General features: G+C 48.9%; 40 protein-coding genes and 9 pseudogenes (1 of these 49 only partly in view). 27 read left to right on the forward strand and 22 right to left on the reverse strand.

The annotated features are described in order from the left end of the window. Window positions 1–93: 93 nt before the first annotated feature. Window positions 94–1,155: a 7-bladed beta-propeller protein YncE gene (yncE, locus tag PS053_RS02520; protein ID WP_000550699.1), complete on the forward strand. Its 1,062-nt coding sequence runs from the start codon at window positions 94–96 to the stop codon at window positions 1,153–1,155. 123 nt (window positions 1,156–1,278) lie between these two features. On the opposite strand, the gene ansP is transcribed toward yncE, so the two are convergent. After that, window positions 1,279–2,772: an L-asparagine permease gene (ansP, locus tag PS053_RS02525; protein ID WP_000033772.1), complete on the reverse strand. Its 1,494-nt coding sequence runs from the start codon at window positions 2,770–2,772 to the stop codon at window positions 1,279–1,281. Between the two features lie 891 nt (window positions 2,773–3,663). Between ansP and PS053_RS02530 the strand changes: the two genes are divergently transcribed. The 18 genes and pseudogenes from PS053_RS02530 (at window position 3,664) to pptA (ending at window position 20,897) form a co-directional block, all read left to right on the forward strand. Continuing rightward, the gene (locus PS053_RS02530) at window positions 3,664–5,805 is read left to right on the forward strand and encodes a type VI secretion system Vgr family protein (RefSeq protein WP_256908038.1); all 2,142 of its coding nucleotides are present in this window, start codon (window positions 3,664–3,666) and stop codon (window positions 5,803–5,805) included. 75 nt (window positions 5,806–5,880) lie between these two features. Beyond that, window positions 5,881–10,227, forward strand: coding sequence for an RHS element core protein (locus tag PS053_RS02535; RefSeq protein WP_256908037.1), 4,347 nt, complete (start codon window positions 5,881–5,883; stop codon window positions 10,225–10,227). After that, complete coding sequence (locus PS053_RS02540; RefSeq protein ID WP_204619590.1) at window positions 10,224–10,688, forward strand: sugar tyrosine-protein kinase; 465 nt, start codon at window positions 10,224–10,226, stop codon at window positions 10,686–10,688. Before PS053_RS02535 ends, PS053_RS02540 begins: the two co-directional genes overlap by 4 nt. Window positions 10,689–10,781: 93 nt before the next feature. Continuing rightward, a pseudogene (locus tag PS053_RS02545) lies at window positions 10,782–10,946 on the forward strand (transposase); the annotation flags it as partial. A 188-nt stretch (window positions 10,947–11,134) separates the two neighbouring features. After that, window positions 11,135–11,335: pseudogene (locus PS053_RS02550) on the forward strand (transposase family protein); the annotation flags it as partial. Window positions 11,336–11,337: 2 nt separating this feature from the next. After that, window positions 11,338–12,810: pseudogene (locus tag PS053_RS02555) on the forward strand (RHS repeat-associated core domain-containing protein); the annotation flags it as partial. A gap of 1 nt (window position 12,811) precedes the next feature. Beyond that, window positions 12,812–13,237 carry an SEL1-like repeat protein gene (locus PS053_RS02560; protein WP_025237587.1) on the forward strand — a complete coding sequence of 142 codons (426 nt, stop codon included), beginning with the start codon at window positions 12,812–12,814 and terminating at the stop codon, window positions 13,235–13,237. A gap of 359 nt (window positions 13,238–13,596) precedes the next feature. Then, window positions 13,597–14,352: pseudogene (locus PS053_RS23220) on the forward strand (RHS repeat-associated core domain-containing protein); the annotation flags it as partial. A gap of 410 nt (window positions 14,353–14,762) precedes the next feature. Then, a complete protein-coding gene (locus PS053_RS02570; protein WP_125295987.1) occupies window positions 14,763–15,410 on the forward strand; it encodes a hypothetical protein in 648 nt (215 codons plus the stop codon). 307 nt (window positions 15,411–15,717) lie between these two features. Further along, a pseudogene (locus PS053_RS02575) lies at window positions 15,718–16,194 on the forward strand (ISAs1 family transposase); the annotation flags it as partial. Between the two features lie 737 nt (window positions 16,195–16,931). Further along, a complete protein-coding gene (locus PS053_RS02580; RefSeq protein ID WP_059229567.1) occupies window positions 16,932–17,312 on the forward strand; it encodes an ankyrin repeat domain-containing protein in 381 nt (126 codons plus the stop codon). A 164-nt stretch (window positions 17,313–17,476) separates the two neighbouring features. Further along, a pseudogene (locus PS053_RS02585) lies at window positions 17,477–17,799 on the forward strand (hypothetical protein); the annotation flags it as partial. A 285-nt stretch (window positions 17,800–18,084) separates the two neighbouring features. Beyond that, window positions 18,085–18,399 (forward strand): annotated as a pseudogene (locus PS053_RS02590) (contact-dependent growth inhibition system immunity protein); the annotation flags it as partial. Window positions 18,400–18,609: 210 nt separating this feature from the next. Beyond that, window positions 18,610–18,816: pseudogene (locus tag PS053_RS02595) on the forward strand (rhsG core with extension domain protein); the annotation flags it as partial. Between the two features lie 11 nt (window positions 18,817–18,827). Further along, the gene (locus tag PS053_RS02600; protein ID WP_059216030.1) at window positions 18,828–19,277 is read left to right on the forward strand and encodes an RHS element protein dsORF-h1; all 450 of its coding nucleotides are present in this window, start codon (window positions 18,828–18,830) and stop codon (window positions 19,275–19,277) included. Window positions 19,278–19,394: 117 nt separating this feature from the next. Then, window positions 19,395–19,811 carry a hypothetical protein gene (locus tag PS053_RS02605; protein WP_256879486.1) on the forward strand — a complete coding sequence of 139 codons (417 nt, stop codon included), beginning with the start codon at window positions 19,395–19,397 and terminating at the stop codon, window positions 19,809–19,811. Window positions 19,812–20,094: 283 nt separating this feature from the next. After that, window positions 20,095–20,464 (forward strand): annotated as a pseudogene (locus tag PS053_RS02610) (ISAs1 family transposase); the annotation flags it as partial. A gap of 205 nt (window positions 20,465–20,669) precedes the next feature. After that, window positions 20,670–20,897 (forward strand): tautomerase PptA, encoded by a 228-nt coding sequence (gene pptA / locus PS053_RS02615; RefSeq protein WP_059219280.1) that lies wholly within the window; start codon window positions 20,670–20,672, stop codon window positions 20,895–20,897. Between the two features lie 4 nt (window positions 20,898–20,901). Here pptA and PS053_RS02620 read toward each other — a convergent pair whose 3' ends face one another. Then, a complete protein-coding gene (locus PS053_RS02620; RefSeq protein ID WP_010342087.1) occupies window positions 20,902–21,471 on the reverse strand; it encodes a flavin reductase family protein in 570 nt (189 codons plus the stop codon). A 175-nt stretch (window positions 21,472–21,646) separates the two neighbouring features. Here PS053_RS02620 and nhoA point away from each other — a divergent pair, with 175 nt between their 5' ends. Next, window positions 21,647–22,492, forward strand: a complete 846-nt coding sequence (gene nhoA, locus PS053_RS02625; RefSeq protein ID WP_059221887.1) for an N-hydroxyarylamine O-acetyltransferase — start codon at window positions 21,647–21,649, stop codon at window positions 22,490–22,492. Window positions 22,493–22,587: 95 nt separating this feature from the next. On the opposite strand, the gene PS053_RS02630 is transcribed toward nhoA, so the two are convergent. Beyond that, the gene (locus PS053_RS02630; RefSeq protein WP_059259305.1) at window positions 22,588–23,481 is read right to left on the reverse strand and encodes a PhzF family isomerase; all 894 of its coding nucleotides are present in this window, start codon (window positions 23,479–23,481) and stop codon (window positions 22,588–22,590) included. A 136-nt stretch (window positions 23,482–23,617) separates the two neighbouring features. On the opposite strand from PS053_RS02630, the gene PS053_RS02635 reads away from it, so the two are divergent. Further along, window positions 23,618–24,808 (forward strand): DUF4303 domain-containing protein, encoded by a 1,191-nt coding sequence (locus tag PS053_RS02635; RefSeq protein ID WP_059229360.1) that lies wholly within the window; start codon window positions 23,618–23,620, stop codon window positions 24,806–24,808. A gap of 65 nt (window positions 24,809–24,873) precedes the next feature. On the opposite strand, the gene narI is transcribed toward PS053_RS02635, so the two are convergent. The 7 genes from narI to yddG all read right to left on the reverse strand — a co-directional run bounded on the left by narI (window position 24,874) and on the right by yddG (window position 35,580). Next, on the reverse strand, window positions 24,874–25,554 hold the full coding sequence (gene narI / locus PS053_RS02640; RefSeq protein WP_000617133.1) for a respiratory nitrate reductase subunit gamma: 681 nt from the start codon (window positions 25,552–25,554) through the stop codon (window positions 24,874–24,876). Continuing rightward, a complete protein-coding gene (gene narW / locus PS053_RS02645) occupies window positions 25,551–26,246 on the reverse strand; it encodes a nitrate reductase molybdenum cofactor assembly chaperone (protein ID WP_059216033.1) in 696 nt (231 codons plus the stop codon). Before narW ends, narI begins: the two co-directional genes overlap by 4 nt. Then, on the reverse strand, window positions 26,246–27,790 hold the full coding sequence (gene narH, locus PS053_RS02650; RefSeq protein ID WP_000702544.1) for a nitrate reductase subunit beta: 1,545 nt from the start codon (window positions 27,788–27,790) through the stop codon (window positions 26,246–26,248). The genes narW and narH overlap by 1 nt, the downstream gene beginning before the upstream one ends. Then, window positions 27,787–31,527: a nitrate reductase Z subunit alpha gene (narZ, locus tag PS053_RS02655; RefSeq protein ID WP_256879485.1), complete on the reverse strand. Its 3,741-nt coding sequence runs from the start codon at window positions 31,525–31,527 to the stop codon at window positions 27,787–27,789. Before narZ ends, narH begins: the two co-directional genes overlap by 4 nt. Before the next feature lie 126 nt (window positions 31,528–31,653). Beyond that, complete coding sequence (gene narU, locus PS053_RS02660; RefSeq protein WP_256879484.1) at window positions 31,654–33,042, reverse strand: nitrate/nitrite transporter NarU; 1,389 nt, start codon at window positions 33,040–33,042, stop codon at window positions 31,654–31,656. A 303-nt stretch (window positions 33,043–33,345) separates the two neighbouring features. Next, window positions 33,346–34,446 (reverse strand): porin OmpC, encoded by a 1,101-nt coding sequence (ompC, locus tag PS053_RS02665; RefSeq protein ID WP_256879483.1) that lies wholly within the window; start codon window positions 34,444–34,446, stop codon window positions 33,346–33,348. 252 nt (window positions 34,447–34,698) lie between these two features. Beyond that, entirely contained in the window at window positions 34,699–35,580 is an 882-nt protein-coding gene (gene yddG / locus PS053_RS02670; protein ID WP_256879482.1) for an aromatic amino acid efflux DMT transporter YddG, read from the reverse strand. A gap of 230 nt (window positions 35,581–35,810) precedes the next feature. On the opposite strand from yddG, the gene fdnG reads away from it, so the two are divergent. From fdnG to PS053_RS02695, 5 genes are all read left to right on the forward strand, one after another. Next, entirely contained in the window at window positions 35,811–38,858 is a 3,048-nt protein-coding gene (fdnG, locus tag PS053_RS02675; protein WP_077776584.1) for a formate dehydrogenase-N subunit alpha, read from the forward strand. Window positions 38,859–38,870: 12 nt separating this feature from the next. Further along, on the forward strand, window positions 38,871–39,755 hold the full coding sequence (gene fdnH, locus PS053_RS02680; protein ID WP_001240583.1) for a formate dehydrogenase N subunit beta: 885 nt from the start codon (window positions 38,871–38,873) through the stop codon (window positions 39,753–39,755). Beyond that, window positions 39,748–40,401 (forward strand): formate dehydrogenase-N subunit gamma, encoded by a 654-nt coding sequence (gene fdnI, locus PS053_RS02685; RefSeq protein ID WP_000045636.1) that lies wholly within the window; start codon window positions 39,748–39,750, stop codon window positions 40,399–40,401. The genes fdnH and fdnI overlap by 8 nt, the downstream gene beginning before the upstream one ends. Window positions 40,402–40,596: 195 nt before the next feature. Further along, window positions 40,597–41,055, forward strand: a complete 459-nt coding sequence (gene tnpA, locus PS053_RS02690) for an IS200/IS605-like element IS200C family transposase (protein ID WP_000526135.1) — start codon at window positions 40,597–40,599, stop codon at window positions 41,053–41,055. A 129-nt stretch (window positions 41,056–41,184) separates the two neighbouring features. Next, window positions 41,185–41,661, forward strand: coding sequence for an NUDIX hydrolase (locus PS053_RS02695; RefSeq protein WP_059225294.1), 477 nt, complete (start codon window positions 41,185–41,187; stop codon window positions 41,659–41,661). A gap of 4 nt (window positions 41,662–41,665) precedes the next feature. Here the strand turns inward: PS053_RS02695 and PS053_RS02700 are convergent, their stop codons facing one another. From PS053_RS02700 to sra, 5 genes are all read right to left on the reverse strand, one after another. Then, entirely contained in the window at window positions 41,666–41,950 is a 285-nt protein-coding gene (locus tag PS053_RS02700; protein ID WP_000781369.1) for a HigA family addiction module antitoxin, read from the reverse strand. Next, window positions 41,950–42,228 (reverse strand): type II toxin-antitoxin system RelE/ParE family toxin, encoded by a 279-nt coding sequence (locus PS053_RS02705; protein WP_000605679.1) that lies wholly within the window; start codon window positions 42,226–42,228, stop codon window positions 41,950–41,952. The genes PS053_RS02700 and PS053_RS02705 overlap by 1 nt, the downstream gene beginning before the upstream one ends. A gap of 185 nt (window positions 42,229–42,413) precedes the next feature. Continuing rightward, on the reverse strand, window positions 42,414–43,424 hold the full coding sequence (adhP, locus tag PS053_RS02710; protein ID WP_000642385.1) for an alcohol dehydrogenase AdhP: 1,011 nt from the start codon (window positions 43,422–43,424) through the stop codon (window positions 42,414–42,416). A 134-nt stretch (window positions 43,425–43,558) separates the two neighbouring features. Then, window positions 43,559–45,256, reverse strand: a complete 1,698-nt coding sequence (maeA, locus tag PS053_RS02715) for a malate dehydrogenase (RefSeq protein ID WP_000433442.1) — start codon at window positions 45,254–45,256, stop codon at window positions 43,559–43,561. 156 nt (window positions 45,257–45,412) lie between these two features. After that, entirely contained in the window at window positions 45,413–45,550 is a 138-nt protein-coding gene (sra, locus tag PS053_RS02720) for a stationary-phase-induced ribosome-associated protein (RefSeq protein ID WP_000841563.1), read from the reverse strand. A 266-nt stretch (window positions 45,551–45,816) separates the two neighbouring features. Between sra and osmC the strand changes: the two genes are divergently transcribed. Then, complete coding sequence (gene osmC / locus PS053_RS02725; RefSeq protein ID WP_000152289.1) at window positions 45,817–46,248, forward strand: peroxiredoxin OsmC; 432 nt, start codon at window positions 45,817–45,819, stop codon at window positions 46,246–46,248. A 91-nt stretch (window positions 46,249–46,339) separates the two neighbouring features. Here the strand turns inward: osmC and dosP are convergent, their stop codons facing one another. The 7 genes from dosP to PS053_RS02760 form a co-directional block, all read right to left on the reverse strand. Further along, the gene (dosP, locus tag PS053_RS02730) at window positions 46,340–48,739 is read right to left on the reverse strand and encodes an oxygen-sensing cyclic-di-GMP phosphodiesterase DosP (RefSeq protein WP_072243794.1); all 2,400 of its coding nucleotides are present in this window, start codon (window positions 48,737–48,739) and stop codon (window positions 46,340–46,342) included. 24 nt (window positions 48,740–48,763) lie between these two features. Further along, window positions 48,764–50,146, reverse strand: a complete 1,383-nt coding sequence (dosC, locus tag PS053_RS02735) for a diguanylate cyclase DosC (protein WP_256879504.1) — start codon at window positions 50,144–50,146, stop codon at window positions 48,764–48,766. 347 nt (window positions 50,147–50,493) lie between these two features. After that, window positions 50,494–51,813 carry a glycoside hydrolase family 10-like protein gene (locus PS053_RS02740; protein ID WP_256879505.1) on the reverse strand — a complete coding sequence of 440 codons (1,320 nt, stop codon included), beginning with the start codon at window positions 51,811–51,813 and terminating at the stop codon, window positions 50,494–50,496. A 131-nt stretch (window positions 51,814–51,944) separates the two neighbouring features. Continuing rightward, entirely contained in the window at window positions 51,945–53,480 is a 1,536-nt protein-coding gene (gene gadC, locus PS053_RS02745) for an acid resistance gamma-aminobutyrate antiporter GadC (RefSeq protein ID WP_256879506.1), read from the reverse strand. Between the two features lie 158 nt (window positions 53,481–53,638). Further along, the gene (gene gad, locus PS053_RS02750; RefSeq protein ID WP_151400941.1) at window positions 53,639–55,039 is read right to left on the reverse strand and encodes a glutamate decarboxylase; all 1,401 of its coding nucleotides are present in this window, start codon (window positions 55,037–55,039) and stop codon (window positions 53,639–53,641) included. A 246-nt stretch (window positions 55,040–55,285) separates the two neighbouring features. Further along, window positions 55,286–56,446, reverse strand: a complete 1,161-nt coding sequence (locus PS053_RS02755) for an anaerobic sulfatase maturase (RefSeq protein WP_000558513.1) — start codon at window positions 56,444–56,446, stop codon at window positions 55,286–55,288. Window positions 56,447–56,499: 53 nt separating this feature from the next. Beyond that, window positions 56,500–57,671: the 3' portion of a sulfatase-like hydrolase/transferase gene (locus tag PS053_RS02760; RefSeq protein WP_059218791.1), read on the reverse strand. The gene runs 511 nt beyond the window's last position; only the last 1,172 of its 1,683 coding nucleotides appear in the window; the start codon falls outside the window, past its right edge; it ends in the stop codon at window positions 56,500–56,502.

Raw genomic sequence — 57,671 nt, forward strand, 5'->3', positions numbered from 1 at the left:
TACCATTCCCATTTACAATAAGGGCGTAACTATGATTATGCTCAACGAAGCATTGTGAAGCTGCTAAATATCAGTTCATCAAAGGGAGTCGTCATGCATTTACGTCATTTGTTTTCATCGCGCCTGCGTGGTTCGTTACTGTTAAGTTCATTGCTTGTTGCTTCTTCATTTAGCGCGCAGGCAGCAGAAGAAATGCTGCGTAAAGCGGTAGGTAAAGGCGCCTACGAAATGGCTTATAGCCAACAGGAAAATGCGCTGTGGCTCGCCACTTCGCAAAGCCGCAAACTGGATAAAGGCGGAGTGGTTTATCGTCTCGATCCGGTTACTCTGGAAGTTACTCAGGCGATTCATAACGATCTCAAACCATTTGGCGCCACTATCAACAACGCTACCCAGACTTTATGGTTTGGTAATACGGTAAACGGCGCGGTCACGGCGATTGATGCCAAAACGGGCGAAGTGAAAGGGCGTCTGGTGCTCGATGAGCGTAAGCGTACCGAAGAGGTGCGTCCGTTACAGCCGCGTGAACTGGTAGCCGACGATGCCACGAATACCATTTACATCAGCGGTATTGGCAAGGAGAGCGTGATTTGGGTGGTTGATGGTGAGAATATCAAACTGAAAACCGCCATCCAGAACACCGGTAAAATGAGCACTGGTCTGGCGCTGGATAGTAAAGGCAAACGTCTGTATACCACCAATGCCGACGGTGAGTTGATTACTATCGACACCGCCGACAACAAAATTCTGAGCCGTAAAAAGCTGCTGGATGATGGCAAAGAACACTTCTTTATCAACATCAGTCTCGATACTGCCAACCAGCGTGCGTTTATCACCGACTCTAAAGCTGCAGAAGTGTTAGTCGTCGATATCCGTAATGGTAATATTCTGGCGAAGATAGCGGCACCGGAATCTCTGGCAGTGCTGTTTAACCCTGTGCGTGATGAAGCTTATGTCACTCATCGTCAGGCAGGTAAAGTCAGTGTGATTGACGCGAAAACTTACAAAGTGGTGAAAACGTTCGATACACCGACTCATCCGAACAGCTTGGCGCTATCTGCCGATGGTAAAACGCTATATGTCAGTGTGAAGCAAAAATCGACTAAGCAGCAGGAAGCGACTCAGCCGGATGATGTGATTCGTATTGCGCTGTAACAGATATGGCGGAGTTTGTCTTTTGTAGGCCAGATAAGGCGCTCGCGACGCATCCGGCACAAACAACGACCACTTCGTCAGCAATCTGAAATTGCCCGGCACGCAGCCGGGCAATTTACGCAATTAATTTGCTGTTTCTGGCTTAAACACGATTTCCTGTTTTTTTTCTTCGGCTACGGGGGCTGTGCTGTGAATTTCGGCAACGCGTTTGCGCACGCCAAACCAACCTACAACCAGCAGAATACCGATAATCGGCAACGCAGCGATGGTATAAGTTCCGTTCGGATAATCAAACGCCATCAATACCAGTACACTTAGCAAGAACAACAAGGTCAGCCAGGAAGTGAAGGGGGCGCCCGGGAGTTTAAAACTGACATCCGCTGCTTTGCCTTCTTTAATCGCTTTACGCAGACGCATCTGGCAAACGATGATAAACGCCCATGAAGCGATGATTCCCAGTGACGCGAAGTTCAACACAATCTCAAATACGCGCGACGGTACCAGATAGTTGAGGAATACGCCGACGACATAAACGACCAGCGTCGCCAGAATTCCGGCATACGGTACATGCTGGCGGCTCATTTTCGCCATAAAACCAGGTGCAGAACCGCCCATCGCCATTGAGCGCAAAATACGTCCGGTGCAGTACAGACCCGAGTTCAGGCTGGAGAGGGCCGCGGTCAGCACTACAATATTCATAATACTGCCAATGTACGGCACGCCCAGTTTAGAGAAGAAAGTCACAAATGGACTTTGCCCAGCCTGATACGCGCTCCATGGCAACAACATGACCAGCAGAACCACAGAACCGACATAAAAAAGGCCAATGCGCCAAATCACGCTGTTTATCGCTTTTGGCACCATGGTCTGCGGATCTTTACATTCACCGGCGGCAGTTCCCACCATCTCAATCGATGCAAAAGCAAACACTACGCCCTGAATCAACACCAAAGCAGGCAGCAGACCGTGCGGGAAGAAACCACCATTATCGGTAATTAAGTGAAAGCCAGTTGCGTTGCCATCGAGCGGTTGACCGCTACCGAGAAACACTGTACCCACGACCAGGAAGGTTACAATGGCGAGCACTTTGATCAGCGCAAACCAGAATTCCATCTCCGCGAACCATTTCACGCCGATCATGTTCATGGTGCCCACGATAGTCAGCGCGCCGAGAGCAAACACCCATTGGGGTACACCGCCAAACGCCCCCCAGTAGTGCATATACAGCGCGACCGCGGTGATATCGACAATGCCCGTCATCGCCCAGTTGATAAAGTACATCCAGCCGGCAACGTAAGCCGCTTTTTCGCCTAAAAACTCACGGGCATAAGAGACAAAACTACCGCTGGAAGGACGATGTAATACCAGCTCGCCCAATGCACGCAGAATAAAAAATGAAAACAGGCCGCAGATTAAATAGACCAGTGCCAGCGCCGGACCCGCCATTTGCAGTCGTGCGCCTGCGCCTAAAAACAAACCAGTGCCAATCGCGCCGCCAATGGCGATCATCTGCACCTGGCGATTGCCCATCGCTTTGTGATATCCCTCCTCGTGGGCATTAAGCCAGCGGCGTTTCGCGGCGTGTTGATCTGAAGAGTCGGTGTTGTGTTTACTCATTGCGCTCCCTGATTGTTTTAATGAAAGAAGTCTTATAAGCCGTCATGAACAATGTTTATTCATCCTGGCGATGACAAGATTCACCATTATTCTTTATGGGTATAACTGTCGGCGCTGCATCCTACCTGTTATCGATAAACGATGCAAAACATACCCTTGCAGGTTAAGTGGGAATTGAAGTGACTGGTGAAAAAATGACAAGTTATCGTCCGTTCTTACTCTATTAACCTTTAGTGATTATCCTGAGCGCCAGATACCTGGCATGCTTGTACTGTTAAAGAAGAATGTTATCGAATGGCGCAAATCGCTTTATATCTGGATGAGTGTCGGTGTTTTTCAATCATTGCTATTTTTTAAAATATAATTATTTTGCATGTTATTCCATGTATTTATTTGTGAAATAAATTTGATAAATTCTGAATTTATAATATCTATTACTCAATATTGAGGGCATGACGTTAAGATGGCTATGTGCAGATCAATTCATCAGGGTAGAGCGGTAGCGTCTTTAATGATTTAATAATTGATGTTGATTATGTTTTTTATTCGGTTATTCATGTTATTTATTGATTTAAGAGATATTTTTCCATCCAAAGCTACTGGCTTGTAAAGAATGAACTGCACTGAGAACTGGATGTGATAATGAACGAAGATAATTACAAAATAAGAAGAGGAACTCAGCCAGATTATTTTTATGAACAAGATATGTTGCGATGAATATTTCAACAAATCATAAAATCTTCAAAGCAGAGTTAATACATGGGCTGCGAAATTAACCACAGGCAGAGACTCTCCCACGCCAGCCCTTGCGTGGGACGGGCTTTTGTAAGCTTGCCCTCACAGCCGCTTTAACAGCGAACAGTCTGTTTTTCCTTAACCCCGGAGGTTGCCATGTCAACCGGATTACGTTTCACACTGGAAGTGGACGGCCTGCCGCCGGACGCTTTTGTGGTGGTTTCCTTTCACCTGAGCCAGTCGCTCTCTTCAGTCTTTTCCCTCGAGCTCTCCCTTGTCAGCCAGCAGTTTCTCTCCCTTGATTTCCCGCAGGTGCTGGAAAAAATGGCCTACCTGACGATATGGCAGGGCAATGACGCACAGCGCCGGGTAAAAGGCGTGGTGACCTGGTTTGAACTGGGGGAGAACGACAAAAAACAGATGCTGTACAGCATGAAAGTCTGTCCGCCGCTGTGGCGCGCCGGACTGCGCCAGAACTTCCGTATCTTCCAGAATGAGGACATCGAAAGCATCCTCGGCACGCTCCTGAAGGAAAACGGTGTGACAGAGTGGAGCCCGCTGTTCAGTGAGCCGCATCCTTCCCGTGAATTTTGTGTCCAGTACGGCGAAACCGATTACGAGTTTTTGTGCCGGATGGCGGCGGAGGAAGGCATCTTCTTTTATGAGGAACACGCGCAGAAAAGTACCGACCAGAGTCTGGTGTTGTGTGACACGGTGCGCTACCTGCCTGACGCCTTTGAAATCCCCTGGAACCCGAACACCCGTACCGAAGTGAGCACCCGCTGCATCAGCCAGTTCCGCTACAGTGCGCAGATACGCCCCTCACAGACCATCGTCAAGGATTACACCTTTAAACGTCCCGGCTGGGCGGGGCGCTTTGACCAGGACGGTGAAAATATGGATTACCAGCGCACGCAGTATGAAGTGTATGACTACCCCGGGCGTTTCAAAAATGCACATGGCAAAAATTTTGCCCGCTGGCAGATGGACGGCTGGCGCAATAATGCGGAAGTGGCACGCGGGGCAAGCCGTTCGCCGGAGATATGGCCGGGACGGCGGTTCACCCTGACGGAGCACCCGCAGGCGAGTCTTAACCGGGAATGGCAGGTGGTGACGAGCGAACTGCACGGCGAACAGCCGCAGGCGATACCGGGACGTGGGGGGGCCGGCACCACGCTGAATAACCATTTTGCGGTGATACCGGCAGACCGGACATGGCGACCGCAGCCACAGCCGAAACCGCTGGTGGACGGCCCGCAGAGCGCGGTGGTGACCGGGCCGGCGGGGGAAGAAATCTTCTGTGATGAACATGGCCGCGTGCGGGTGAAATTTAACTGGGACCGTTATAACCCGTCAGACCAGGACAGTTCCTGCTGGATACGGGTGGCGCAGGCGTGGGCTGGCACCGGGTTCGGCAACCTGGCGATACCGCGTGTGGGTCAGGAGGTGATTGTGGACTTCCTCAACGGCGACCCGGACCAGCCGATCATTATGGGGCGCACCTACCACGAAGATAACCGCACTCCCGGTAGCCTGCCGGGCACCAAAACGCAGATGACCATTCGCTCAAAGACCTATATGGGCAGCGGGTTCAACGAACTGAAGTTTGACGATGCGACAGGGAAAGAACAGGTCTACATCCACGCGCAGAAGAACATGGATACCGAGGTGCTCAATGACCGTACCACTGATGTGATAAACAACCATGCCGAAAAAATAGGTAACAACCAGGCGATCACCGTTACCAATAACCAGATCCAGAAAATTGGCGTTAATCAGATACAGACAGTTGGTGTCAACCAGGTGGAAACGGTAGGCAGTAACCAGATTATCAAAGTGGGAGTAAACCAGGTTGAAAAGGTGGGGATCATTCGTGCGCTGACGGTGGGGGTGGCTTACCAGACGACGGTAGGCGGCATCATGAATACCTCGGTGGCGTTATTGCAGTCCTCACAGGTGGGGCTGCATAAATCACTGATGGTGGGAAGGGGCTACAGCGTCAATGTAGGGAATAACGTCACCTTCACGGTGGGCAAGACGATGAAGGAAAACAGCGGACAAACGGCAGTTTATTCTGCCGGTGAGCATCTGGAGCTCTGCTGTGGTAAGGCAAGGCTGGTACTGACGAAGGACGGAAGCATATTTCTCAATGGTACACACATTCATCTGGAAGGAGAGTCGGATGTGAACGGGGATGCGCCGGTGATTAACTGGAACTGTGGTGCCACACAACCTGTACCGGATGCATCGGTGCCGAAAGATTTACCCCCCGGAATGCCGGATATGCGGAAATATTAAGTTCGGTGCATAAAATCAAAACAGAACTGGTGCAGTGACCAGATGAACCATATTAAAAGCAGAAGGAATTGATTCATGGGCGGAAAACCGGCAGCGCGGCAGGGCGACATGACCCGCAAGGGACTGGATATTGTGCAGGGTTCAGCGGGTGTGCTGATAGGCGCGCCGACGGGAGTGGCCTGTTCGGTGTGTCCGGGAGGGATTACCTATGCTAACCCGGTGAACCCGCTGCTGGGGGCGAAGGTGCTGCCGGGCGAGACGGACCTTGCGCTGTCCGGCCCGCTGCCGTTTATTCTTTCCCGCGCCTACAGCAGTTACCGGACCAGGACGCCCGCGCCGGTGGGGGTGTTCGGCCCCGGCTGGAAAGCGCCTTTCGATATCCGCTTACAGGTTCATGAGCGGGAACTGATACTCAACGACAGCGGTGGCAGGAGCATTCACTTTGAGCCGCTGTTTCCCGGCGAGATAAGCTACAGCCGCAGTGAGTCGTTCTGGCTGGCAAGGGGCGGGGTGGCGGAGCAGCACAGTTCGCAGCCGTTAAGCGCGCTCTGGCAGGTACTGCCGGAAGATGTTCGCCTGAGTCCGCATGTGTACCTGGCGGCAAACAGCCTTCAGGGGCCGTGGTGGATACTCGGCTGGCCGGAGCGGGTGCCGGAGGCGGATGAGGTGCTGCCGCCGGAGCCACCCGTATACCGGGTGCTGACGGGCGTGGTGGACGGCTTCGGGCGGACGCTGGCCTTTCACCGGGCGGCGGAGGGCGAAGTTGCGGGTGCAGTGACGGGGGTGACGGACGGCGCGGGCCGCCGTTTTCACCTGGCGCTGACCACGCAGGCGCAGCGGGCGGAAGCCTTCCGTAAACAGCGCGCCTCTTCCTTATCTTCCCCGGCCAGTCCCCGTCCTGTTTCCTCTTCTCAGGCTTTCCCCGACACACTGCCCGCCGGTACAGGATATGGCACGGATAATGGTATCCGGCTGGAGGCGGTATGGCTGACACACGACCCGGCATACCCGGATGAGCTGCCCGCCGCGCCGCTGGCGCGCTACACGTACACGGCCCGTGGTGAACTGCTGGCGGTGTATGACCGCAGCGGAACACAGGTGCGCGGGTTTACTTATGATGCGGAACACACCGGGCGGATGGTGGCGCACCATTATGCGGGGAGACCGGAGAGCCGCTACCGGTATGATGATACCGGGCGGGTGACGGAGCAGGTCAACCCGGAGGGGCTGGACTACCGCTTTGAATACGGGCAGGACCGTGTGACCATCACGGACAGCCTGAACCGACGGGAGGTGCTGTACACGGAAGGCGAAGGTGGCCTGAAGCGGGTGATGAAGAAGGCGCATGCGGACGGGAGCGTCACCCGCAGTGAGTATGATGAGGCTGGGAGGCTGAAGGCGCAGACGGATGCGGCAGGACGGCGGACGGAGTACAGCCTGCATATGGCGTCGGGCGCGGTGACAGCGGTGACGGGGCCGGACGGCAGGACGGTGCGGTATGGCTACAACAGCCAGCGGCAGGTGACATCAGTGACGTACCCGGACGGGCTGCGCAGCAGCCGGGAGTATGATGAGAAGGGAAGGCTGGCGGCGGAGACCTCGCGCAGCGGTGAGACGACGCGGTACAGCTATGATGATCCGGCGAGTGAACTACCGACAGGGATACAGGATGCGACGGGCAGTACGAAACAGATGGCATGGAGCCGTTACGGTCAACTGCTGGTCTTCACGGACTGTTCGGGGTACACGACGCGGTATGAGTACGACCGGTACGGACAGAGGACAGCGGTTCACCGGGAGGAAGGCCTCAGTATTTACAGTATCTATGACAGTCGCGGCAGGCTGACGGGGCAGAAGGATGCGCAGGGGCGTGAAACCCGTTATGAGTACAGTGCCGCAGGCGACCTCACCGCTATCATTGCCCCGGACGGCAGCCGCAGTGAGACACAGTATGATGCGTGGGGTAAAGCCATCAGCACCACGCAGGGCGGGCTGATGCGCAGCATGGAGTATGACGCTGCCGGGCGCATCACCGTGCTGACCAACGAGAACGGCAGCCAGTCCACGTTCCGGTATGACCCGGTGGACCGCCTGGCAGAGCAGCGCGGTTTTGACGGACGGACACAGCGTTACCACTATGACCTGACCGGAAAACTCACGCAGAGTGAAGACGAGGGACTTATCACCCTCTGGCACTACGATGCGTCGGACCGCATCACACAGCGGACGGTGAACGGCGACCCGGCAGAGCAGTGGCAGTATGATGAGCACGGGTGGCTAGCCACCCTCAGCCATACCAGTGAAGGCCACCGTGTGGCGGTCCACTACGGCTATGATGATAAAGGCCGCCTGACGGGCGAACGGCAGACGGTGGAGAACCCGGAGACGGGGGAGATGCTGTGGGAGCATGAGACGGGGCACGCGTACAGCGAACAGGGGCTGGCGAACCGTCAGGAGCCGGACGGACTGCCGTCGGTGGAGTGGCTGACGTATGGCAGCGGTTATCTTGCGGGGATGAAGCTGGGCGGAACGCCGCTGGTGGAGTACACGCGGGACCGGCTGCACCGTGAGACGGCCCGCAGCTTCGGCGGGGAGGCCTATGAACTTGCCACCGCCTGGAATACCAGCGGCCAGCTCCAGAGCAGGCACCTGAATCTCCCGCAGCTTGACCGTGAGTATACGTGGAACGATAACGGGCAACTGGTGCGCATCAGCGGCCCGCAGGAGAGCCGGGCGTACCGTTACAGCGACACGGGAAGGCTGACGGGCGTCCACACCACGGCAGCGAACCTGGACATTGATATCCCGTATGCGACGGACCCGGCAGGAAACCGGCTGCCCGACCCGGAGCTGCACCCGGACAGTACCTTCACGGCGTGGCCGGATAACCGCATCGCGGAGGATGCGTACTATGTCTACCGCTACGATGAATACGGCAGGCTGGCGGAGAAGACGGACCGTATCCCGGAAGGGGTGATACGGATGCACGACGAGCGGACCCACCACTACCATTACGACAGCCAGCACCGCCTGGTGTTCTACACGCGGATACAGCACGGCGAGCCACAGGTGGAGAGCCGCTACCTTTACGACCCGCTGGGCCGCCGGACGGGAAAACGGGTGTGGCGGCGGGAGCGTGACCTGACGGGGTGGATGTCGCTGTCGCGTAAACCGGAGGTGACGTGGTACGGGTGGGACGGTGACAGGCTGACGACGATACAGACCGACACCACACGTATCCAGACGGTATACCAGCCGGGGAGCTTCACGCCGCTGATACGCATCGAAACAGAGAATGGCGAACAGGCGAAGGCGCGGCACCGTAGTCTGGCGGAGGTGTTGCAGGAGGACACGGGGGTGACGCTACCGGCGGAGCTGGCGGTGATGCTGGGAAGGCTGGAGCGGGAACTGCGCGCGGGTGCGGTGAGTGCGGAGAGTGAGGCATGGCTTGCGCAGTGCGGGCTGACGGCGGCGCAGATGGCCGCGCAGATGGAAGCGGAATACATCCCGGAGCGGAGGCTGCATCTTTACCACTGTGACCACCGTGGACTGCCGCAGGCGCTCATCAGCCCGGAAGGGGAAACGGCGTGGTGCGGGGAGTATGACGAGTGGGGGAACCTGCTGGGAGAGGAAAACCCGGAGCAACTGCAACAGTCGCTTCGCCTGCCGGGTCAGCAGTACGATGAGGAGTCGGGGCTGTACTACAACCGCAACCGGTACTATGACCCGTTGCAGGGGAGGTATATCACCCAGGATCCCATCGGGCTGGCGGGGGGACTAAATTTATACCACTACCCATTAAACCCCATTTTAAAAATAGATCCACTGGGGCTGAATCAAAATCCTATCCCAGGAGCAAATAGCCAGGCTGGTAAGGAGATTGCAGGGTACGTCAATTCGGCTAGTGAGGGTAGAATGTCATATGAGGAAGCTGCTGAAGGAATAAAAAATGTTGCTGGTCCGGATTACGGAACTCCTGAGGGTGCTGTTATGATTGATGGTGGCTTGTATTTGGACTTTTTTGGCGGTGGAAATTTGGCATTTGGAGCTGCTATTGGGACTAGTGGTCGTGATACACCGGGTAATAAAGAGGTTTGTGCGTATTACTCGTTATGTGATCATAGTGGAGTGGGAGCTACGGCTGGTCTGTTACTTACAATATCAGCTTCTAATGCTAATTTATCTCCGGGAATATCAGAATCTAGTGGATATTCTTATGGAGGAGCACTACTTGGTGGTATGGCTTATACGGATACTCATGATAAAACTGATAGCTCTAAATATACAAAAGGAGTGAGCTTTGGGCCTGGATTTGGAGATTGGGGGGGAGAGGTCACATGCTCTCAGTATTCGAGGTGTCTATCAGAAATTTTCGATTTGATGGATAAAGGGTATGATTGGTTATCAGGTAAATTCAAATGAGAAAACGTAGGTGTTTTTTATTATTGCTGTCTGTGATGTTTGTTGTATTACTTGCTGTTACTTTTTTTACATGGCTAGGTAGGGTGAAGGGCGGGGAGGAGGCTATTAGAGATGCTGCAAAAAATGAAGTTGATAAGTTTTTTTTTCTTTATAATAAAAAGGATTATAGTGGGATATATGATCTGTCATGTGATTCCTTTAAGGTTGCTACTGTGAAAAAAGATTTTCTAGTAATTATGGATGATAAAATGAAAATACTTGGTGAATTTAATGAAAAGACGATTAAGTATAGTAATGTCATTAATTCAACCTCCGTGGAGTTGTATTATAGGGTGGAGTATGCTAATTACTCTTTAATTGAGATATTTAATTACATTGAAAATGATGGGCAGAAATTATGTTTAAAAGCTATGTATACTGATGATTCAGGGAAGCGTGGGGAGGTAATTAAATTACATTAGTGGTTGGATAGCTAAATAGATGCGTCTAGGCTGTGTCCCGTAACTATTTTTTGTACAATACAAAGCATCGTTTAACCACAAAAGTCCTTCAATTTGGCTCGTTACGATTTCCCTGATGATGCATGGTTTCTGATTGCCCCCATGCTGCCGCCTGAGAGAGGTTCTTCCAAAGGCGGGCGGCCGTACCTTGCGCACAGACATGTCATGAATGGCATATTTTGGGTCCTTTGTTCTGGTGCGCCATGGCGGGATTTGCCTAGGGAAAGATCGTGGTGTGCCGTAGGCACAAAGATGCAAAACGGGACGTTTTGCATGTAATAAGCATAAGCTTGTGAAGAGATGGTGGCAGGCCAAGGAGAAATCATGAAAATCTCTTTAAAAACATTGTGATATGCTACTATCTTAAATCGGTGATGTAGTCAATTTAAAAATAAGGAAATCCTCAAGTGAGTTTATCAAGATTACTTGAATATATATCAGTTATCCCGGACTATCGCCAGCAGGGGAAAATTGATCATAAACTTATGGATATTCTTTTTCTGACTGTCTGTGCAGTAATGAGTGGTGCGGAGGGCTGGGATGAAATATGCGACTTTGGTCACGCCCATATTAACTGGCTTAAAATGTATGGCGATTTTAAAAATGGTTCACGGCGTGGCCGGATAACCGCATCGCGGAGGATGCGCACTATGTCTACCGCCACGATGAGTACGGCAGGCTGGCGGAGAAGACGGACCGTATCCCGGAAGGGGTGATACGGATGCACGACGAGCGGACCCACCACTACCACTACGACAGCCAGCACCGCCTGGTGTTCTACACGCGGATACAGCATGGTGAGCCGCTGGTCGAAAGCCGCTACCAGTATGACCCGCTGGGCCGCTGGACGGGAAAACGGGTGTGGCGGCGGGAGCGTGACCTGACGGGGTGGATGTCGCTGTCGTGTAAACCGGAGGTGACATGGTACGGGTGGGACGGCGACCGTCTGACCACCATCCAGACCCGACAGAGCCGTATCCAGACGGTGTACCAGCCGGGGAGCTTCACACCGCTCCTGAGAATCGAAACAGAGAATGGCGAACAGGCGAAGGCGCGGCACCGTAGCCTGGCGGAGGTGTTGCAGGAGGACACGGGGGTGACGCTACCGGCGGAGCTGGCGGTGATGCTGGGAAGGCTGGAGCGGGAACTGCGCGCGGGAGCGGTGAGTGCGGAGAGTGAGGCATGGCTTGCGCAGTGCGGGCTGACGGCGGCGCAGATGGAAAGCCAGATGGAGGCGGAATACATCCCGGAGCGGAAACTTCATCTTTACCACTGTGACCACCGTGGACTGCCGCAGGCGCTCATCAGCCCGGAAGGCGAAACAGCATGGCACGGAGTGTATGACGAGTGGGGGAACCTGCTGGGCGAAACCAGCGCGCAGCAGCTACACCAGCCGTACCGTCTGCCGGGGCAGCAGTATGATGAGGAGTCGGGACTGTATTATAACCGCAACCGATACTATGACCCGTTGCAGGGGAGGTATATCACCCAGGATCCGATTGGGCTGAAAGGCGGATGGAATTTGTATATATATCCACTGGAACCAATCGTACATATAGATCCAATGGGACTGGTAGACATAAACTTAATTCCAGACAATCAACAGATGCATAATATAGTTGATCAAATTAATATTCCAGGTGTTTTCACTGTCGCTACGCACGGCGATCCTTTTTATGTTATTACTGAATCAGGTTCACCTTTAAGTTCAGACATATTGGCGGCAATGATCAGGATGGACCAAAACTACACAGAGGGAGAAACGGTTAAATTGGTCGCGTGTATAACAGCTAAAGGTGGAAGCGGTTCATTTTCGAGTTTATTAGCTACAAAACTTCATGCGAACGTAATTGGAAGTGATACAAATTATGCCTTATGGTGGAAAAATGATAAAGATGGCAATGTACTAATGGATAGTGTGTTAATGGTACCGTCGAATACTAGCCCTGGAATTGGGAGGGGCGGTTACGCCACTACTGTTGATCCTGCTACTATAGGTAATTGGATTACTTTTGGTCCTGATGGGCAACCCATTTCTACAGTTAAAGGTAAAGTTGAAAAAATTTCAGAGATAAATAAATAAAATGAATGCAAAGCTTTTTATTTTTATTGTTGTCAGTATATTTTACCTTACAGCATGTGGAACAGGGGAAACTGATCTTTATATAAAGAACCACGGAGGGGCAAGTAATGAAATTTATAGCTTAGACAAAACCGAAAAACTGGATCTTGAGAGTAGATCAATAACGTCTGCTGAAGCGGCATTTCGATTGTTTTTATATTATACACTAAGCGCTCCTGATATTGATGAACAAATGAAATATCTGAAAATAGCAGCTTGTTTAGGGAGTGTCACAGCCCAATATTCTTATGGTGTATATCTATCATCTCCATATAAAGAGTATTCAAAATATTATAATTTGGCGGAGGCGATTTATTGGTTGGAGCTGGCGGAAAAAAAAGGTAATAAATATGCCAGACTCCAATTGCAGCAACTTAAAAAAACATAAGGGCAAAGGTAATTTACGCGGATTAAATGGATACTATAAAATCCATATGTTAATAAAATATCAATGACGAACACACAAGTATCACCGTAACAATTGGTTAGGAATAATTGGTCAACTGAGGGTGAATCAATTCGGAGCAGCGCGGCTTTGACGGCAGGACACAGCGTTACCACTATGACCTGACCGGAAAACTCACGCAGAGTGAAGACGAGGGACTTATCACCCTCTGGTACTACGATGCGTCGGACCGCATCACACACCGAACGGTGAACGACGACCCGGCAGAGCAGTGGCAGTATGATGAGCACGGATGGTTAGCCACCCTCAGCCATACCAGTGAAGGCCACCGTGTGGCGCTCCACTACGGCTATGATGATAAAGGCCGCTGGACGGGAAAACGGGTGTGGCGGCGGGAGCGTGACCTGGCGGGGTGGATGTCGCTGTCGCGTAAACCGGAGGAGACATGGTACGGGTGGGACGGTGACAGGCTGACGACGATACAGACCGACACCACACGTATCCAGACGGTATACCTGCCGGGGAGCTTCACGCCGCTCATCCGGGTCGAGACAGAGAATGGCGAACAGGCGAAGGCGCGGCACCGTAGCCTGGCGGAGGTGTTGCAGGAGGACACGGGGGTGACGCTACCGGCGGAGCTGGCGGTGATGCTGGGAAGGCTGGAGCGGGAACTGCGCGCGGGGGCGGTGAGTGCGGAGAGTGAGGCATGGCTTGCGCAGTGCGGGCTGACGGCGGCGCAGATGGAAAGCCAGATGGAGGCGGAATACGTCCCGGAGAGGACACTTCATCTTTACCACTGTGACCACCGGGGACTGCCGCAGGCGCTCATCAGCCCGGAAGGGGAAACGGCGTGGTGCGGGGAGTATGACGAGTGGGGGAACCTGCTGGGAGAGGAAAACCCGGAGCAACTGCAACAGTCGCTTCGCCTGCCGGGTCAGCAGTACGATGAGGAGTCGGGGCTGTACTACAACCGTCACCGATACTATGACCCGTTGCAGGGACGGTATATCACCCAGGACCCGATAGGTCCGGATGGGGAATGGAATTTGTACCAATATCCACTGGATCCAATATCTGATTCAGATCCACTTGGATTGAAGACCTGTTCCTGCACAGTGACTTTTTCCGCGGTTGGTCCCCGTCAGGCTACGAATGCGAATGGGGCTTTAGGTATGCCGCCACCAAATAACTCTGTTGCTATTGATCCCAAAGTGTTTGGTTTGAAATATAATAATATATATAACGGGCCTGAACGTGCGGCGACGAAGAAGGAAATACTAAAAAACATACAAAACATTAAAATTGAGGCCCCTGGACTTTCTGATTATTCTTCAATGTATAATAATGGAAGTACAACATTCACTATCGGTGATATAGGGGATAAAAACATCCGAAATTCTAAGATAACTAGATTTGATATATATAGGTTTAAAACTCAAGAAGGGGCTCTTCAGTTTGGTCGTCATACAGTGCCGGTGACAATAACAGGTGTCCCTGATGATTGGGAATGTCCGAAATGAATATTTTTGTAATGAGAGCAATTGTTATATTTTTGATGGTTTTTAGTGGTCCGGCACGCTCAATTGCAGAACATTTACCTAGTTATGGAATATGGGGTAGTAATAGCTCGTCATTATATAATGGTCTATCCCCGCAGAGAAACGGTATACCATCTCCTGACGGTAAATCATCAGTTATTATTCATTCCGAATCAATATCGTTAAGGATAAATAGTGTTATAACACCGGTAAATATTCCGTTTACTTCTGGTCTTGTTGATGTTTTATGGTCCCTCGATTCAAATTCCGTTGTAATAACAACTAGTGATGGAGGTTTTGTTGGAACATGGGATGCGTATATTATAAGTATAAAAAAAATGAATAAGGTGAAGGTGATTTCTATCCGGAGGATTGTTGAATCAGTACTTTCAAAAAAATGGATGTGTGATGGAGAGGACTCTATAAATATCGGAGCAGTGAAGTGGGATAGTGAACTTTGGGTGATTGCTGAAGTCCCCCCTCATTCCGTATGTAAAAATATGGGGGAGATAAAAGGTATTAAAATAAGCATATCAAAAAATAAAATTAACGAAATGTTAAATGATAAGGATGTTCGCGTCAAGTGGCGGAAATTACTGGGAGGGCGTTTTATTTAACTATTTAAACAGAAATGTTAGACTGGTTTTTTGTGATATTTCACTATTATCTGATAATAAAATAGTACTGAGTGCAGCCTGTATTGGAAAGCAACAGAAATTAAGGGGGATGAGATGAACGCATCCCCTAACATTAAATCCGGAACACAATGATGAATGAAGGCAGGGAAAGATCACGTAACGCTGCTTTTTTGTACTAAATAATTCGCATTTTATGTTTAAAAATTGAGATATTCCTCATAACCTAAAGCTGTTTTTTATTGCTTATACATGATCAAATACTCCTTACATAATTAAGGAGAATAAAATGGAAATTAAAAAATTGATGGAGCATATTTCTGTTATCCCCGATTACAGACAAGCCTGGAAAGTGGAACATAAATTGTCGGATATTCTACTGTTGACTATTTGCACCGTCATTTCTGGTGCAGAAGGCTGGGAAGATATAGAGGATTTTGGGGAAACACATCTCGATTTTTTGAAGCAATATGGTGATTTTGAAAATGGTATTCCTGTTCACGATACCATTGCCAGAGTTGTATCCTGTATCAGTCCTGCAAAATTTCATGAGTGCTTCATTAACTGGATGCGTGATTGTCATTCTTCAGATGATAAAGACGTCATCGCAATTGATGGAAAAACGCTCCGGCACTCTTATGATAAGAGTCGTCGCAGGGGAGCGATTCATGTCATTAGTGCGTTCTCAACAATGCACAGTCTGGTCATCGGACAGATCAAGACGGATGAGAAATCCAATGAGAGTGTGCCGTGGGTATTGAAACTGGCCTGTTAGGATAACAGTCAGTGGAGAACATAAGCTTGTGAAGAGATGGAGGTCGGCCCTCCAGAGTCGATGGTCGGAAGTTGGCTCTAAACCACCTTCAGGTGGCTGTCATTAAGAGTGATGGTCAGAAACGTTGAAGGGAAATCAGAATAAGATTCTGGCGAGGTAAGATGTAAGGAGATGAGTAACCCCGAACCTGTGTTGACGCGTCGTTATCTTTAAAATGGCATCAGAACTGAGGTCGTTTCGTTATCTCAGGATAAGTACACTGGCGAAGTCCGAATGTTGAGTGTGCGGTGTCCGGCGTAAAGCAGGCATGACCTTATATCAGGCTCTTTGCAGGAACCACGGGAACCAGTCATCATGATGTTAAGGAAGAAAGGTAAATCACTGAAATGATAAGCCTGAGAGTACCGAAGCATGATACTGGGGCGGAGCAACCTGTAGTAGTGAGGAAGCATTTGTAATGAGTGTGGAACGAAGGTTGAGGCAAAACAAAGACAGGAAGAGTATAGGAAATATAAAGATCGTTGTAATCAGTCACCGCCTCCAAACCTTGATCTTTGCAGTGAAGCTAAGTGGAAATTAAGCAGGAATAAAGACTGCAGAGATATGAGAAAAGCATGGGATGATAAGTGGCGGCCAGGTAAACATGAGGACAGTATTGCTCAACTAGAAGCTGGTATCAATAAGCTGGAAACGTTTATTACAGAAGAGTGTCAATAGATGGTTGTTTTATGAAAAAATTAAGTGCTGATGACATATTAAAGCGATACCGAGAGGAAAACTTACCAGAGTTTAGCGGAGTTGACTTGATGTTCGTAAATCAACTCGGTATTTTTGGTAATGCTCCTATACACATTGCATGTGTTCGAGGAGATATTGATGAGGTTAATGCATTAATTAATGGTGGAGCAAATATAAATGCTCTTGGAGAGTTTGGGAATACACCGTTACATGAGGTTGTTGGACAGGGGAATATTGAAATGACAAGATTTCTCGTTGCTCTTGGATGTGATTTAGAAGTGAAAAATGATTTTGGAGACACACCACTTGATATTGCTAAAATTAATGATAGGCCGGATATAATAGAGTTATTAATGTTACGAAATGAGTAAATATTAGAGCCTTTTAAATAAATCTGTGTAACTGCTGCCATATTAAAGGTGAGCGCTCAAACGGTCACCGAACTCGATAATAAAACGGATCGTCGCTTATGCAATATCATGATTTTTATCTTGGTTTAACTCTCTCGTGTGGTTGAAGTTTAACCTTTGTAATGAGCAGGCACCTGAACCTCCCGCAGCTTGACCGTGAGTATACGTGGAACGATAACGGGCAACTGGTGCGCATCAGCGGCCCGCAGGAGAGCCGGGCGTACCGTTACAGCGATACGGGAAGGCTGACGGGCGTCCACACCACGGCAGCGAACCTGGAATTGATATCCCGTATGCGACGGACCCGGAGCTGCACCCGGACAGCACCCTCACGGCATGGCCGGATAACCGCATCGCGGAGGATGCGCACTATGTCTACCGCCACGATGAGTACGGCAGGCTGGCGGAGAAGACGGACCGTATCCCGGAAGGGGTGATACGGATGCACGTTTTGGGATCATTTAACCGAAATGAGGCAATCATACACAGGGCTAAACTCTGTAAAAAGGAGTATAGAGGGCACATTAAAAAATCCTAATTTAAATGCTCAAACAAGGATTTATTTAGAGGGTAAGCTATCAGAGACAAATTCATGGATGACTAGAATAGAAGATTTATTTAAACCGTTTGGAGGAATACAATGAAAAACAAACCAACGATAAAACAAATATATAACTTGGCTGTTGACGATTCGGAATTAAAAAGTAAGTTAATAAATTGATATAACCGTTTACTAGAGAAAACACCGGAGGAATTGGATGAGGTGGATGTTTCTAAAATGATTCGACAGAACATCTTAATAAAGTTAGCTGTAGATAAAGCTATAGAAATTTTAAAAAACAATCCTCAAGCCGGCGAGATGTATGAAGGGGATGTGTTAAATACGCTCAGTGTTTTAACGAAAAATAATGGGCTTAGCCAGGAACAATTGATAAAGTTAAAGAGTAGTATGGATGTGTTTGAATGCAAAATAGAGTCTTTTGAATGGTTAGATGTAGACAATAAAAATCATTTTATTAATACTATACATAGTATTAAAGCTATTTAAATTTTTTTCGTAGATATCAACGAGCAAAAACATTGTTTTGTGTAACTGCCTGGTTTTGATATGTTCAACCCAACATCAAATAAATGTTGAATTATGGACGACAAACAATTACAGGCTCTGGCTAACAGGGAAAGAACATCGCGTGCCGTAGGCACAAAGATGCACAACGGAACGTTTTGCATGTAATAAGCATAAGCTTGTGAAGAGATGGTTCTTGATAAAGAAAATTTCATGGCTCTTTTAAGTCGGACAGATGATAAATATGATAATAAAGAAGAGGCAAGGGTTATTACAATAATTGAATCGCGTGCGGCGAAAACTTTAGATGAGTGTGTCAGAGGAGCTCATAGTGGACTGCCTTTTTATCGGGTGGATGGACCGTTGCAGACGATGACAATAACGGGTACGCCAGAATAGTGAGGTTTTTTATGATGAAATATTTGATGGTTTTATTGTCTCTATTTTCTGGTTCGGTATTGGGGATGGGGCGAGTGAATGAATTGTGTGGAATTGATAGCGTGAAAACGATAGAGGTAGTTAATCTTCCATCGTATGTTACCACGTTAGTTCCGCTTAGTAAGGAAGGTCTTAATGAAATATACAGATATAAAGTGGTGGTGAATGAAATTAGCGATCTTTATGCTGGTAAGATAATTAATTTATTGCAAATGAAATATTTCAGAAAAGAAAAATATAACAATATAAGATGGGGGGTTAGTATCATTTCAAAAGGCAATAATAAATGTGAAATTTATTTTGATGCTTTTGGTGAATGTGGAAGTGTGAATGGCATTAACGTGTGTTTTGAAAAAAATGAAATGATAGATTGGATTAAAAAAGAAATCCCTTTGTTGTCGCAAGAAATAGGTGGACTTTAAATGATATGGTAATATTCAAAGACAGTATGGGTAACTATTTGTATGGTTGTATGGACATGTAAGGTAAAAGAAAAGGAATAAATCTTTACGTTTTAACTATGTTAGTTTAGGAGGAGTATGAAAGTATATCTGTATATTATTCTGTTTACATATTTGTTTTCGTATTGCTGTTTGGCCGATGTTTTTTATTATAGAATACCTTTTCGCATCCAAACGTATTCCCCTGTTACTAAAAGTAAAATCGAAAGTTTAGCAATGGGAAACGGTACGCAAAAATTATTACAGAAAAACCGTGATGAATTGTTGTTGTTATTGAATGGAGCTAATGGAGAGTGTTATCATTTTGATGATAAAAATGTTAGGGTTTATATTGTTGATGATAAAGATAGGTATTATATTGATAAAAGAGGGGTGGTGTCATTTGATACTCAAGATAATGCTAAATATTTGAAGAGCAAAATTGATGAAAATTCCATTGAAAAACTTTTATTAGAGGGGAATGTGGATTTTTGGAAAAATGCCGAAAATAAGTAACATGAAATTGGTGGGGGTGCATTCAACAAGGGGCGTGATCATCACGTAGAATTTTCCGTTTTGTCAGTAAATAGTTCCAGTTAAAAAACTCGGTATCCTGGTGTCTGGTCTGCCGAGGCAACAGGGAAAGATCACGTAACGCTGCTTTTTTGTACTAAATAATTCGCGTTTTTTGTTCAATAGTTGAGATGTTCCTTATTATTTAAGGCTGTTTTTCATAGCTTATGCATGATCAAATACTCCTTACATAAATAAGGAAAACAAAATGGGACTTTAAAAATTGATGGAACATGTTTTTTATCCCCGATTACAGACAAGACTGGAAAATAGAACGTAAATTGTCAGATATTCTACTGTTGACTATTTGTGCCGTCATTCCTGGTGCAGAAGACTATGAAGATATAGAGGATTTCGGGGAAACACATCTCGATTTTTTGAAGCAATATGGTGATTTTGAAAATGATATTCCTGTTCACGATACTATTGCCAGAGTTGTATCCTGTATCAGTTCTGCAGAATTTCACGAGTGCTTTATTAACGGGATGCGTGACTACCACTCATCAAATGATAAAGACGTCATTGCAATTGATGGAAAAACACTCCGGCACTCTTATGACAAGAGTCGCCGCAGGGGAGCGATTCATGTCATGAGTTACTGGAGATTTTTCTTAAGGATACTTTGCGAACAAAACATATTCTGTCAGCTAAAAGTATAATTGAATCTCTATTTTCAACCCATAGTACAAAAAAGCAAAAAAAACAAGTTATACACTATTATCGAAAAAAATCGCATTAGCTGACTCATGATATCTGTAATGTGTGTTAATTTTTCTGATATCTTTCAAAAGGAGCACAACCATGCCGCATATTGATATCAAATGTTTCCCGCGTGAACTGAATGATCAACAAAAAGCCGAATTAGCAGCAGAAATCACTGACGTCATTATTCGTCATCTGAACAGTAAAGAGAGTTCCATCAGCATTGCACTACAGCAAATCCCCCCGGAATTGTGGAAGTCTGTCTGGGATGCAGAAATTGCTCCCAGGATGGAAACATTAATTAAGAAACCTGGCTACAGCATGTAACGCGTTAACCCGCCGTGACGCGTTTGCCGCTGGTGACAAACGTGCCTGCGCCTAAATGGTGCAGGGTATTACATTTATCGTCATCAAACTGCCAGCGGCCTTCGACAAATACTCTTGCATCTGCGGCCGCAGACACTACTTCACCAAATAACGTGTCGTACCGCTCTGCTGCGGAAGTCGCAGGAAGCAGACGACACTCCATCCACGCCAGACATTTCTCTTCAACCAGCGGCAAACTTAGTACCGGACCTTTCACCACTGGAATGCCGTAGCAGTTGAATTTATCTTCCTCACGCCCTGAAATGCTGCCCACCGCCCACGTCCAGTTAGTTGCCGCAACGCCAGGGATCACGATGCCAAACTTACCGCTGTGTTCAATCAACTCTCTGGTCCAGGTCGATTTATCTACCACGATCGCCACGCGTGGTGGTTCGAATTCCACAGGCATCGACCAGGCTGCGGCCATAATGTTGCGTCGTTGGGATTGATCATCAAAACTAGTGATCAAAACAGTAGGGCCGTGGTTTAACAGACGACTGGCATGATGCAACTCAACGGGGATAAATCGGTTCACGGTATGACCTCACGATGAAGGGGAGTTTTAAAAGCGTAGCTCGTAACGCAATAAGCGACGAAATTAACGGGACTGGCGATTTGTGAATGTGATGGATGTCCGCGAACGCACAAAATGGCCAGTGCCGGAATTAATCCAGGTTATAAGTTGAGAACACAACTGACAGGAACGCCTTATGACGTCTATTCTGAATCACTATTTTGCCCGCATAAACTGGTCGGGAGCAGCAGCGGCCAATATCGACACGCTGCGTGCATTACACCTTAAACATAATTGCGCCATTCCATTTGAAAACCTCGACGTTTTGCTGCCAAGAGAAATGCATCTTGATGATCAATCACTGGAAGAGAAACTGGTGACTGCCCGGCGCGGCGGTTACTGTTTTGAGCAGAATGGCGTTTTTGAACGTGTTTTGCGCGAGTTGGGATTCAATGTTCGCAGTCTTTTAGGTCGTGTAGTGTTATCGAACCCCGCAACGCTCCCTCCGCGTACGCATCGCTTGCTGTTGGTGGAACTGGAAGGTGAACACTGGATTGCTGATGTGGGGTTTGGTGGTCAGACGCTGACTGCGCCGATCCGTTTAGTGCCGGATGTCGCGCAAACTACCCCGCACGGAGAATACCGTCTGTTGCAAGAGGGCAGCGACTGGGTTTTGCAGTTTAATCATCATCAGCACTGGCAGTCGATGTATCGTTTTGACCTCTGCGTACAGCAGCAGAGTGATTATGTGATGAGTAATTTCTGGTCGGCGCACTGGCCGCAATCGCATTTTCGCCATCATCTGCTGATGTGCCGTCATTTACCGGAGGGGGGAAAACTGACTTTGACCAATTTCCATTTTACCCATTATGAAAATGGATACGCGATAGAGCAGCGGAACCTGCCGGATGTGGCGTCGTTATATACCGTTATGCAGGAGGAGTTTGGCCTGGGCGTGGATGATGCAAAGCATGGATTTACCGAAGATGAACTGGCTCGGGTGATGGCAGCGTTTGATACACATCCTGAAGCGGGGAAATAGTTTTTGCCAGAGTGCCGGATGCGGCGTAAACGCCTTATCCGGCCTACAGTAGCCCGGTTGTAGGCCTGATAAGCGAAACGCATCAGGCAACAGTATCAAAAATCAATGGCCCATTCGGCATGAAATAAAATCACCGCTGTGCCGGAAATGGTTACTTTCTCCGGCTGGTTATCCCGAATCGTCACCGTCACATCAATCACGCCATCACGTCCCAATGCGCGCCCCTGATGCCCCTTAACGCGTAATACGTTTCCATCGTGGGGCAATACGTTGTGATGTACCAGCCAGGCGCCCATTGGGCCGTTAGCATTACCTGTCACCGGATCTTCCACTATGCCAATGGCAGGCGAGAACATACGACCATCGGTTTCATTTTTACCCGGGCGGAGCTGGAAGGGGAAGAAGCCATTGCAGCCAATCTGTTTGCTGATGGCGGTCAGCGCAGCAAGGTCAGGCGACAGGGCATCGATATCCACTTTCGATTTCAGCGGGATCAACACTTTTGAATGCCCGGTCGTGGCTACCTGGATCGGCAAACCGGGCAAAATATCGTCTTCGGTAAGATGCAACGCGTTAATAATCGCTGTGCGTGTTTCACCTTCCAGCGGCGGTTCAAAACCCGGCGTGCCTTGCTCCAGTGAAATGCGATAATCATCGTTTTGCTTTTCGACAATCACACGGTGTTTTCCTGCCAGCGACGTTTGCCAGACCGTACAATTTCCCAAACCTAATACTTGTGAACGTACATAGTGCGCTGCCACCGTCGCGTGACCGCAAATCGGTACTTCGACGGTTGGCGTAAAGTAGCGAATGCGAACATCACTGTCGTCGCTGTGTAGCAGAAAAGCCGTTTCGGAATGGCCTAACTCGCGAGCGATAAGCTGCATTTGCGCTTCGCTAAGATTATCGGCGGGGAAAACAACACCGGCAGAATTGCCGCGAAACGGTTGGGAGGTGAAAGCATCGACGTGGTAAACCTGTGGTTTCATTAACGTTCTCCTGTGGCTGGAGAACCATCATAGCTTGTTTAAGGCACTTTTCTGAATTCATCCCAGGTATGTAATATTGAAATAACCACCAGGATAGAATGATTAACCTTTCATATTGCCTTACAGGGATAGATTCATGGAGCAAGTACAATTTGACTGGCAAGGGATGGAGACTGCTGCCATTAACTACATGGTAGCTTCCGTGAAACACGTACATCAGGAACATCCACGTGAACACATCTATGGTGCCATGTTTCATTGTTTTTATGGTGATGGGGACGTCATTGACTGGCCTTGTCTGGCTATTGGTACTGAGGAATGTCTGGCCTCTATTGTTATCGATTATCAGAACGATGGGTTTACACAAGCCGTAGAAGAGCTAACTGGAGATTTACGCTGGTCACCCGCAGATCAGAAGTATAACGATGAACCTAACGAAGAATGCGAGCAATGGGCCAATAAATGCCATGAGTTCGCTGCAATTAATAGGACGTTTAATGCCTGGGAGGAGGTGTATGAGCAATTTTTGCATGTCTTTCCGAAGGCAGCCAAAAAAGCACGGCTACAACTCATACGTGAAGGGGTGGTGGATAAAAACTTTATCGCCATAGCTTCTGATGAGGCTGGTGATTTGATCTCCTTGAGTCTGACAAAAAAACAGATATTGCAATATTTTCCCGCATACTCTCTGGTTGAACAGGAGAGGAAATATCTGAAAAGCTTGCCTTTGGAAACACGTATAGCTGAATTAATCGCACAGATATTTGGCAGAAAAAAGACAGGTCTACTTTCAGACGAATATGAAGTATTACTCAAACAACTTGGTAAGCTGGCGTTGCCTGCTTTGCTGCATGAAGTTAAAAATTCAGATAAAGCATGGAATGCCTGTAAATTGATTGCGGAAATTAATGAATCTAATGAGGATGTGATTGCTGCTCTGATAAGCCTGGTGGATGATCAAACTGCCGATGGGAGCAACCGCTGTTGGGCTGCTTCGGCCCTGGCACGGCTTGGGTATATGAATTTATTGGCAGAACGCATTTCCCAACTCCCAGTAGAAATTTTGGTTCGTGGAATAACAGCACCATATCTGTCATTTCGAAACCATGGAAGTCATTTATCGTTAGATTACACCCCGTTAGAATTTGTCCTTAGCCATCATCCAGATCTGGTTGAAGATATTGCGAAAGAAATGGCACCAGGAAGAGGTTTTTGCACGATTACCGTCGATGAAGTATCCGCTGCTCGCACAGGTTTAGCTTCATACTGGCCATGTATTCAATTTCATGCTCAATATGTTTTGAAAGAGTTTGAAGATAATCATTAAGGTTGAAAACGCCTGTTATTCGGACTACGCATGGCGAAAAAAACAGGCGTTTTTGAAAAGTAGAATTACCGCCGTGAGCGCACAATCTGATACCTGCGGGTGAAATATTCAAACGGCGCACTCCACACATGCACCAGGCGGGTGAACGGGAAGAGCAAGAAAATAGTCATCCCCAGCACCAGATGAACACGGAAGATAAAGGCGACACCATCAAGATGCGTGGATGCGCCGCCCTGGAACGTGACGACGCTTTGCGCCCAGCCCACCAGCTTCATCATTTCACTGCCGTCAGGATGCTGTGCTGAAAAGGGAATAGTGGTTAACCCCAGAATGCACTGAATTAACAAGATGATGAGGATTAAAATATCGGCACTGGAAGAGGTGGCTCTGATACGCGGATTCGTTAAACGGCGCACCAGCAACCCCGCGCCGCCAGCCAGCGTTAATACACCGCAAATTCCGCCGAGGATCATCGCCATCTGCTGTTTTACAGCCACGGGCAGAAACCACGCATACATCCAGTGCGGAGTTAACATACCGAACAGATGACCAAAGAAGATCCCCAGAATACCGATATGAAACAGATTCGACCACAGTACCATCCCGCGTTTATCCAGCATCTGGCTGGAGGCGGCGCGCCAGGTGTACTGCCCGTAGTCGTAGCGCAGCCAGCTACCGAGGATAAAAACCGTGCCACACAGGTACGGGTAGATATCGTAAAAAAAGACGTTCAGATACTGAATCATTTCCCACCTCCCGCACTGATGTCGACGTACTGCGGCGCGACATCCTGGCTAAAACGTCGCTGATATTGATTAAGCGGCGAGCTGTCACACGCCGTGGCATTATCTTCAATGAACTTCACCTGTTCTTCTTCCCACACCGCATCCAGCGCCTGTCGGGTATCGTCGCGCTCTTCACTGCGAATCTGTTTTGTGACACTGTCACTTGAAAGGGGGCTTCCTGCCAGTTGCAACAGGGCGTCAAATAACGCGTACCACGCAGCACCTCGCTGTTGTAAGCGTCCGCCGAGCAGGGCGAGGATCGGCGCAACGTTGAGTAATCCGTCTTTCGCCTGAGCGTCCGGCAGTACGCTTAAATACTCCAGATACAGCGGCAGATAATCAGGTAGCTCCCGACAATCCAGTTGCAGACCGACTTTTTCATACTCTGCCAGCAGATCCACCATCGCCTGACCGCGATCGCGGGACTCGGCGTGAACGTGTTCGAACAGGAGCAGTGACGTGGTGCGCCCACGGTCGAATACTTCACACCATTCGGCCTGTTTATCCAGCAGCGGCGCATTAAGCAGGTCGCAGGTGAAATCGGTGAGCATTGGCGCATCCCGGCGAATCAACGCCAGCGCGTCGTCCTTGCACTCCCACAACAGCTCGTCCGGGTATTCCATCAACAGGCCGATCACTTTAAGGATCTGCATTATTCGCCCTCCGCTTTATTGCGTACTTCGGTGATGTCGATGGCATCAATGCGGCTACTATTGAACAGGTTGAATTTGGTATCGGAGCCGTGACAACCATCGCCAAAGGTAAAGCCGCAGCCGTTGCGTTCTGCAAACGCATCGCCTGCCATTTCACGATGACTGGTTGGAATAACGAAACGGTCTTCGTAGTTGGCGATAGCGAGATAGCGATACATCTCTTCGACCTGGGCGACGCTCAGGCCCACTTCGTCGATGGCGCGGGTATCTGTGACACCTTCCACAGTTTGTGAACGCATGTAGTGGCGCATCGCCATCATTCGCTTCAGCGCCCGCAGTACCGGACCGGTATCACCTGCACTCAACATATTGGCGAGATATTGCACCGGAATACGCAGGCTTTCGATGGCAGGTAGCACGCCTTCGCTTTTCGGCAAACCGCCCGCATCGGCGTAAGACTGAATCGGCGACAGCGGCGGTACGTACCAGACCATCGGCAGAGTGCGATATTCAGGGTGCAACGGCAGCGCCAGTTTCCAGTCCATCGCCATTTTGTAGACTGGCGAACGCTGGGCCGCTTCTATCACGTTTTGCGGGATACCTTGTTTCAGGGCTTCTTCGATCACCGAGGGATCGTGCGGATCGAGAAACACGTCGCACTGGCGCTCATAGAGATCAACTTCGTGCTCGGTACTTGCCGCTTCTTCGATGCGGTCGGCGTCATAGAGCAGTACGCCAAGATAGCGGATACGCCCGACGCAGGTTTCGGAACAGACGGTCGGCTGACCGGATTCGATACGCGGATAACAGAAAATACATTTCTCTGATTTGCCGCTTTTCCAGTTGAAGTAGATTTTCTTGTACGGGCAACCGCTGATGCACAACCGCCAGCCACGGCATTTATCCTGGTCGATCAGCACAATGCCATCTTCTTCACGTTTATAGATAGCGCCGCTGGGGCAGGTTGCCACACAGCTTGGGTTGAGACAGTGTTCGCACAGGCGTGGCAGGTACATCATGAAGGTGTTTTCAAATTGACCATACATCTCCTTTTGCATGGCGTCAAAGTTACGGTCGCGAGCGCGTTTTTCGAACTCGCCGCCCAGCAGTTCTTCCCAGTTTGGCCCCCAGATCACTTTGTCCATCCGTTTGCCGTCAATCAGTGAACGTGGGCGGGCGGTAGGAATATGTTTTCCTTCTGGCGCACTATGCAAATGTTCGTAGTCAAAGGTGAAAGGTTCGTAGTAATCGTCAATCTGCGGCACTACCGGGTTGGCGAAAATTTTGGTTATGACCCCCATTTTGCTGCCCAGACGCGGACGGATCTTGCCGTTGACATCGCGGACCCAGCCGCCTTGCCACTCTTCCTGATCTTCCCAGTTTTTCGGATAACCAATGCCTGGTTTGGTTTCAACGTTGTTAAACCACGCATATTCCATACCTTCACGCCCGGTCCAGACGTTTTTACAGGTCACCGAACAGGTATGACAGCCGATACATTTATCGAGGTTAAGCACCATGCCGACTTGCGAACGTATTTTCATTTTTTCGCCTCCTGTACCCGATCGCGACCTTCATCATCCAGCCAGTTAATATTCTTCATCTTGCGGATCATAATGAATTCGTCGCGGTTCGAGCCGACGGTGCCGTAGTAGTTAAAGCCCCAGGCCAGTTGCGCATAACCACCGATCATATGCGTCGGTTTCGGGCAAACGCGGGTGACCGAGTTATGAATGCCGCCGCGCATTCCGGTCACTTCGGAACCGGGGATATTCATAATGCGTTCCTGGGCGTGATACATCATGGTCATGCCTGGCGGTATACGCTGGCTGACCACCGCACGGGCCGTCAGTGCGCCATTAGCGTTAAACACTTCCACCCAGTCGTTATCAACAATGGACAGTTCACGGGCGTCAGTTTCGCTGATCCAGACAATCGGCCCACCGCGTGACAGCGTCAGCATTAACTGGTTTTCGCTGTAGGTGGAGTGAATACCCCATTTCTGGTGTGGCGTCAGGAAGTTAAGCGCTTTTTCCGGGAAGCCGTTTGGCGGGATTTGACGCATTTCGCTGACGCTGCGAGTGTCGATAGGTGGGCGATAAGCCACCAGGCTTTCACCAAAAGCACGCATCCACGGATGATCCTGATAGAGCTGCTGACGCCCGGACAGTGTGCGCCACGGAATTAACTCGTGAACGTTGGTGTATCCGGCATTGTAGGAGACGTTATCGCTTTCCAGACCGGACCAGGTCGGGCTGGAGATAATTTTACGCGGCTGCGCCTGAATATCGCGAAAACGAATCTTCTCGTCCTCTTTGTGCTGTGCCAGATGGGTATGTTCGCGCCCGGTGATCTCGCCCAGCGCCTGCCACGCTTTTACTGCAACATGACCGTTAGTTTCCGGCGCCAGCGCCAGGATGACTTCTGATGCATCAATGGCGGTGTCAATTAGCGGACGCCCCTGCGCCGGGCCATCACGCTTGGTGTAATTGAGTTTGCCGAGGAAATCGATTTCATCCTGGGTATTCCACGAAATTCCTTTACCGCCGTTGCCGAGTTTGTCCAGCAGCGGCCCCAGAGAGGTGAAGCGTTCATAGGTAGCTGGGTAGTCGCGCTCCACCGTCACAATATTTGGCGCGGTTTTGCCGGGGATGAGTTCGCATTCGCCTTTGCGCCAGTCAAGCACTTCGCATGGCTGAGAAAGTTCCGCCGGAGAGTCATGTAACAATGGCTGCAATACCACGTCAGTTTCTTTACCGAGATGCCCCACGCACACTTGCGAGAAGGCTTTGGCAATGCCTTTATAGATTTCCCAGTCACTGCGTGATTCCCACGCCGGATCGACCGCTGCCGATAACGGATGAATAAACGGATGCATATCCGAAGTATTCATATCGTCCTTTTCGTACCAGGTGGCGGTGGGCAGGACGATATCGGAAAACAGGCAGGTGCTGGACATGCGGAAATCGAGCGTCACCAGCAGATCGAGTTTGCCTTCAATCGCTGCGGTTTGCCATTCCACCTCTTCCGGTTTGATCTCGTCGCTGGCGCCGAATTCTTTACCCTGAATACCGCTTTCGGTACCCAGCAGATATTTCTGCATATACTCGTGACCCTTGCCGGAGGATCCAAGCAGGTTTGAGCGCCAGACAAACAGATTGCGCGGATGGTTACTGCCGCTATCCGGTTGTTCGCAGGCCATGCGTAGCTCACCTGATTTCAGCGCCTGAGCGGTAAATTCGGTGGGAGATAATCCGGCCTTGCCGGCTTCGGCTTTCAGGGTAAGCGGGTTACGTCCCAACTGCGGCGAGGAGGGGAGCCAGCCCATGCGTTCAGCACGGACGTTGAAATCAATCAGATGACCGCTATATTGGCTGGCATCTGCCAGCGGTGAGAGCAGTTCTCTCGCGGTGACTTTTTCATAACGCCACTGGCTGGAATGATTGTAGAAAAACGAGGTGCTGTTCATCTGGCGTGGCGGACGGTTCCAGTCCAGCGCAAAGGCCAACGGCAGCCAGCCGGTTTGCGGGCGCAGTTTTTCCTGACCGACATAGTGCGCCCAGCCGCCGCCGCTTTGCCCGACACAACCACAGAAGATCAGCATATTGATCATCCCGCGGTAGTTCATATCCATGTGATACCAGTGGTTGACGCCAGCACCGAGGATAATCATCGAGCGCCCATGTGTTTTATGGGCGGTATCGGCAAATTCACGGGCGATAGTTTCAATATACTGCCGCGGCACGCCGGTAATTTGCTCGCCCCAGGCGGGGGTGTAGGCTTTGATTTCAGCGTAATCTTTCGCGCTGTTTTCATCTTCCAGCCCGCGATCGAGGCCATAATTCGCCAGTACCAAATCGTAAACGCTGACCACCGGACAGATGCGTCCATCCGCTAACGTCAGGTTTTTCACCGGAAGCTGGCGCACCAGTATCGGATTGTGTTTTACGCTGCGAAAGTGTGGATTTTCAATGCCGCCAAAATAGGGAAAAGCCACGCCAACAACAGTATCGTGTTGATTCAGGAGGGTTAAAGACAATTCGGTTTCTGCTCCAGCGGCGACAGATTCCAGATTCCATTTGCCTTTTTCGCCCCAGCGGAAACCAATCGAACCGTTAGGCGCCACCAGTTCACCTGCGGTATTAACTGCCACGGTTTTCCACTGCGGATTGTTGCTTTCGCCCAGACTATCAATCAGGTCGGAGGCACGTATCATCCGTCCCGGAACATAGCTGCCATCTTCACGCGCCTCCAGCATTACCAGCATCGGCATATCACTGTAGCGGCGGCAGTAGTTGAGGAAGTAATCACTGGGATTATCGAGATGAAACTCTTTTAAGATTACATGCCCCATTGCCATCGCCAGCGCGCTATCGGTGCCTTGTTTCGGCGCCAGCCACTGATCACACAGTTTCGCCACTTCAGAGTAGTCAGGGGTAATAGCAATAGTTTTGGTGCCTTTGTAGCGCACTTCAGTGAAGAAGTGGGCGTCCGGCGTGCGCGTTTGCGGTACGTTAGAACCCCAGGCGATGATGTAGCTGGAGTTATACCAGTCGGCGGATTCCGGGACGTCAGTTTGCTCGCCCCAGGTCATCGGTGAGGCGGGCGGCAGGTCACAATACCAGTCGTAGAAACTTAAACAGGTGCCGCCAAGCAGTGACAAATAACGAGTTCCGGCGGCGTAAGAAACCATCGACATTGCCGGAATTGGCGAGAATCCGGCAACGCGATCCGGGCCATAGGTTTTTATGGTCCAGACGTTGGCGGCGGCAATCAGTTGATTCAGTTCCTGCCAGTTGGAGCGGATAAACCCACCGCGCCCTCGTACCTGCTTATAGCTTAAACACTTTTGCGGGTCATTCATGATCGATTCCCACGCCAGCACCGGATCGCTGTGCTGTTTGAGCGCTTCACGCCATAGTTCGATTAGACGCTTACGAATTAGTGGGTATTTCAGGCGGTTGGCGCTGTAGAGATACCAGGAGTAACTTGCTCCGCGAGGGCAGCCGCGAGGTTCATGGTTGGGCAGGTCAGGGCGGGTACGCGGATAATCAGTTTGTTGAATTTCCCAGGTCACCAGGCCGTTTTTGACGTAGATCTTCCAGCTACAGGAGCCTGTACAGTTAACGCCGTGGGTGGAACGCACAATTTTGTCGAACTGCCAGCGCTGGCGATAGCTGTCTTCCCAGTCGCGATTGCTATGCATCACCTGTCCGTGACCATCGGCAAAGGTTTCGCCCTTTTGTTTGAAGTAGCGAAAGCGATCCAAAAGTTTACTCATGACATGACTCCTGCTCCAGGAATGATTTGGGATCTGATGCCTTGTCGGATGCGGCGTTAATGCCTTATCCGACCTACGGAGGCGATACCGTTGTTGGTTTGATAAGTCGCATCAGGCATCGATCTCTTATTTTTGGCTAAACTTCCGCCGACCATAAACCAGCCAGGTCAGCAGCACACAAATGATGTAAAAGATTAAAAATACTTTCATCGCGCCTACCGGCGAGCCGGTCATATTCAGCGACATACCGAATGCCTGTGGAATAAAGAAACCGCCAACCGCGCCAATCGCTGAGATAAACCCCAGTGCTGCCGCCGTTTCAGTGACCGCTTCCCGCTGGGCTTGCTCATCGCTACCGCCTTTCATCTTCACCCGATAGATTGTTATCTGGCGAAAGATGACGGCAATCATCTGGAAGGTGGAGCCACTACCCAGACCCGCCGTCAGGAACAGTCCCATAAACACGGCGTAAAACGCGATGAAATTTCCTGAGCCAGTACCCGGTAGCGTCAGGAACAGCAGGGCGCTGAAAACAGCCATAAAAATAAAGTTGATGAGCGTGACACGAACGCCACCAAACTTATCGGAGATCATTCCGCCGACCGAGCGTGCCAGAGCGCCGAGCAATGGGCCAAAGAACGCCAGTTGCAGAATGTTTACATCTGGAAACTGGGTTTTTGCCAGCATGGCAAACCCGGCAGAAAAACCGATAAATGAACCGAAAGTGGCGAGGTAGAGCAGACTAAGCAACCACAAATGGAGACGCTGTAAAACGGGTAACTGGTCGGTAATTGACGCACGTGAACTGGCGATATCATTCATCCCTAACCAGGCAGCGAATGTGGCAATTGCCAGCAGCGGCACCCAAATCCATGCCGCGTTCGCCAGCGACATTACGGAACCATCGGCCTGCGGTACGCCATTGACGCCAAGAAAAGCAAATACCGGAACAAAAATCACCAGCGGTGCAACCAGTTGCATCACGCTGACGCCTAAATTTCCCAGCCCGCCATTAATCCCTAATGCACTGCCTTGTTTGGCTTTCGGGAAGAAAAAACTGATATTCCCCATGCTTGAAGCAAAGTTCGCTCCGGCAAAACCACACAGTAAGGCAATAACAATAAATACGCTAAAAGGCGTATTGGTATTTTGTACAGCGAAACCCAGCCAGACACAGGGAATAATCAGTATAGCGGTACTGAAAACTGTCCAGCGACGCCCGCCAAATATCGGGACCATAAAAGAGTAGGGAACACGTAATAATGCGCCAGAAACGGAGGGTAATGCCGTTAATAAAAAAAGTTGATCGGTCGTGAAATTAAAACCTATTTTGTTGAGATTAACGGTAACTGCGCTAAATAGCATCCAGACACAGAAGGCAAGAAGTAAGCAACTGACTGATATCCAGAGATTTCTTCGTGCTATGTGCTTTCCTTTATTTTCCCAGAAAGCCGGGGTTTCTGGCTTCCAGTCGCGCAAGAGATAACGATTATTTTTCTCATTTTGCAGTGCCATATTGTTCCTCACATGTACACATTGTTAATGAAAAAAAGACAAAGTAAGACAGGATGTTGGGCACAATGACCCGTTATTAGAATTAAGGATGAATAGAATGAAGTGCTGATTGAAAGAATAGATAAGAAAGCGCAACCGTGCGGCGAGAAAGCGAATTATCTGAATGGAGATGTGTTACCAGATGTAACAAAAAGGGCGAATTAAGGGCTATATACTGCGGTTTTGTTATGTCTATTGTAATGAAATGCGTTATTGCGACCTCAACCAATTTTATACAAACTGATTGAGGTCTCCTGATAAAAATCAGAATTGATAAGTAATGCCGGTGGCAACAATATTATCAGTGTGAATATCGACTGCGCGGGTAAAATCGCTTTCATCAATCAGGTTGATTTTGTAATCAACGTAGGTTGACATATTTTTGTTGAAGTAATATGTCGCACCGACATCAATGTACTCAATCAGATCCTGATCGCCGTAATGGCCAAGTTCTTTCCCTTTCGATTTCAGATAAGCGAGGGACGGGCGCAGACCAAAATCGAACTGATATTGAGCCACAATTTCAAAACTTTGCGCTTTATTGGAAATATAGCTATCACCGTAGGTAGTCATATTCAACGTTTCGGCATAGTTGGCTGCTAAATAGATGTTGTTGGCATCATATTTTAAGCCGGTTGCCCACAATTCAGCATTTTTACCCGAAGCGTTGAGCGGGTTGGCAGCAGCCCTTTCTTGCGCGTCAGTACGATCGGATTTGGTATAAACAGCCCCAATTCCAAATCCATCATAAACATAGGTTGAGGAAATACCAAAACCGTCGCCGTTGGCTCTGGTGTAGTCCGCACCGTAGAGATGTCCGCCGTCAGTACGCTCATTTTTACCTTGATATTGTGCGGCAAAATTCAGCCCTTCAATCAAGCCAAAGAAGTCGTAGTTGCGATAAGTCGCCACACCAGTCGTGCGGTAGGTCATAAAGACATCTTTCTGGCTCCATGTGTCGCCGCCGAACTCCGGTAACACATCAGTCCATGCGCCAATGTCGTAGCCCACGCCATAGTTACGGCCATAGTCCAGCGAACCAAACTGTTCAATATTTAAGCCTGCATAGGCCAGGCGCGTTTTATTCCCGCGCGAGCCGTTGGCCTCATCATTGTAACCTTTAAAATCATATTCCCAGTGACCAAAACCGGTCATCTGGTTGTTGATCTGGGTTTCACCTTTAAAGCCGAGGCGGGCATACGTTTTATCACCATCATCACGTTTATCATCAGTAAAATAACGGAGAGCGGTAACTTTTCCATAAAGGTCCAGTTTATTACCATCTTTATTATAAACTTCTGCGGCATGAGCGGTGCTTCCTGCTAACAAACCAGTCACAACCACTGCAACTATATTTATTTTCATTTAATGGAATCCTTTTAATTATCCTTGAACATCGTTTTTAAACGAATGGTAAACAATGCCATTTGCAAATGACATGTCGTTTTAAAATAGAATGGTGATTAAATACAATCGGAAAAATAGATGAAATAATATTAATTGTTGATATGTGATCGTGGTCGAAAGAGTGTATCAGGTTAAATACTTATATATCGAAATTTTATGTCTAAAATAACAGAATAATTGCCGGGCTGTTGTTTAGTCCGGCAATTATTCCTACTTGTGGCGGGTCGCCAGCCAGCAGAGCAGGGAGCCGCCACAGACCATCAGTGCGCCTTGCCAGAATGAAAATGATAGCGGTGCGTTGAGCAGGATGGCGGCAAGCGCTGATGATAATACGGGGGTAAAATATGAACCAACTGCCATTATAGTGACGTTACCATGCAATATACCGATATTCCACGCCGCGTAAGCAAATCCTAAGGTTAATGCCGCAGAGATGAGCTTAATAACGACCGGCGTACTAAATGACATCTCCGGTTGTGGCGTTACAAAATAGTAAATCCACAGACTTATTCCCGTCAGCAGAACAAAAATAGTAATGCCGTTAAATCCGCGGGCATATTTATTCGTTACCGTGCAATAAGCTGCCCAGATAAAGGCACCAATAAACGCCAGGAAATAACTTAATGGGCTGGTGGTGATATTATTGATGATTTCATCATATTTCAGACCATTTTCACCGCCTAATACCCAACAAACACCTGCAAGGGCCAATAATAATCCTGGAATAATCAACCAGTTCGTTTTCTGGTTATTAAACAAAATGGCGAAAAGTATCGTCAGGCTGGGCCATAAATAGTTCACCATGCCGACTTCAATAGCCTGATGGCGGCTGGCAGCGTACCCCAAAGAAAGCGCGAGGCAGATTTCATAGCTGACAAACAATATGCTGCCAGCAAGTAAATACCCTTTGGGGATCTGCCGGATGCGCGGAAATCCAACGGTGAATATTAATAGTAGCCCGCTTAATGAATAGATCGCCGCCGCACCGCCTACCGGACCGAGCCCTTCACTAACGCCACGGATTAAGCCGACCATCGTGCTCCACAGGACGATCGCAATCAGACCAATGAGCGTTGCTTTTTGTTTTGTCATGCTCGCCGTTTAATCTCTCTTGCCGTTAAAAATTAAGCAGGAATTTATAGCATTTTTTTAACCGGCCTGTCAGGCAGTGGTGCATATTTCTACCGCCATTGAGGTAAGTCAATTTGCAAAGACGAACTATTTTGTGGCAAACAGGCACTCTTTTTGATTTGGCGCAAAAAGATTAGGAATTTTACTGTTAGTTTCCTCGCGCAGTTACACCTGTAAAAAAGAGGAAAGCAATGGACGTCAGTCGCAGACAATTTTTTAAAATCTGCGCGGGCGGTATGGCTGGAACAACAGTTGCAGCATTGGGCTTTGCCCCGAAGCAAGCACTGGCTCAGGCGCGAAACTATAAATTATTACGCGCGAAAGAGATCCGTAACACCTGCACATACTGTTCCGTAGGTTGCGGGCTATTGATGTATAGCCTGGGTGATGGCGCTAAAAACGCCCGAGAAGCGATTTATCACATTGAAGGCGACCCGGATCATCCGGTAAGCCGCGGTGCGCTGTGCCCGAAAGGGGCCGGTTTGCTGGATTACGTCAACAGCGAAAACCGTCTGCGTTACCCGGAGTATCGTGCGCCAGGTTCTGACAAATGGCAGCGCATCAGTTGGGATGAAGCATTTTCCCGTATTGCGAAGCTGATGAAAGCTGACCGCGACGCCAATTTTATAGAGAAGAATGAGCAGGGCGTAACGGTAAACCGTTGGCTTTCTACCGGTATGCTGTGCGCTTCCGGCGCCAGCAACGAAACCGGGATGCTAACCCAAAAATTTGCCCGCTCCCTCGGGATGCTGGCGGTAGACAACCAGGCACGCGTCTGACACGGACCAACGGTAGCAAGTCTTGCTCCAACATTTGGTCGCGGTGCGATGACCAACCACTGGGTGGATATCAAAAACGCTAACGTCGTGATGGTGATGGGCGGTAACGCTGCTGAAGCGCATCCCGTCGGTTTCCGCTGGGCGATGGAAGCAAAAAACAACAACGATGCAACCCTGATCGTTGTCGATCCTCGTTTTACGCGTACTGCTTCTGTAGCGGATATTTACGCACCGATTCGTTCTGGTACGGACATTACGTTCCTTTCCGGCGTTTTGCGCTACCTGATCGAAAACAACAAAATCAACGCCGAATACGTTAAGCATTACACCAACGCCAGTCTGCTGGTGCGTGATGATTATGCTTTCGAAGATGGTTTATTCAGCGGCTATGATGCTGAAAAACGCCAGTACGATAAGTCGTCCTGGAACTATCAATTCGATGAAAACGGCTATGCGAAACGCGATGACACTCTGACTCATCCGCGCTGTGTGTGGAATCTGCTTAAACAGCACGTTTCCCGTTATACGCCGGAGGTTGTGGAAAACATCTGCGGTACGCCGAAAGCTGACTTCCTGAAAGTGTGCGAAGTGCTGGCCTCCACCAGCGTACCCGATCGCACAACGACCTTCCTGTACGCGCTGGGCTGGACACAGCACACTGTAGGTGCGCAGAACATCCGCACTATGGCGATGATCCAGTTGCTGCTCGGCAACATGGGTATGGCCGGCGGCGGCGTGAACGCACTGCGCGGTCACTCCAACATTCAGGGCCTGACCGACTTAGGTTTGCTCTCAACCAGTCTGCCGGGTTATCTGACTTTGCCGTCGGAAAAACAGGTCGATCTGCAATCCTATCTTGCAGCGAATACGCCGAAAGCGACGCTCGCTGAACAGGTGAACTACTGGAGCAATTATCCGAAGTTCTTCGTCAGTCTGATGAAGTCTTTCTATGGTGATGCCGCACAGAAAGAGAACGACTGGGGCTACGACTGGCTGCCGAAGTGGGATCAAGCCTACGACGTCATCAAGTATTTCAACATGATGGATGAAGGCAAAGTCACCGGTTATTTCTGCCAGGGCTTTAACCCGGTTGCGTCCTTCCCGGACAAAAATAAAGTGGTGAGCTGCCTGAGTAAGCTGAAGTACATGGTGGTTATCGATCCGCTGGTGACGGAGACTTCCACCTTCTGGCAGAATCACGGCGAGTCGAATGATGTCGATCCGGCATCTATCCAGACCGAGGTATTCCGTCTGCCGTCCACCTGCTTTGCCGAAGAAGATGGCTCTATCGCTAACTCCGGTCGTTGGTTGCAGTGGCACTGGAAAGGTCAGAACGCACCGGGCGAAGCGCGTAACGACGGCGAAATTCTGGCGGGTATCTACCATCATCTGCGCGAGCTGTACAAAGCCGAGGGTGGTAAAGGCGCAGAACCGCTGCTGAAAATGAGCTGGAACTACAAGCAGCCGCATGAGCCGCAGTCTGACGAAGTAGCAAAAGAGAACAACGGCTATGCGCTGGCCGATCTCTATGACGCTAATGGCGTACTGATCGCGAAGAAAGGTCAGTTGCTGAGCAGCTTTGCGCATCTGCGTGATGATGGCACGACAGCGTCTTCTTGCTGGATCTATACCGGTAGCTGGACCGAGCAGGGCAACCAGATGGCCAACCGCGATAACTCCGACCCGTCCGGTCTGGGGAATACGCTGGGATGGGCCTGGGCATGGCCACTGAACCGTCGTGTGCTGTATAACCGTGCTTCAGCGGATATCAACGGCAAACCGTGGGATCCGAAACGGATGCTGATCCAGTGGAACGGCAGCAAGTGGACGGGTAACGATATTCCAGACTTCGGTAATGCCGCGCCGGGTACGCCAACCGGGCCGTTTATCATGCAGCCGGAAGGGATGGGACGCCTGTTTGCCATTAATAAAATGGCGGAAGGTCCGTTCCCGGAACACTACGAGCCAATTGAAACGCCGCTGGGGACTAACCCGCTGCATCCGAACGTGGTTTCTAACCCAGTCGTTCGTCTGTATGAACAAGACGCACTGCGGATGGGTAAAAAAGAGCAGTTCCCGTATGTGGGTACGACCTATCGTCTGACCGAGCACTTCCACACCTGGACCAAGCACGCGTTGCTGAATGCCATTGCTCAGCCGGAACAGTTTGTGGAAATCAGCGAAACACTGGCAGCGGCGAAAGGTATTGCCAATGGCGATCGTGTCACTGTCTCCAGCAAGCGTGGTTTTATCCGCGCGGTGGCAGTCGTTACGCGCCGTCTGAAGCCGCTGAACGTCAACGGCCAGCAGGTGGAAACGGTGGGTATTCCTATCCACTGGGGCTTTGAGGGTGTCGCGCGTAAAGGCTATCTCGCTAACACTCTGACGCCGAATGTCGGTGATGCCAACTCGCAAACGCCGGAATATAAAGCGTTTTTAGTTAACATCGAGAAGGCGTAAGGGGGCGATTACATGGCTATGGAAACGCAGGACATTATCAAAAGGTCCGCAACAAACTCCATCACGCCGCCTTCGCAGGTGCGTGATTACAAAGCAGAAGTCGCGAAACTTATCGACGTTTCCACCTGTATCGGCTGTAAAGCCTGCCAGGTGGCTTGTTCGGAGTGGAACGACATCCGTGACGAAGTAGGGCACTGCGTCGGGGTTTATGATAACCCCGCCGATCTGAGCGCCAAGTCCTGGACGGTGATGCGCTTTAGCGAAACCGAACAGAACGGCAAGCTGGAATGGCTGATCCGTAAAGACGGTTGTATGCACTGTGAAGATCCGGGCTGTCTGAAGGCGTGCCCGTCTGCTGGTGCGATCATTCAGTACGCTAACGGCATTGTCGATTTCCAGTCCGAGAACTGCATTGGTTGTGGTTACTGCATTGCCGGGTGTCCGTTTAATATTCCGCGCCTCAACAAAGAGGATAACCGGGTATATAAATGTACGCTCTGCGTTGATCGCGTCAGCGTCGGTCAGGAACCTGCTTGTGTGAAAACCTGTCCGACCGGAGCTATCCACTTCGGCACCAAGAAAGAGATGCTGGAGCTGGCGGAACAACGCGTGGCGAAACTGAAAGCGCGTGGTTACGAACATGCTGGCGTCTACAACCCGGAAGGGGTCGGTGGTACGCACGTCATGTACGTGCTGCATCACGCCGATCAGCCGGAGCTGTATCACGGTCTGCCGAAAGATCCGAAGATCGATACCTCGGTGAGCTTGTGGAAAGGCGCGTTGAAACCGCTGGCAGCAGCTGGCTTTATTGCCACCTTTGCCGGGTTGATTTTCCACTACATCGGCATTGGCCCGAATAAGGAAGTGGACGATGACGAGGAGGAGCATCATGAGTAAGTCGAAAATGATTGTGCGCACTAAGTTTATTGATCGCGCCTGTCACTGGACCGTGGTGATTTGCTTCTTCCTGGTGGCGCTGTCCGGGATTTCGTTCTTCTTCCCGACGCTGCAATGGCTGACGCAAACCTTCGGTACGCCGCAGATGGGACGCATTCTGCACCCGTTTTTCGGCATTGCGATTTTTGTCGCGCTGATGTTTATGTTCTTCCGTTTTGTGCATCACAACATCCCGGATAAGAAAGATATTCCGTGGCTGTTGAACATTGTCGAAGTATTAAAAGGCAATGAGCACAAAGTGGCGGATGTCGGCAAGTACAATGCCGGGCAGAAGATGATGTTCTGGTCGATCATGAGCATGATTTTCGTGCTGCTGGTGACCGGGGTAATTATCTGGCGTCCGTACTTTGCGCAGTACTTCCCGATTCAGGTGGTTCGCTACAGCCTGCTGATTCATGCAGCAGCGGGTATCATCCTGATCCACGCCATCCTGATCCATATGTATATGGCATTCTGGGTGAAAGGGTCGATTAAAGGGATGATCGAAGGGAAGGTGAGCCGTCGCTGGGCGAAGAAACACCATCCGCGCTGGTATCGTGAAATCGAGAAGGCAGAAGCGAAAAAAGAGAGTGAAGAAGGGATATAATCTCTTTTGAACTTTTAGGCAGAAAATGGCGCTGTAAAAGGCGCCATTTTTTGTGCACAGAAAACCCCCAGCTAGGCTGGGGGTTCTGGAAAGCTTTCAGCTTTGAGCCAGTTATTAAAACCCCTTTTGATTTGTTAAAACACCTTGCGGTCTGGCAACTGCAAGTGTCAAACAAGAAATCAAAAGGGGGTCCCAATGGGGAACGAAAAGAGCTTAGCGCACACCCGATGGAACTGTAAATATCACATAGTTTTTGCGCCAAAATACCGAAGACAGGTGTTCTACAGAGAGAAGCGTAGAGCAATAGGCAGTATTTTGAGAAAGCTGTGTGAGTGGAAAAGCGTACGGATTCTGGAAGCTGAATGCTGTGCAGATCATATCCATATGCTTGTGGAGATCCCGCCCAAAATGAGCGTATCCGGCTTTATGGGATATCTGAAAGGGAAAAGCAGTCTGATGCTTTACGAGCAGTTTGGGGATTTGAAATTCAAATACAGGAACAGGGAGTTCTGGTGCAGAGGGTACTACGTCGATACGGTGGGTAAGAACACGGCGAAGATACAGGATTACATAAAGCACCAGCTTGAAGAGGATAAAATGGGAGAGCAGTTATCGATTCCCTATCCGGGCAGCCCGTTTACGGGCCGTAAGTAAGGAAGTTGGATGCAAATGTCAGATCGTGTGCGCCTGTTAGGGCGCGGCTGGTAAGAGAGCCTTACAGGCGCATTTGAAAAACCTCCGGCTATGCCGGAGGATATTTATTCATCTGACATGGAGGTTATTATGCGTATACGCCGTGCAGCAAGATTATTTATTATCAGCGCCGATAATCGGGTGCTGTTATTTCGTTTTCAGCATACTGATGATGCGCTTACCGGTAGACAATACTGGGCAACACCTGGTGGCGGGCTGGAACATAACGAGTCTTTCGAAGAGGCTGCGTTAAGGGAGTTGCGGGAAGAAACTGGCATTTCCCGCCAGTCAGCCGGATCACAAATAGCCAGCCAAAGATTCACCATGATGTTACCGAGCGGAGAAAGCGTTATCGCCGATGAGCGCTTCTTTATGATCCGCGTGGTGCAAAAAGAGACAGAATTTTCTGGCTGGAGCCATCATGAAAAGCTCGTTATAGGCGATCACCGCTGGTGGTCACTGGAGGAACTGCGCCAGACAAAAGACACGGTATTTCCGCTGGAGTTACTTGTCGATTTCCTTTCAAAACAGGTGCCGGAGAGAAATCCGGCGGTCGGAAATGAGTAAACACCTACTGCGCAACCAGACGGCGCAACCGCGACACATCCACCGTTTTCTCAGCCTCTGCCAGACTCCAGGCATTTTGCAGATTCAGCCACATTTGCGGCGAACTGCCGATCACCACGGAAAGTTTAATCGCCATTTCTGGCGTCAAAGCCGCTTTTCCGGTCAACAGTCGGCTTGCCGTTGAGGGCGCAATTTCCATTGCTCTGGCAAACTCGCGCAGGCTGACGTTCAGTTCGTCCAGTGATTCCTGAATAATGTCCCCCGGGCGGGGATGATTGGCCATTTTCATCAGTGATAGTCCTCGTAATCCAGTATGTATGCATCGCCATTGACGAACTCAAACGTGATTCGCCAGTTGCCTGATACAGATATTGCCCAGATGCCATCGCGATCGCCGCTTAATGGGTGTAGTCGGTAACCGGGCATATCGATATCAACAAGACTGCTTGCAGCATCAATCACAGCGAGTCGGTGGCGTAATCGTTTGACTTGCGTCGGTATAACGCCGGAGGTTTTGCCGAGAAGAAACAAGTCACGCAATCCCTTGTGTCTGAAATTCATTATCATCTCTTCATCCTTGTTCCTTCGAAAGGAACATTATCACTATTGTTCCGTGCAACGCAACAAATTTCGCTACGTTTTCGCGAATTGTGAGGGGAAAGGATAGTGAGGAAAAGAAGATGAGTTAAATTGCAGAAAGCGTCTCGCAAAACAGGCTGCGACTCAAACCGGACAGTCGCAGCAAAGGTTGTTTAGCGACGGAAATCAATCACCATACGACCGCGAATTTTGCCTTCTTCCATCTCGGTAAAGATGGTGTTGATGTCCGCTAACGGACGCAGGGCAACTTTTGGTACAACCTTACCTTCGGCGGCAAATTGAAATGCTTCGGTTAAATCCTGACGCGTACCAACCAGTGAACCGACCACTTCAATGCCATCCAGTACCAGACGTGGAATATCCAGGCTCATGGATTCCGGCGGCAGACCGACTGCCACAACACGTCCGCCTGCACGGACAGCATCAACCGCTGAGTTAAATGCAGCTTTAGCCACCGCCGTTACTACCGCCGCGTGTGCGCCGCCGGCTTTCTCCTGTACAATTTTTGCGGCGTCTTCGGTACGTGAGTTAATAGCCAGATCTGCGCCCATCTCTGTCGCCAGTTTCAGTTGCTCATCATTAACGTCAATAGCGATCACTTTGGCATTAAATACATTTTTCGCGTATTGCAGGGCGAGGTTTCCCAGGCCGCCAAGCCCATAGATAGCAATCCACTGCCCAGGACGAATCTTTGACAGTTTTACGGCTTTATAGGTGGTGACGCCCGCGCAGGTAATGCTGCTGGCTGCCGCGGAATCCAGGCCGTCCGGCACTTTTACCGCGTAATCGGCTACCACAATGCACTCTTCAGCCATCCCGCCATCAACGCTGTATCCGGCATTTTTGACCGAACGGCAAAGCGTTTCGTTGCCGCTGTTACAGTATTCGCAATGACCACATCCTTCGTAGAACCATGCTACGCTTGCGCGATCGCCCGGCTTTAATGAGGTCACGCCCGGGCCGATCTCTGTCACAATACCAATGCCTTCATGCCCCAGAATTACGCCGGTTTTATCACCAAAATCGCCATTCTTGACATGGAGGTCGGTGTGACACACGCCGCAGCATTCCATTTTCAACAGAGCTTCGCCATGTTTCAGCGAGCGTAGCGTTTTATCCGTAACGTCAACATGATGATCCTTCGTAACAACCGCTGCCTTCATAGTTTTCTCCTTTTGAGATGATGTTCTGCATAACAGATGAGGCAAATGAGATTTATTTGCCACTACCCAGTATGGATGAGATCTGAAAAAGAGAGAGGAAAATTGCCCGGCAGCATTTACCACCGGGCGGAGATTTAGATGGAGGTGCGGCGGTAATCTCGGTACTCAGCAGTCCAGAAATTATCATCAATGGCTTGTTGTAAGGCTTCGGCGGAAGTCTTCACGGCCACGCCTTGTTGTTGCGCCATTTTGCCAACGGCAAAGGCAATTGCGCGAGAGACTTTCTGAATGTCTTTCAGTTCCGGCAGTACCAGACCTTCGCCGTTCAGTACCAGCGGCGAATACTGCGCCAGAGTTTCGCTGGCTGACATCAGCATCTCGTCGGTAATGCGCGATGCGCCGGAGGCTATAACGCCAAGCCCAATGCCTGGGAAGATAAAAGCATTGTTACACTGAGCGATAGGGTAGACTTTATCTTTCCACACGACGGGATTGAACGGGCTGCCTGTAGCTACCAGCGCGTTGCCTTCAGTCCAGGCAATAATGTCCTGCGGCGTAGCTTCAACACGTGATGTCGGGTTAGAGAGCGGCATGACGATCGGGCGCGGGCAATGCTTGTGCATCTCGCGAATGATCTCTTCCGTGAACAGTCCTGCCTGCCCGGAGACGCCAATCAAAATATCCGGTTTCACATTACGCACGACATCCAGCAACGACAGCACATCGCTTTCGGTATCCCAGGTGCTGAGATTGTCACGCTTTTGCACCAGTTTGGTCTGGAAAGGCAGCAGATTTGGCATTTTGTCAGTAAGCAGACCAAAGCGATCCACCATAAAGACTTTCTGACGTGCTGCTTCTTCGCTTAATCCTTCGCGCTGGGTCTGGGCGATGATCATTTCGGCAATGCCGCATCCAGCAGAACCTGCGCCGAGGAAAACAATTTTTTTCTCGCTTAACTGTCCACCCGCCGCGCGGCTGGCAGCAATCAACGTACCGACTGTTACTGCTGCGGTGCCCTGAATGTCATCATTAAAGGAGCAAATTTCATTACGATAGCGGTTCAACAGCGGCATCGCGTTTTTTTGCGCAAAGTCTTCAAATTGCAGCAGAACGTCCGGCCAGCGTTGTTTCACTGCCTGGATAAACTCATCAACAAATTCATAGTATTCGTCGTCGGTGATACGTGGATTACGCCATCCCATATATAACGGATCGTTCAGCAGTTGCTGGTTGTTAGTACCGACGTCCAGTACCACCGGAAGCGTATACGCCGGGCTGATGCCGCCACAGGCGGTATAGAGCGACAATTTACCGATTGGAATGCCCATTCCGCCGATACCCTGGTCACCAAGCCCCAGAATACGTTCACCGTCGGTTACTACAATCACTTTGATATTGTGGTTTGGCACATTTTGCAGAATATCGTCCATGTGGTGGCGGTTCTGGTAAGAGATAAACACACCGCGTGAACGACGGTAGATCTCCGAAAAACGTTCACAGGCCGCGCCGACAGTTGGTGTATAGATTACGGGCATCATCTCATCAAGATGATTATTCACCAGGCGGTAGAAGAGGGTTTCGTTAGTGTCCTGAATATTACGCAGGTAAATGTGTTTGTCGATTTCGGTTTTGAATCCCTGATACTGGATCCACGCACGTTCTGCTTGTTCTTCGATGGTTTCGACCACTTCCGGCAGTAACCCCAGCAGGTTGAAGTTACGGCGTTCTTCCATACTAAAGGCGCTACCTTTGTTCAACAATGGAAATTCCAGTAGTACAGGGCCAGCGTAAGGAATATAAAGCGAACGCTGTTTTTTGGTTTTTGGTTCCATGTCACTCACTCTTTTTTGAATATCCGTCCCTGGCGCGCTTTTATCGTCTTTGCTTTACCGCCAGGGGATCGACCACAAGTATAAAGCAGATAAAAACAAAAACACCATTGCACGGGCAATGGTGCTTAATCGTCATTGAGGACTGGTTGTTAAGCATTATTTTTCAGCGTGGCGTTTTCTGCCAGTTGGGGTATTTATCACGCTGGTTTTGTCACCTTCAGTGACTATTTTGCGCTGGTTAGAAATTTTATGATCCTGTCCAAGAATATGACGTGCCTGACGGTTCGATTTCATTTTTACTCCTCAATCCTGTTGCTAGTTTTAAGGACAATATCGCCGTAGCGACAACACGAGCTAAACCCCTCAATCAGGTTGCCTATCAAGCATAGCAGTTTAAAGAGAAGGCTGCCGGCAGCTAACCATATATTTCTGGCCGATATCCCTGAGGATGTCGTTACTGAAAGCGCTGGTTTTGTACTTTATTCGGAATATCCCGCTTATCCACTTGCTGTATCTCTGATGGTCTATAATTTCCTTTTTAAGCCGACAGGAGAGCAATAATGACAATCCATAAGAAAGGTCAGGCACATTGGGAAGGTGACATCAAACACGGTAAAGGGACTGTCTCCACCGAAAGTGGCGTGCTGAACCAACAGCCCTATGGTTTTAATACTCGTTTTGAAGGCGCAAAAGGAACTAACCCGGAAGAGCTGATTGGCGCGGCCCACGCGGCATGTTTCTCAATGGCGCTTTCGTTGATGTTGGGAGAGGCCGGGTTTACACCAACGTCAATTGATACCACTGCCGATGTTTCGCTGGATAAGGTTGATGCTGGTTTTGCGATAACCAAAATCGCATTGAAGAGTGACGTTGCGGTGCCGGGCATTGATGCCGCTACTTTTGACGGCATTATTCAAAAAGCTAAAGCAGGCTGCCCGGTTTCTCAGGTGCTGAAAGCGGAAATTACGCTGGATTATCAGTTGAAATCGTAAGATATCGTCGTGGATGATAAGCAAGTTTGTTTGAATCAAGTGACAGTGTCACGTAATAATATAGCCCGCACCTGCGGGCATAAGGACACTGTCAGATTTTTAGTGGCAAGGCGCGACTAATCCAGGCTGGGATTTCTTCAGCAGGTAAAGGGCGTGAGAAGAAGTAACCCTGAATAACGCGGCAGTTAATCTTGCGTAGCATCTCAAATTGTTCTTTCGTTTCCACGCCTTCCGCTACCACCGTTAAGTTCAGACTTTGCCCTATGCTTGTAATGGCCTCCAGCAACGCGCGAATGCGTTTTTCCGTCAGACAGCGATCGACAAAGCTTTTATCGATTTTGATTTCGGTCACTGGCAGGCTGACTAAGCGAGACAGGCCGGAAAACCCGGTACCAAAATCATCGACAGATAAACCCACTCCCATATCGCGCAGGATCTGAATACGTCTGAAGATCTCCGTATCATGTTCCATCATCATGCTTTCTGTGATTTCCACCGTGAGCTGGTGGCCATCAATCGCCCAGGCTTTCATCGCATCTGAGACCTGATTGGGTAGCTGATTATCGCGAAAATGCAGCGCTGACAGATTTACAGATAGCGCCGGAATATGGATATTCTGGCTACGCCACTCTGCCAGCTGGCGGCAAGCTTCAGTGATGACCCAGTTGCCAATGTTTTCGATTTCACCAATTTCTTCTGCCAGAGGAATAAACCGTGAAGGGGGAACATGACCATGCTGCGGGTCATACCAGCGAGCGAGGGCTTCAATTCCGTACAGTTCGCCGGTCTCCGCAAAGATCTGCGGCTGATATACCAGTTTCAATTGGTTGTTGCTAATCGCTTCTTTCAGCGCCGCGCCCAGAATTAGCCGTTCTTTCACCATTTCATTCATCGCAGGGCTAAAGAATTGCCAGCCGTTACCACCGCTTTTACGAATAAAATCCATCGCATTATGGGCAGTCGAAAGCAGGTAGTCGCGGTTTTTACCGATGTCGTAACTGATGCCAATGCTTAACGTCAGTGGAAAAAGCTTATCGTCAATCACAATGGGTTTATTGATGATGTTACGTAATTCATCGGCGATCAGCGTAATGTTGCTGACTTCACTCTCCAGGCTTACAAGGACAAATAGCGCGCCTTCAACGCGACAGAGGTACTGATCGGGTTTGAGTTTTTCGCGAAAGCGATTGACCACTTCCAGCAATGCCTGATCGGCCCATGCATAGCCAAGACTGTCGATAACATCCTGAATGTGGTCTACGCCAATGAGAAACACCACTGGAGAAACCGCTTTATCGACCAGATCATCGAGAAAATTGTGCAGATTATTACGGTTTGGCAGACCGGTCATCGGATCAAACTGAATGAGCTGCTCGATATGCTGGCGACTTTTTTCCTGCTCCAGCGCCAGCGCGGCCATATGCTGGCTGATATCCGCCACACGTTCAATAAAGGCGCTGGTTTCCGTTCCTGATGCTGTTTTGATTTGCAGAATTCCCGCAGGTGCGCCATCGCGCTGGCGAATGGTTACAGACCAGTTTTGCGCATTCTTAACTTCTGTTCCGTGAGTGGATGATGCCCAATGCACTGGCATACCATTACGCAGTGCATACAGCGAAACGTGTGATTCATGAAGAACGGATTCGATATTACGGCAGATGATTTCGCCCATTTCATGAAACGGCGGACTGCTGCACATGGCCGCGAGAATGTTACCTTCAAGCTGACGAATTTGCCGTTCTTCAGTGATGTCAGAAAAGGTCATCACCAGGTTTTGTAGATGGGCGAGCGGGTCATAAACCGGGCTAATCGACGCTTTAATCCAGATTTTTTCATTTGTGCGCGTTAACAACTGAAATTCATCCTGATCACGCGACGTTTTCCATAACAGTTGCTGTAAGCGAATACGATTATCTGACGGATATTCAGGGACGTTTAGCAACATATCGGGCTGCATGCCGCTGGCTTCGCTAATGCAGTAACCAAACATCTCAGTAAACGCGCGATTGCATTGTACGATATGACGTTGTGGGTCGAGCACAATCACCGGACGGTCGAGATGGTCTACGGCGATAGTCAACTGTCGGGTCTGTTCTTTTTGTTCCATTTCAACGCTGGCATCTCTGACCAGCGCCAGATAGTAAATTTTCCCGTCGGCGGAGACTTTCGACAGGGCGAAGCGAGTCCAGATTTTTGTGCCGTCCTTTTTTTCCAGTTGTAATTCCCGACTCATACCTTCAACACGCGCTTTGCCGCCTTTGCGGTTATGGCGGATATATTCAGGATGAGCAGGGCGCAAATCCTGAGGAATCAATATATCAATGTTATTGCCAATGACTTCTTCGCGCTTATATCCCCAGAGTTTTTCTGCGGCAGGATTAAAAAACATCACTTCGTCGTTTTCATTGATTAACACCGCGCCCATCATATTTTGTTCAAGGGCGGGGAAAAAAATACCATCGGCGGCATTTTCTGCGTCGCTTAGCTTCATAATGACCTCTGCATCCGGGCGCATCTAAAGACTGGCTTTCCAGAGTTCAACACGGTTTCTTCCTCGTCTTTTGGCGATATACAGAGCTTCATCGGCTATTTGAATTAATCGTTCATAATCGGGGTGTCCATTAAACATGGCGACGCCAATGGACAGAGAAAGGGGAATATCATCGCCATTTGCGGCTTTCAGTTTGGTCTTTTCCACTCGACTGCGAATTCGTTCGGCTGTGCGCAACGTATCAGTTTCCGACGCTTCCGTCAGGACAATCACAAATTCATCGCCCCCATAACGGAAGACGTAATCACTGCTACGTACATTGTCATAAAATGCCTGCGAGACTTTACGTAAAATATCATCGCCTGTGTTATGTCCCCATGTGTCGTTAATCTCTTTGAATTTATCGACGTCAATGATTAGCACGGACAAAGGTGTACCGCTCCGGTTGGCATGGGCGATTTCCCGTTTGAAGATTGTCGGCAGGAATCTACGGTTAAGCAATTTTGTTAACACATCCATACCAACTTCGTGGCGCGATACCTCTTCGAACAGTTCGCGCAGTAAGGTGATAATTTGCGAAACAGAATTTCTTATCTGTAATAGAAACTTTACCCGCAAGCTTTTGTTGCTAAGGTTTTTACTGTTACGCATGGTTTGCTGAAAAATACCATCGAAGTCTTGCACCAGACGAGAGATATGACCCACTTCAGCAATACCGCTAAAATAATGGCGGCCCTTGTGGTTAAACCATAAACCGAAATCGGCCTGACTTAACGGTAAACTACCGCCTAAATCAGAATCCAGCAGAACTTTGTAGATAATTTCTATTTCCCATGAAAGTAGTGAGGCTATTTGTCGTTCTTTTTCTTCTTCGGCGTTTTCCAGTAATGAGAAGATGCGATAATTCTCATCTTCTTTTGCTGCACTACTGTCGCTAAAGGTAAATGCACGAGTCATCACTTCCATGGCTATATCAATACTGTTGATCGAAAAATGGTAGACCTGAAGTTTTTCTGCAGGTGAATAATCAGAGGAGAAGATCACCGGGTAGAGAATTTTTTTTAATACCCGAAAGCCCATTTCGACAATTTCGACCGGAATGCCAATACGAGCATGTACTTCAGCGACGGTGTGCTGGATTTGTATAAGTCGTTCAACATCATCAACTTGAGCAGAAAGCACATTAATGATCCAGTGTTCCATTGCATTCTTAAGTTGCTTTTCAACCTGTTCGTTGCTCAGAAACTCTTCTGCATGGGGGTCAATACGGACAATACGATAAAACTCAATGCTTAAGTAATGCGCGTGCGTAACGGCAATTTCAGCGGCTTTGGCGCGAATGAGAGGAGCCGCTTGTTCGACAAGCCCGGTCCACTCATCCTTCATTCTTTTAAAGTACATCTCCATAATTCAGCCCCTTATACGACTGGAAAAGTAGACGGAATCGAAAAACGAAACGCAACACATGGACAGGCTTACTACATCATATTTTCCTGAATATGAAGCGATAATGAAAAGAAATAAACGAGTTAGACGGTTTTAATCTACGCTACTGTTGTTCTGAAGAGTATAGCCCATCATAATTATTTTTTGGTGGTAGCAAATATCGCCTTGTTTTTCATATTAATGCGTTTTTATCAGGGGTTATGGTCGTTTGATGTTTACAGGAGGGGGAATTATCAGTGGAAAATTTTCGCTGGGTGAGAAGCCGGTGATTAAGTCACCGGCGATGGCTCAAAGGATAAAAGGCGGAGTTAACTTCCCCAGCGGCTTTGCAGGTAACTAACGGCTTGCTGGGTTTGTGGTTTATTCAGATAGTCTTCGCGGAACAAGATTGTGCCGCTAATTTCTGGCACCGCGTCGTTAAGATCGAGCTGCTTTTTCAGTTCGGGCACGCCGCCGTTAACCATCCAGTCAGGTTCCATTTTTGAAGGTTCTCCAACTTTATAGAAGGCGATACCAATATAGAGTCTGGTTTTGGTCGGTTTGACCACATCTGCCCACCATTTTGCCAGTACGTCATAACGCGCGGCGCTCCGCGAGAAAGGCCAGTAAATTTGCGGCGCAATATAATCCAGCAATCCCTGTTCGACCCAACGGCGGGTATCCGCATAGGACTCATCATAGGCTGCTGCACCTCGGGTATCGGAACCGCGCGGATCGTGTGAACGATTACGCCAGACGCCTGCCGGGCTTACGCCAAATTCGACTTCCGGTTTCAGGCTTTTAATGGTGCGCGATACTTTGGCGATTAATTGCTGGGTATTGTTGCGCCTCCAGTCTGCCTTCGAGGCGAAGGCTCTTCCGTATTTACGGTATGTCTCGTTATCGTTAAGCAGCGAACCCGGTGATTCTGTGTAGAAATAGTCATCGAATTGCACGCCATCTATCGGGTAACGAGAAACGACTTCCGCAACAATATTGGTGATCCAGTCCTGAACTTCAGGGATACCCGGGTCGAGGACAAAACGGTCGCCAGCAGTTCTGATCCAGTCACGATGTTGCACATAGACGCTGGCTGGTTGTTGCGTCAGAGTACTATTTAACTCTCTGATCGTACCTGGTTTAGTATTGACCGATACACGGTAGGGGTTAAACCAGGCATGTACTTTCATCCCGCGCTTGTGGGCTTCGTCGAGCATAAATTGCAGCGGATCGTACCCCGGATCCTCTCCAATCTTTCCGGTCATAAGATCGGACCACGGCAATATTTTTGATGACCAAAGGGCAGTGCCATCAGGTTTTACCTGGAAAAAAACCGTATTAATACCGAGACGTTGCAAGTGATCGAGTTTATCGATCATCGCTTGTTGTTGTACACGGATGCGGCTGGTGGAGTTACTGATATTAACAGAAGAAACCGGAGGCCAGTCGAGACGGGACACCGTCGCCAGCCAGATGCCGCGCATTGGTTGCGACGATTGTTGTGCTGTCGCTGGTGGCTTTGATGTTGCGGGTGGCGTAACCATTGAAGTTGGTGGAGTGCTCTTACAACTACACAGTAAAAGCGCCAGTGCAACGAGTGCAGATGGTTTTTTAAGCGCTAATTTCACATTTCGGGAGCAGATATCCATATATGCTGGTTTCCGGTAAACAGATGTGTTGCTCATTCTCGTACTTATCTGGGGCAAGTCAATACGACAACAGGTACGAAAAAGGGAGCGATTAATTATCGCTCCCTTATCTTATTACTGCTCAGACATGATTAGTGTTTCTTATCGTCCATCACAATATAGTGGGGCGAACGTGCGCGGGGATGCAGAAAGAAATGTCCTTTTGGCGCATTCTGGCTGTTAATTGGCTCCAGTGTCACACCGGTATTCGCTTTACCTCTACGATCGTGGATGGCATAGAGAATAAACGGCAGGGAAAGTACCACCAGGAAACTCACCACCAGTAATTCGACATACATATCAGTCGAGTCACCCTGGATATTATCCGGCGGCAGGAACGAGACGATAAACGCTATAATTGAGGTCAACAGACCAGCAATGGCTACCACCAGTTTGACGCCTTTACCGCCCGGGATATTAAATGTGCGTTTTAAATCAGGATGTTTAATGACTAACACAATGTAGCCAATAAACAGCATGAAATAAGCGCACAGATAAATCACGACGGTAAGCGCCAGTGCAATCAGGAAGGACATGTTATTACCACCACCGGTATTGGTGAGGATAATCAACGCAATAGAGGTAATCACCAGTTGAGAAATAACCAGTGTTACCGGCACGCCATTTTTGTTCATTTTGGCGAAGCTGGCTGGCAGCAGGTTTTTCTGTGCGGTGACGTACATACCGCGAGAAGGGCCAACAATCCAGGAAGCGATTTCCGCCAGAACGCCCAACAGCAGTAGTGCTGATATGACGCGAACCGTCCACTCAACTCCTGGTGCTACATGAGATATCAGAACGGTGAAGGTTTGCATTACCCCGGCGGAGAGGTTGATTTCATTTCCAGGAATGACCATCGCAATGGACAAACCGCCTACTGAACTTAAGCAGATTGCCGCCACCATCAATAGCAGCATCGCTAACGGGTAATCGCGCCCTGGGTTACTCATTTCATTGACGTGTGTCGCGGATGCTTCGACCCCCATGTAACTGAGAATAAAGGCAACGAACACCACTAACGTGCCAACTTTAGAGAAATCAGGGAAGAAGGTTTTCGCATCCATTTCGATAGCAACCGACGCACCGGAGTGCAGATAAATCGCCGCTAATGCAATCAAAATAAATGCTGGTAGCAGGATCCCGGAGAAGAAGCCAACTTTAGCGATTCGCGCGGTATATTTCGTACCACCAAACTGCGTGAATGCCAGCGCCCACAAAATAATGAGTGCCGCAATAGTTTTGGTGACGGGATCGTCATTTAGCGCTGGCCATTTCAGGATATAGGAGAGCGCCCCTAATACAAAATAGAGCATTGGAATGAAGCCAATGGCGATTTGTAGATAGCCAAATGAAATGGCCGCAAAGCCCCATTTTAACCCCAGAGTATTTGATACCCATGCGAATACGCCGCCTTCTTCCCAGCCTTCCACGGTGGCCATTTCCGCCGCGCAAAGGCCGACCGGAATAAACCACAAAATCCCGCCTAACAACAGAAAGAAGACCAGTGAAAAGCCGGATGTTGCGAAAGTTGGGTATTCATAAACAGCCATGACCATCGATGCCGTAATGGCGAAGAAGCCGAGTAATGTTAGCTGCTTTGCTTTACCTGTCTGTACTGATGTAGCCATATTATCCCCTTAAAACGGAACTCCTGTCGGAACCGCACCTGTCTTGTTCTGAAGCGTATTCAGCGCAATATTTTTCATTGCTAATGCCAGTGAACAGACTTTGGAGTTTGCCCCGGGACAAGATGTCGGCCCGGGGCGCCGTTACTGTTTAAACGTTATCAGGTATGTTTAAAGCTGTTCTGTTGCGCAATACCCTGCAGTTTCGGGTGATCGCTGAGGTATTTCAGAGAAGCCTTGTAGTCTTCCAGCAACAGCTCAGCAAAGTCCATTTCGAAACCACGACGGCACATAATGCGCATCACCACGATGTCAGAGGCTTCACCGCTGAGGGCGAAGGCCGGAACCTGCCAGCCGCGCAGGCGCAGACGTTCAGAAAGGTCATACAGGGTATACCCCGGATCTTCTCCGTCTTTCAGCCTGAAGCAGACCGCCGGAATACCTTCATCCGGGCGACCGGTGCAGATGAACTCATACGGCCCCAGTTTGGCTATTTCATCCGCCAGGTAGGTGGCAACCTGATAAGAGGCATTCTGCACTTTGGTGTAACCTTCACGGCCGAGGCGCAGAAATTCATAGTACTGGGCAATCACCTGACCCGCCGGGCGGGAGAAGTTGATGGCGAAAGTCCCTATCTGACCGCCGAGATAGTCAACGTTGAACACCAGTTCTTCCGGCAGCGCCTCTTCGTCACGCCAGATAACCCAGCCGCAGCCCAGTGGGGCAAGGCCGAATTTATGGCCCGAAGCGCTGATGGATTTCACACGCGGCAGACGGAAGTCCCAGACGATATCCGGGGCGACAAACGGCGCAAGGAAGCCTCCACTGGCGGCGTCGATATGCATGTCGATATCAATACCGGTATCAGCCTGGAATTTATCCAGCGCATCATGCAGCGGTTGCGGGAATTCATAATTACCGGTGTAAGTCACGCCGAAGGTCGGCACCACGCCGATGGTGTTTTCGTCGCAGGCTTCAATCATGCGTTTCGGATCCATAAATAGCTGACCGGGACGCATAGGGATCTCGCGCAGCTCCACATCCCAGTAGCGGGCGAATTTATGCCAGCAGATTTGTACCGGGCCGCACACCAGGTTGGGTTTATCCGTTGGTTTACCCGCAGCTTCCATACGTTTGCGCCAACGCCATTTCATCGCCATGCCGCCGAGCATACAGGCTTCGGAAGAACCAATGGTGTTGGTGCCAACGGCCTGACCATTTTTCGGCGCAGGCGCATGCCACAGGTCGGCAACCATGTTTACACAACGCAGATCAATGGCGGCAGATTGTGGATATTCTTCTTTATCGATCCAGTTCTTATTAATCGACAGATCCATCAATTTATGCACATTTTCGTCGTCCCAGGTCTGACAAAATGTAGCGAGGTTCTGTCGGGCATTACCATCCAGATATAATTCATCATTGATAATTTGGAATGCGACATCTTCTCGCATTTCATGCAGCGGAAAACGTTTAGACTCCGCGATAGTGGAAATAGATTTCGTACCAAAACGTGAGTCAAGCAGCTCTGATCTTAAATCCATTACTTGCTTCTTATCCATTTCAAACTCCTTAAAATGATTTGATCTCATTAAAAAAGTAGAATTTATCGATAAGGTAAGCAAGCGCATTGGCTTTGTAATTAAATAACAAAATCCTAAGCTTATTTTGTTATTGAGAATAAAAACGTGAAAATTATCGAGACAAGGCGAGGGGATTACAAAAGCCAACTATTTGAATATGTTGCTATAACGTTGAGTCATTATGCCTGGCGATATTTATCACCAGGCGATAAAGTCTAAATAAGGTTATTTATTACCGTGCATTTGCTTTGCTACATCCATAACATAATAAAGAGGCACTTTGTTTTTAGCTAACTCTACAATGGCATTCAAATAAGGCACCATTGTTGAAAAAAGAATTTTATAACCTTCGCAAAAATATGAAACCGTCTCATTATTCACTTTGGTTATGCGATGTTTTGGACATCCACCGTTACATATTGGTTTGTATACACAGTGTTGACATCTTGTCGAGATTAATTTTTTCTGCGCAGTTAGCTTCGTGCTGGTCATCGTAATGAGTTCTGCGTTGTTAATGTTACCCACTTTATATTGCGGATAGACAAAATGGTCGCATTCATAAATATCACCATTGCTTTCTACGACCAGATTATCTTTGCAGGACTCCTGAAAAATGCAGCTTGTATGCCCATTCCCGAGGAATCGACTAACAAAACTTTCAAACTGGCGGATAAATATATTACCAACATCATTATTTACCCATTCCATAAAAATAGCTGACATAAACTTGCCATAGGCAGTGGGGGGAACAGAAAAATCAACGATATGAAATATATTTTCGGCACGACCACTGAAATCGATATTCGGCGTTCCTGTTTCCAGCAACTCGATAAACTGCATATGCTTGCTGCCGATGGATTTCAAGAAATTATAAACGTCAAGAGGGTGATGAACGTTGATATTGTTGATGACAGTTAATGTATTGAATTCAACCTGATAACTTTTTAAACGCTCAATAGCCGCCATGACTTTCGTAAATGTGCCATTGCCAGAATTGCTTCGTCTGTAACGATCATGAAGTTCCTCTGGGCCATCGATAGAGATACCGACTAAAAATTGATGTGCTTTCAAAAAAGCGCACCAGTCATTATTCAATAATATTCCATTGGTTTGTAATGCATTATGTATACGCTTTGTACCAGCATAGCATTGCTGATAATGAATAACTTTTTGGAAAAAATCCAGACCAGCCAGAGTGGGCTCACCGCCTTGCCAGGTGAAATAGACCTGATCGCCTGAAGCTGTGATGTATTGTTTAATAAATTCTTTCAGCGTGTGATCATCCATCCATTTTTCATGTGAAAACTGGGCTTCTTTTTCAAGATAAAAACAGTAATCGCATTTGAGATTACATTGAAAACTGGAAGGCTTGGCTGTTACGTGCATTGCTATCTCACTCATTAAGGCGGCAGAGCGATCTCTGCCGCGTAAAGGTTTCGTTATTTCGCTTCACTTAGCGCTTTCTTAATATTATTAAATTTCTCCTGGTTCACCTGACTAAGTGGCGGTTTACTGCTGTTGATAAACTCACTCACCACGCCTTGCATCTCTTTAACAACTTGCGGATTGGCTGCTGCAAGATTATCTTTTTGCTGGAGATCGGTGAGTTTGTACAAACCTAACTGGTTATTCTCTACGGTATATACGAGAGAGTAATCATTATTTCTTACCGTATAAGAGAACTGGCTCAAATCTTCGGTGTTTGGGTTATGTGGGTATTCATCTGATTCATGGCGGACGAATTTGTGGTAGTTATTCCAGAAAGGAATATTTTCTTCATCGAACCAGTGAGAATAAGAGGTTACCCAGGTTAAGTTCTTATGTGGTTCACCTTGCTTTTTATTTTGCAACCAGGGAAGTAGTGAAACCCCATCAAGTTTGAGATTTTTGGGAATGGAGATATCTGCAGCATCAAGAGCAGTAGGGTAAAAATCCATTGCGGAAATTAACTTGTCATAAGTCCCCGGCTGGAGTTTGCCTTTCCACCACATAAACATCGGCGTATGCGTTCCTCCGGGATAGGTCTGACTCTTATAGCCTTTTTGCGCGCCATTCAGCGGCAGTGGGCCATCGATAACCGCCCCGTTATCGGAAGTAAAGAGAATAATGGTATTGTCGTACTGACCATTTTTTTTCAACTGTTCCAGAATACGTTTTACGCCCTGATCAACAGAATAAACTGATGCATAGTAGTTATCCGCAGTTTGGCTGCCGGTATTAAACTGTTTCTGATACTGATCGGGGGCAGGGTTGTCATTGGGTAAATGCGGCGCATTATAAGCCAGATAAAGCATAAACGGCTGGTCAAGCGTTTTGGCACGATCGACAACACCAATAGCCTCATCCGTTAACTGATCGCTGATATAGCCTTTAGCGGGAATTCGTTCACGATTTTTAAACAGTGAAGGGGAGTTATAGTAAGCGGTTCCCGCGGCATGGAACCCCATAAAATAATCGAAGCCGCGATTTTGCGGTTGCCACTCTTCTGCTGAAAATGTGGTGAAGTTGTCATGATAATCCCGTGTTTGTTTATCTTCAGGAACCGGGACATTATTGATTTTTGATAAGTGCCATTTACCCACTGCCGCAGTGTAATAACCATGATTCTGGA

The organism is Escherichia albertii, from assembly GCF_028622335.1.
Lineage (GTDB): Bacteria > Pseudomonadota > Gammaproteobacteria > Enterobacterales > Enterobacteriaceae > Escherichia > Escherichia albertii.

Excerpts from the sequence above, each read along its gene's own strand:
- PS053_RS02535 (WP_256908037.1), top strand. The coding sequence starts at position 5,881 with ATGGGCGGAAAACCGGCAGCGCGGCAGGGCGACATGACCCGCAAGGGA.
- dosP (WP_072243794.1), bottom strand. The coding sequence starts at position 48,739 with ATGAAGCTAAGCGACGCAGAAAATGCCGCCGATGGTATTTTTTTCCCC.
- ansP (WP_000033772.1), bottom strand. The coding sequence starts at position 2,772 with ATGAGTAAACACAACACCGACTCTTCAGATCAACACGCCGCGAAACGC.
- ompC (WP_256879483.1), bottom strand. The coding sequence starts at position 34,446 with ATGAAAATAAATATAGTTGCAGTGGTTGTGACTGGTTTGTTAGCAGGA.
- PS053_RS02635 (WP_059229360.1), top strand. The coding sequence starts at position 23,618 with ATGGAGCAAGTACAATTTGACTGGCAAGGGATGGAGACTGCTGCCATT.
- narZ (WP_256879485.1), bottom strand. The coding sequence starts at position 31,527 with ATGAGTAAACTTTTGGATCGCTTTCGCTACTTCAAACAAAAGGGCGAA.
- PS053_RS02560 (WP_025237587.1), top strand. The coding sequence starts at position 12,812 with ATGAATGCAAAGCTTTTTATTTTTATTGTTGTCAGTATATTTTACCTT.
- osmC (WP_000152289.1), top strand. The coding sequence starts at position 45,817 with ATGACAATCCATAAGAAAGGTCAGGCACATTGGGAAGGTGACATCAAA.
- PS053_RS02570 (WP_125295987.1), top strand. The coding sequence starts at position 14,763 with ATGTCCGAAATGAATATTTTTGTAATGAGAGCAATTGTTATATTTTTG.
- narH (WP_000702544.1), bottom strand. The coding sequence starts at position 27,790 with ATGAAAATACGTTCGCAAGTCGGCATGGTGCTTAACCTCGATAAATGT.
- PS053_RS02540 (WP_204619590.1), top strand. The coding sequence starts at position 10,224 with ATGAGAAAACGTAGGTGTTTTTTATTATTGCTGTCTGTGATGTTTGTT.
- PS053_RS02695 (WP_059225294.1), top strand. The coding sequence starts at position 41,185 with ATGCGTATACGCCGTGCAGCAAGATTATTTATTATCAGCGCCGATAAT.
- narI (WP_000617133.1), bottom strand. The coding sequence starts at position 25,554 with ATGATTCAGTATCTGAACGTCTTTTTTTACGATATCTACCCGTACCTG.
- PS053_RS02600 (WP_059216030.1), top strand. The coding sequence starts at position 18,828 with ATGATGAAATATTTGATGGTTTTATTGTCTCTATTTTCTGGTTCGGTA.
- sra (WP_000841563.1), bottom strand. The coding sequence starts at position 45,550 with ATGAAATCGAACCGTCAGGCACGTCATATTCTTGGACAGGATCATAAA.
- PS053_RS02530 (WP_256908038.1), top strand. The coding sequence starts at position 3,664 with ATGTCAACCGGATTACGTTTCACACTGGAAGTGGACGGCCTGCCGCCG.
- yncE (WP_000550699.1), top strand. The coding sequence starts at position 94 with ATGCATTTACGTCATTTGTTTTCATCGCGCCTGCGTGGTTCGTTACTG.
- PS053_RS02605 (WP_256879486.1), top strand. The coding sequence starts at position 19,395 with ATGAAAGTATATCTGTATATTATTCTGTTTACATATTTGTTTTCGTAT.
- PS053_RS02700 (WP_000781369.1), bottom strand. The coding sequence starts at position 41,950 with ATGAAAATGGCCAATCATCCCCGCCCGGGGGACATTATTCAGGAATCA.
- gadC (WP_256879506.1), bottom strand. The coding sequence starts at position 53,480 with ATGGCTACATCAGTACAGACAGGTAAAGCAAAGCAGCTAACATTACTC.
- PS053_RS02705 (WP_000605679.1), bottom strand. The coding sequence starts at position 42,228 with ATGATAATGAATTTCAGACACAAGGGATTGCGTGACTTGTTTCTTCTC.
- dosC (WP_256879504.1), bottom strand. The coding sequence starts at position 50,146 with ATGGAGATGTACTTTAAAAGAATGAAGGATGAGTGGACCGGGCTTGTC.
- PS053_RS02580 (WP_059229567.1), top strand. The coding sequence starts at position 16,932 with ATGAAAAAATTAAGTGCTGATGACATATTAAAGCGATACCGAGAGGAA.
- fdnH (WP_001240583.1), top strand. The coding sequence starts at position 38,871 with ATGGCTATGGAAACGCAGGACATTATCAAAAGGTCCGCAACAAACTCC.
- PS053_RS02755 (WP_000558513.1), bottom strand. The coding sequence starts at position 56,446 with ATGCACGTAACAGCCAAGCCTTCCAGTTTTCAATGTAATCTCAAATGC.
- gad (WP_151400941.1), bottom strand. The coding sequence starts at position 55,039 with ATGGATAAGAAGCAAGTAATGGATTTAAGATCAGAGCTGCTTGACTCA.
- maeA (WP_000433442.1), bottom strand. The coding sequence starts at position 45,256 with ATGGAACCAAAAACCAAAAAACAGCGTTCGCTTTATATTCCTTACGCT.
- adhP (WP_000642385.1), bottom strand. The coding sequence starts at position 43,424 with ATGAAGGCAGCGGTTGTTACGAAGGATCATCATGTTGACGTTACGGAT.
- pptA (WP_059219280.1), top strand. The coding sequence starts at position 20,670 with ATGCCGCATATTGATATCAAATGTTTCCCGCGTGAACTGAATGATCAA.
- nhoA (WP_059221887.1), top strand. The coding sequence starts at position 21,647 with ATGACGTCTATTCTGAATCACTATTTTGCCCGCATAAACTGGTCGGGA.
- yddG (WP_256879482.1), bottom strand. The coding sequence starts at position 35,580 with ATGACAAAACAAAAAGCAACGCTCATTGGTCTGATTGCGATCGTCCTG.
- tnpA (WP_000526135.1), top strand. The coding sequence starts at position 40,597 with ATGGGGAACGAAAAGAGCTTAGCGCACACCCGATGGAACTGTAAATAT.
- fdnI (WP_000045636.1), top strand. The coding sequence starts at position 39,748 with ATGAGTAAGTCGAAAATGATTGTGCGCACTAAGTTTATTGATCGCGCC.
- PS053_RS02740 (WP_256879505.1), bottom strand. The coding sequence starts at position 51,813 with ATGGATATCTGCTCCCGAAATGTGAAATTAGCGCTTAAAAAACCATCT.
- PS053_RS02630 (WP_059259305.1), bottom strand. The coding sequence starts at position 23,481 with ATGAAACCACAGGTTTACCACGTCGATGCTTTCACCTCCCAACCGTTT.
- narU (WP_256879484.1), bottom strand. The coding sequence starts at position 33,042 with ATGGCACTGCAAAATGAGAAAAATAATCGTTATCTCTTGCGCGACTGG.
- narW (WP_059216033.1), bottom strand. The coding sequence starts at position 26,246 with ATGCAGATCCTTAAAGTGATCGGCCTGTTGATGGAATACCCGGACGAG.